This window comes from Glaciecola sp. HA4-3 (genome assembly GCF_055693685.1).
Genome location: NZ_CM146340.1, coordinates 2800515 through 2858185 on the forward strand (window position 1 = coordinate 2800515; position 57671 = coordinate 2858185).

The window sequence follows — 57671 nt, forward strand, 5'->3', positions numbered from 1 at the left end:
GCAATTATGGAATCACAGCTGACATTGATGTGCATTTAATGGTTTCACCTGTCGACAGAATGATAGAAGACTTTGCACAGGCTGGTGCTAGTATGATCAGCTTCCACCCTGAAGCAAGCCTCCATGTAGATCGCAGTATAGAACTAATTAAAAGCCATGGATGCAAAGCTGGCCTTGTGCTTAATCCTGCGACCTCATTGAGTGTACTGGATTATGTACTTGAGAAACTTGATTATGTGCTACTAATGTCCGTTAACCCGGGATTTGGTGGCCAAAAATTTATCCCCAATACTGTTGAGAAAACTGCCCACCTAAAGCATATTATTGATGAAATGGGCTTAGACACTAGAATCGAGATCGATGGCGGAATTAACAAAGATACCATCAAGCCTGTTTTTGATGCAGGTGCTGATATGTTTGTGGCTGGTAGCGCTATTTTTAACCAAAATGATTATAAAAGTGCTATTAGTGCACTAATAGAGCAATTGAAATAAGCAATTAATAATAGGACTAAACCGTGATTCATACATCTAAACCCATCGTATTAAGTGGCTGTCAACCTTCTGGGCAATTAACGCTAGGTAATTACTTGGGCGCCTTAAGACAGTGGGTAAACATGCAAGATACGCATGATTGCTTATTTATGATTGTCGATTTGCATGCTATTACAGTAAGACAAGACCCTGCCCTGCTCAATCAGGCTTGTCTAGATGGGCTCGCTTTGTATTTAGCTTGTGGCATAGATCCCAATAAAAGTACTATTTTTATGCAATCTCATGTGCCAGAACACGCACAATTAGGTTGGGTCTTAAATTGCTATACCCAAATGGGCGAGCTCAACCGAATGACTCAATTTAAAGACAAAGCGCAAAAGAACCAAGCGAATGTTAATGTTGGTTTGTACGCTTATCCTGTATTACAAGCTGCTGATATATTGTTATATCAAGCAAATGAAGTGCCCGTTGGCGAGGATCAAAAACAACACCTCGAATTAACGCGAGATATTGCGACTCGATTTAATAATATCTATGGCGATATTTTTACGCTCCCTGACCCACATATTCCAAAAGATGGTGCGCGCGTCATGAGCTTGCAAGACCCTAATAAAAAAATGTCAAAGTCTGACGACAATCCTAATAACGTAATTGGTTTACTTGAAGACACTAAAAAGCTGACTAAAAAAATCAAACGTGCGGTCACTGATTCTGACGAACACGCCAATATATTCTATGACCCAAGCACTAAGCCGGGCGTATCTAACCTACTATCGTTGCTAAGCGCCACATCTGGTAAGTCAATTAGTGACCTTGTCCCTTTATATGACGACAAAATGTATGGACATTTAAAAGGTGATGTAGCAGACGCAGTTGTTAGCCTTCTAGGTCCAATTCAAGCAGAATATCAGCGAATACGGGCAGACCACACTTTTCTTCATCAAGTAATGCAAGAAGGAAGTGCTAAAGCTCGTGAAAAAGCGTCCGATACATTGGCTAAGGTATATGATTCATTAGGATTTATTGCTAGGTAATGTTGTGATTTTAATGATCGATAATTACGACTCATTTACACATAACTTAGCAAGGTATTTTGAAGAGTTGGGACATGATGTTCAGGTTGTAAAAAATGATGAATATTTAGTCGAGGAGCTAGCACAATTTAGTTTTTCGCATTTAGTGCTCTCACCGGGTCCCTGTACGCCTAATGAATCTGGTATATGCATCGAAGCAATCAGCGCATTTGCAGGCAAGAAGCCTATCTTGGGTGTATGCTTAGGACATCAAGCTATCGCTCAGGCATTTGGTGCAAATGTGGGTCAGGCAAAACAAATCAGACATGGCAAAACCTCTGATATTGTGACCAAGTCTGATGAGTCGGTTTTGTTTCGTGGGTGTCCTGAGCAATTTAAGGTAACCCGTTATCATTCTTTGCTGGTTGAACCATCAACATTGAGTAAGGAATTTGTTGTGACTGCTGTGTGCATAGAACATGGGGATACTGAAGTCATGGCAATTGAAAATAGGAAATTGGAGATATATGGCGTTCAGTTTCATCCCGAATCGCTATTGACTGAACATGGACATGCAATATTAAACAATTTTGTTCAACGAGGATAAAAAAGAACTTGAGCACTAATGAAAGAAAAAGTGTTTCGCAGTTAGCGGGCATATACAACAACCGTTTTGAAAAGCTTTTAATCAAGCTTGATGATGCGATTGTGGATGCTGGCCGAAAAACTGAAAAACAACGGCAAATAGAGGACTCAGAGCAGTTCGAAAGCCGGCGCGAATTATTAGTGGTCGAAGAAGTTGCTTATAAGAAAAAAGAAGTTGAAGCGGATGCAAGAAGCGCATTTTTAGCAAAAGTCGAAGCGCAGTTTCATGATTCGTTGATCAAAGATGTGGAAAAGCAAGTCAGAGACACCCCAATGGTGTTTGAAAAGATATTGCGCTTTAACGAATCACTGGGGCGTCTGTTAGATATTTTATATACCGAAGCCTGCTCAATCAGTCGCCTTAGTCGAATGCATTGAACAGTTACCTTGGCTAGAAAAAGGTATCATGGCTTTCGTAAAGCAGCCCCAATATAGGCGTGTTGACTCTGCCGGGCACCCTATCGTGTTAAAAAACCTACGCAACGCATTATCATTTTGCGGCTTAGAGAGCCTTCGTACTATTATCCCTGTGTTGATTGCAAAACACTGTAATCCGCCTCGTTCTGAATATACACCAGATATTGTTAAGCACATGTGGCTATACACACTTGGTACGGCAAATATTGCAAAATGTTTAGCAGACAAAAACAATATACGCCAGCACTTTGCATTTAACCTCGGCTTATTTTCAAATATTGGTCGCACGGTTGTCACTAATGTTTATCTTCGCTCATTTGACCGTAAGATACGCGAAGAAGTGATCAAAGCCCGCAAAGACAATAATGTAACTCAAGCAAAAATATTAGGTAATTTAGAACCATCACAAAAATATATTGCTGCTTTTTGGAAGAAATACGCTAATCAGGTCACAGCAGATATAACAAAAGCACTAAAATGCCGCTGGCTGACCATTGCTGTTGGTTTCGAAGATTATGCGAAAATACAAAAAATTAGTATGGACTATATTGTCGAAAAAGACTTTCACCCTTTTACCAAGCTACTATTTAGCTCTCAAGGATTTATGCAATATAAAATGTTGCAAGCTCATGGTTTAATGGGTAAAAAAGAAGCGATGGTGTATTTGCGAAACTTTGGAATAACATCAGATGATGTCAGTATCGTATCAAAAATTAATTTGACCGCGATTGAGGTCAATATAGCCGGTACCTTGCCAGAGCAGTAAGTGGCACCGGCCACATCTTTATAGTTTTTCTACGGTATAACCCTTACTTTCTAACTGAGTCAACACGCCATCTGGATCAAGGCAAGTGCAAAGCGCCTACAAGAATGAATTCAGTTCCTGCGTCTCCAAACATTTTTTCAATTTCACGCATCCACTTATCATTTCGATCTTTTATTAAAGAGTTGTATAAGGCATCAAAACCTTCAAACCCAGCAAAGCCAACCTCTGCAAGCTTTTCCATATCACCTGAGCGCCAACTAGTGTGCAACGCATCGATGACTTCTGTTCCTCTTGATAATTCTTCAAGCGTGTATTCAATCATACCATTTGGATCTGTGCTTCCAAATGAGCCAATAATAGCCAATTGCTCTTCTGGACTTTCAAACCAAGGCATTAGTTTTACTATCTGATGTTGACTTATCAAAGAAAAACTTATCAACACCTTGTGCAGTAAATCCTTTGGCTTGGTATTCCATGATCGTCAGCGTAAGCATAATGCCTGTTGGATTAAGAGGTAAGAACTGCTCAATGGGCAAGCCTTTGCTTGTCATATATTTTTCAAGCATCGCAAAAGTCGCTGCGTTTAGGCCTGTCTTTAAGGTATTGCCATCTTGATACGTAATGTAAGGTAAGGCTTTCATTTGAAAAGCCGGATCATTCATTATTCCGATGTCGGTCTCAAAATATAATTCATCAGATGCTTTATAAGCTTGATCAAATTGCCCTGGTAATGGGTAATCGCCTTGGGTAAGCAAATGGAATGTGCCACCGACATAGACTACATCATCGCCTTTAGATACCTTAAATACAGGCGCTGCATTCGCGCTTGCAGCAAAAACAAATACAGCAGCTGCCAATGAGCTTGCCAATACACGCTTTATTTTTGTGTTTATACTCAGTTTCTTCATTACTTTCTCCATGTTTTATTAGTGCTAACTGGGCTAAACTATTTAACTTTAGTTAGCCATCCATGCTTATCAGGTGCATGTCCCCATTGAATATCATTAAGTGCTTTACGTAACTTCATCGTTGTCACACCCGGCTCACCTGTACCAACCTTATACTCTTTATCGTTATGGATAAACGTACCCACCGGCGTCAACACAGCGGCGGTACCCGATAATGCTGCTTCTACACCAGGTTTCGCAGAACGCTCCAGCAGTTCGCTTACCGATAAGTCTCGTTCGCTAACTTTCATGCCTAAGTCTTTGGCGATAGTCAACACCGAGCTGCGCGTGACACCATGCAAAAAACTAGTGTCCAATGCTTTTGTTATCACTTCATCACCATCTATCAAAATAAAGTTTGCTGCGCCTGTTTCTTGCACATCACCATTTGGGCAAAACAAAATTTGATCCGCTTGTACGGTTTCTCTAGCGTTCAAAATAGGCCCTAGCGCACTGGCGTAATTACCGCCACTTTTAATCATTCCCATATGTGGTGCACACCTCATACCTGTTTCATCAAGCAAGAGTCGTAGCGGTTTAGCACCACCTGTAAAGTAGTCACCAACGGGAGATAGCAATACATACATCATAGAAGTTAACGAAGGCACTGCTGCTTTTCCAATGGACGCTTCTGTTCCTACATGAGTCGGTCTAATATACATAGACCCTAGTGGTTCAGGGACTTCATCTGCATAACTTTCAACTAAATCAATGATCATGCTTTGCATCTGCAGTGGGTCTATTTTAGGTAAATAGAGCAAGTTACTACTTTGCTCAAAGCGCTTGATATTTTGATCCATTCTAAAAATGTAAATACCGCCATCTTGATGCTTAAATGCTTTTAATCCTTCAAAGCATGTGCTGGAGTAATGAAGTACATGAGCACCAGGATGGATTTGAATACTGTCAGACGAGACTGATTGTGTTTCAGACCATTTTCCATTTTCATGAGTTGCAAGTGCCATTTTTGGCATGAAAACTGTTCCAAACACAGCCATATTGAGTCCCTAATTGATGTTAGCTAACATAAAAGTAGACAAGACTAAGATAATACCTATTATCGCTTGCCTTAAAATAATATGCTTAATATTACCTCATATCTGAGCGATCACAATAAGCACATACCTACCTATCAATGATAAAGTAGACTTATTGCGTGATCGATTCACATTTTCATGTTTTATAGTATAGGTATCACGCATAACGCAAAAAACCTCAGCAGTACTCTTATCTTTTTTGTATTCTTTTTTGCATTTTTTTTGCATAGTTATGCTGACAAGCGCAATCACACATACGCAATGTAAGTCCTAAGTATGCTATATCAGTAAACGACGCAAACACCACCTAAGTCTTATGTCCTTTCTAGCTTAATAAACGTTGGACTACGCCAAATGCTCATTTATCCAATATAATAATCCCTTTGAAAAGCATCAAAATACTTATGCAATTTTTTAGGAAAAACCTTCATAGCTCAGTAAAAACAAGGGCTTGAGGGAAAGTATAGTGAGGACTTTTAGCGAATCATCTGGCATAATACACGAAAAATTTATACTCAGTGGTTGTCAGATTCGATACTGTCGCGCCATCAGCTTATAAATGTAAAAAGTGTAATTCACACATAATCACGTGCAAAGAGGTCATTTTATGCAAGTCACTCGCGAAATGTTTAACGATGTAATGGTACCCAATTATAATCCAGCCGCAATGGTGCCAGTAAGAGGCGAGGGTTCAAGAGTATGGGACCAAAACGATGTTGAGTTTATCGACTTTGCAGGTGGCATTGCCGTTAATGTGTTAGGTCATTGCCATCCAGCATTAACAAAAGCACTAGCTGAACAAGGCAATAAAATATGGCATCTAAGTAATGTGTTTACTAATGAGCCCGCTATTCGCTTAGCGAAAAAGCTAAACGATGCTACTTTTTCAGATAAGGTTTATTTCGCAAATTCGGGTGCTGAAGCCAATGAAGCGGCGTTAAAGTTAGCAAGGCGCTACATGTTAGATACCGTTGGTGAAGGAAAAGATGAAATTATTGCCTTCAAGCAAGGTTTTCATGGTAGAACATTTTTTACCGTGACCGTAGGCGGACAACCGGCTTATTCAGACGGTTTCGGTCCAAAGCCTGACGGCATTATTCATAGTGACTACGGCGATATAGAAATGCTAGCTGATATGATGTCCGACAAAACATGTGCTGTTATGATGGAACCCATGCAAGGTGAAGGCGGGATTATCGTGCCAGATCCAGCGTTTGTGAAAAGCGTCCGTGAATTGTGCGATAAACACAATGCATTATTAATTTTTGATGAAGTCCAATCTGGTATGGGACGCACAGGTAAGTTGTTTGAATATATGAACCTTGACGTTACCCCAGATATTTTAACCACGGCCAAATCCCTAGGCGGCGGTTTTCCAATTGGTGCAATGTTAACAACTGATGCAATTGCGCAAAGTCTAAAACCGGGCACTCATGGTAGCACTTATGGCGGAAACCCGCTGGCGTGCGCAATTGCCGAGGCTGTATTTGACGTAGTAAACCACCAAGAAGTGCTAGATGGCGTTTTAGCAAAAGAAGCATTATTCAGAGAGCATTTAACAAGAATCAATGAAAAATTCCATGTATTTGATGAAATACGTGGCAAAGGGATGTTACTAGGATGCGCGTTAAATGAAAAATATAAAGGTCGAGCCAGAGATTTCATGGTAGCGGCAAATAACGAAGGGCTTATGTGTTTAGTTGCCGGCATGAATGTCGTGCGCTTTGCACCATCGTTAGTCATTCCAGATGAAGATATTATTGAAGGTTTAGCGAGATTTGAGCGCGGTATCGCTGCGTTAGTATCTGAAGAAAAATAGGGACTACTGTATGCTAGTTATTCGCCCTATTGAAGAAGCTGATTATCCTGAGCTTTATCAAATTGCTCAAGATTCAGGCATTGGTTTTACCTCATTGCCTGTGAATGAGGCCTTGCTTAAAAAGAAAATCGATGCGTCGATAAAAGCTTTCGATTCTCAGACGCAAACACCAGGGCAAGAAAGCTATTTGTTTGTGATGGAAGATACCGCAACAGGGAAAGTAGTTGGTACATCAGGCATTGAAGCTACCGTTGGCTTACAGGATGCGTTTTATCATTATCATTTAGGTAAAGTAGTGCATGCCTCTCGTGAATTAGGCGTCCACAATTCAGTTGAGATACTTACCTTTTGCAATGATTACACGGGCGTTAGCGAAATATGCACCCTATTTTTACAAGAACACGCCCGTAGTGGACTTGCTGGACGTTTGTTATCAAAGTTTCGGTTTTTGTTTATGGCTCAACATAAGCAACGCTTTGCTCAGACAGTCATTGCTGAAATGCGCGGGGTGTCTGACGAAAGTGGCAAATCACCTTTTTGGGAATGGTTAGAAACCCATTTCTTTTCGGTAGATTTCCCAACCGCAGACTATCTAACCGGTATAGGAAATAAAGTATTTATTGCTGAACTAATGCCTAAATATCCGATTTATGTCAATTTATTATCGCCAGAAGCACAAGCTTGTATTGGACAGGTGCATGATAAAACTAAGCCTGCGCTTCGTTTACTTGAACAAGAAGGCTTTAAATGCCGCGGGTACGTGGATATTTTTGATGCTGGACCAACAGTCGAAGCAGACTTAGAAAGTATTTCAACCGTTCGTCATAGTGCAAGTGCGACAGTCGAAATCAGCGCAACACCGGCCGGTGATAGTGATACCCAATATTTTATTATAAATGACAAAATTGATGGGTTTAGAGCTTGTGTTGGTGCTTTGCATATTCTAGAAACAGGCATCGTGAGCATTCATCAAGAACTCGCCAGCGCGTTGAATATTGCATCAGGCGATACTATTAGATACGCAAGCAGCGTCCCTAACTAAACCATATTTCTAAGCGCAAACACTCATGGTTTGCCTTAACAAGGAGATTGTAATGTCACATCCTGCACATTTTATTAATAACCATTGGATAGCTGGAAACGGTAATTCAATGGTGTCTATTGATCCCGCGAAAAATCAAGTGATTTGGGAAGCAAATACAGCAAGTGGTTCACAAGTTGACGACGCAGTAAAAGCGGCTAAGCATGCCTTTAATACTTGGTCACTTAGTGATTTCAATGAACGCTTAGCAATTACAAAAAGATTTGCTGAATTATTGGGCGAGCACAAGCAAGCACTCGCTAACATTATTGCCAAAGAAACAGGCAAGCCTGAATGGGAAACAGCCACCGAAGTTGGCGCAATGATTGGCAAAATAGCTATTTCAGAAAAAGCCTATCATGATCGCACAGGTACCGTGGAAAACCCAATGCCCGCAGGCGTTGCCATGTTACGTCATCGTCCACACGGCGTAGTTGCGGTTTTTGGACCGTATAATTTCCCGGGTCATCTACCTAATGGGCATATTGTGCCGGCCTTATTAGCTGGCAATACCATTGTGTTTAAACCAAGTGACCTGACGCCGTTGGTAGCAGAGTTTACTGTAAAGCTTTGGCAAGAAGCGGGTCTACCAGCAGGTGTTTTAAACCTTGTGCAAGGTCAAGTCGATACCGGAAAGGCGCTAGCATCCCATAATGATATCGATGGCTTATTTTTTACCGGTAGTTCTACCACTGGTAAATTACTACACGAGCAATTTGCAGGGCAGCCCGGCAAGATACTGGCGCTTGAAATGGGAGGAAATAACGCACTTATTGTTGGTGATGTGCAAGACACAAACGCAGCGGTACATGACATTCTACAATCTGCCTTTGTTACTTCTGGGCAGCGCTGCACTTGTGCACGAAAACTAATGCTTCCTGCAAGCCCTGAAGGTGACAAAATCTTAGCACAATTAATAAGTGCAACTAGCAAACTTAAGCCTGATTACTACGATGCACAAGAGCAGCCGTTTATGGGCGCAATGATTTCAGCTAAAGCTGCAGCCATGATGATATCTGCACAATCACAATTGCAAACCTTAGGCGCCCAAAGCCTGCTTGAAATGACACATATTGATACCGATACTGGCTTTATCACACTCAGGTATTATAGATGTTACTAGCATTGCTGATGAATTGCCTGACGAAGAACATTTTGGCCCATTGCTTAAAGTAATGCGCTATGATTCGTTAGACCAAGCAATTACTTGGGCAAACAATACCCGCTTTGGATTATCCGCGGGTTTATTAAGCGATGATAAAGCGCAATATGAATACTTTTTACCTCGCATTCGAGCCGGTATTGTTAATTGGAATCGTCCAATAACCGGCGCAAGTAGCGCTGCTCCATTTGGTGGAGTAGGTGATAGTGGTAATCATAGAGCTAGTGCTTACTATGCGGCTGACTATTGTGCTTACCCAGTTGCTTCGGTCGAGCTTGATAAAGTCACACTACCCGGTACGCTTAGTCCCGGCCTAGTAATCGAATAGGAGACGAGTATGCATACTGATGTTAACACCTTGTTTGATGGTTTGTGGAAAGACTATCTTGCTATCACCCCATGTGCAAAAAAGATCCATCAATTATTAGCAGATAAAACCCAATCGATAAAAATAGTAAATGATCATATTGCGTTAAGAACGTTTGATATTGATAAAGTAAATTTAGACAAACTCGCCGCTCATTTTTTACAGTTAGGTTATGAGCATAAAGGCGATTATGATTTTACGGCTAAAAAGTTAAGTGCTAAACACTTTGAACATCCAGATCCTACTGTACCTAAAGTGTTCATAAGTGAATTGAGGGTCCAAGAGCTTAGCAATAAAGCACAAGAGATAATTCATCGCTTAGTCGAGCAAATCGATGCAAAGGCAACTCAAATGGCGGATTTCTTGTATTCTGGCACTCATTGGGAAGCTAGCAGTGAAGATTACAAAACGCTTCTGGCAGAATCAGAGTATGCGGCATGGATGACTGCTTGGGGATATCGCGCTAACCACTTTACAGTTAGCATTAATCATCTAAATAATATGAATGAGCTAGATGATGTGAACACTTTACTAAAGGAATCAGGCTTTACTCTTAATACATCTGGTGGCGAAATAAAAGGCGGCAAAGATGTGTGCTTAGCGCAATCAAGTACAATGGCTGACCAAGCCCCTGTCACCTTTAGTGATAAAACACTTATGATTCCTAGCTGTTTTTATGAATTTGCTCAGCGATACGCGCTGCCAAATGGCGCCTTATATACAGGTTTTGTTGCTGCCTCGGCTGATAAGATATTTGAAAGTACTAACGCCAGCTAAACAATGAAAGCTTCAGGATTTACCTTACAAAAGCAACTTACATGGACCTTTTATGTGATTGCTTTTGTAAGTGTGTTAGAGCTGATAAATCTGCTAACTGGCCGTGTATTACTAAGTTTCTCTATTGTTCCTCGAGACCTTTCACATCTTGCTTTTATTATTACAGCGCCGTTCTTACATGCTAGCATTTCACACTTTCTTTCAAACATAGTGACTTTGGGAATATTCTCCTTGCTGGTCATGCAATTTGGAAAGAAAACCTACCTGCGAGTCAGTCTACTGTTGATTGTATTAGTGGGACTATTAGTGTGGATATTTGCACGTTCTGCCTATCATGTTGGGGCAAGTGGTGTCATTTACGGGTATTTTGGCTTTTTAGTGCTAGCGGGCTTTGTCAGTAAGAAATTAATGCTTGCACTCATCTCACTACTTGTTGCTTTTGTGTATGGCTCGTTAATTTGGGGAGTTTTACCTTCGCAGCCCTATATCTCGTGGGAATCACATCTATTGGGTTTTGTTAGCGGAGTAAGCCTAGCTTGGTTACTCCGCAAAACTTTACGATAATATCTTAACTTGGATCTGCATCATTGTTCGGATTTTCGACGACCTGCGATGCATCAATACTTTGTGCTTTAGGCATTTCAATCTCTATATCGTCAACCCGTTGAAGGCCCCTAGGTAGCTTGTTACCTCTGCGGCCTCGTTCGCCATAATAATGCTCAAGATCACTTGGAGCTAATGTCATTGCGCGTTTACCTGCAATAATCTTGATCGCCGCACCATTTGGGACCACGGCTAAATGTGTTAGAAATTCTTCTCTCGTCTTCGCTTTGGCAGAAGGAATGTTCATCAATTTATTTCCTTTACCTTTTCCTAAGACGGGAAGATCTTTTAAGGCGAACAAAAGCATCCGCCCCTGATTTGAAATCGTCAAACAATAGTCTGTATCAATTGATGATATTCGGCTTGGTTTCATCACCTTGGCACCAGTTGGCAAGGAAACATAAGCCTTACCTGCTTTATTTTTGGTAACCATATCAGTGAATTTTGATACAAAGCCATAGCCTGCATCCGAGCCAATTAAAAAGCTTTGTTCATCCGCGGCCATGACAATGTGCTCGGCACGTTCACCACCCACTATATTGAAACGTCCAGTAAGAGGTTCACCTTGGCTTCTTGCAGATGGTAACGAATGCGCGTCGCAGGCAAAGGTTCGTCCACCTGAATCTAAGAAGATAGCCAATTGGTTACTTCTACCTTTGGCACTAGCTAAATATGTATCACCAGATTTATAACTTAGGCCTTCAACATCAACATCATGCCCCTTCGCGCATCTTGCCCATCCTTTTTCAGATAAGACAACCGTGACTGGCTCTGACGGGATCAGCTCTTTTTCGCTTAACGCTTTAGATTCCTCGCGCGATACCAGCGGACTTCTGCGCTCATCACCATAAGTCTGCGCATCGGCGAGTATTTCTTTTTTGATTAGCGTTTTTAAACGGCGATCTGATGATAATAATAACTGTAGCGAATCTCTTTCTTTTGCTAGCTCGTCTTGTTCGCCTTTTATTTTCATTTCTTCAAGCTTGGCAAGGTGCCTTAGCTTTAAATCTAGAATAGCTTCTGCTTGTGTGTCCGATAAACCAAAACGCTGCATAAGTTCCAGTTTAGGTTTATCGTGATTTCGAATAATTTCAATTACTTCATCGATGTTCAAAAATGCAATCAAAAGACCTTCTAAAATATGCAAACGCGCCAGTATTTTATCAAGTCTGAATTGCAGTCTTCTGGTGACAGTATCTTTTCTAAAAACAAGCCACTGTGACAGTATTGATTTAAGATCTTTAACTTGAGGGCGCCCATCAAGACCAATCATATTGATGTTGACGCGGTAACTCTTTTCTAAATCGGTTGTAGCAAAAAGATGCTGCATTAATTGCAAAGTATCCACTCGGTTAGAGCGAGGAGTTATCACGAGGCGTGTTGGGTTTTCATGATCAGATTCGTCACGTAAATCAGATACCATCGGCAGTTTTTTCGCCTGCATTTGAGTCGCAATCTGCTCCATAATTTTAGCGCCAGACGCCTGATGAGGTAATGCACTGATGACGATTTCGCCGCTATCTTCAGTATAAACCGCCCGCATTCTTATTGAGCCGCGACCAGTTTCATATATTTTTCGAATATCGGCTTTTGGCGTGATAATCTCAGCGTCTGTGGGATAATCAGGTCCTTGAACAATCTCAAGCAATTCACCTAACTCGGTGCGACTATTATCAAGCAACAATGCACAAGCATTCGCAAGCTCGCGCACATTATGTGGAGGAATATCAGTTGCCATACCAACAGCAATGCCGGTAACACCATTTAATAAAATATGAGGAAGCCTAGCAGGCAACACTATAGGCTCATCAAGTGTGCCATCAAAATTAGGTTGCCAATCAGCTGTACCTTGCCCTAACTCCGTCAGTAAAATTTCACTAAATTTAGATAAGCGGGCTTCTGTGTAACGCATTGCGGCAAAGGATTTAGGATCATCAGGTGCACCCCAGTTGCCTTGCCCATCTACTAATGGATACCGATATGAAAATGGCTGTGCCATTAGCACCATTGCTTCATAACATGCAGAGTCGCCATGTGGATGGAATTTACCCAGCACATCCCCAACAGTACGTGCAGACTTTTTGTATTTAGCGTTATTGCTTAGCCCTAAATCAGACATTGCATAAATAATGCGACGTTGAACCGGCTTTAATCCGTCACCGATATGTGGCAACGCCCTGTCCATGATTACGTACATCGAATAATTCAAATAGGCGTCTTCTGTAAATCGCCCGAGCGACATTTGTTCTACGCCATCGCTGGTAATAATGGTGTCATTGTTCATATTGTTTTTATCACCTATTCTAGGGTCTTCTCGCTAACCCGAATATTTCTTATATACTTATGCTGATGTAACTTTTATATTAAGCCCATGGTAGCGTATTTTAACATAAAGCATAATAGAGCCTTGAGCAAACTTGCTAATTTAATCCTTGTATTATTTGCTGTTTGGTGTTTTTTTATACAAAACGCAAGTATCGCGTGTGCGCAAGAAACGCCCTCACCCCTTTTACAAGATGGCAATATCGTACTTAATGATGGATTAGAAACCACTCTTTTTTCGCACAAATTTTATGTTTATCCTCAAGGTGATCGCGTATTAGCCTTTGAAGAGTTTCGACAAAGCCGGAACTATCTTCCATACAACTCGTTTGAACGGCCAAACTTTGGTTTTGTTCCAAATGGTGTCTGGCTTTATACCAACATTATCAACCAATCCACTCTAGAAAGTTGGGTCATGAGTATCCGTTATTCCCAATTATTAGACGCTGATTTATATCTATTAAAAGATGGGCAGGTCATCTCTCAAGTTAGCGATGGTCTGTTAAACAAGCAAGGCCCATACGCCTTACCCAGTTATGATTTACAGTTAATCAAAAATGAGCAATATGAAATCTTTGTCTATCTTCGCTCAACGAGCATGAGTTTAGTCGCGCCAATTCACTTAACGTCCAAACAAGCGCATATTGAAACCAGTATTATTGACTATTCGATTTGGGGCGTTCTGTATGGAGTGCTTGCAATCCTATTGATTTATTCGACCGTTTTTTCTTTTTTAATCGCCAACTCACCAATGCTATATACGTATCTCACGTAGGTATTTTATTTGTTTTTCAATTATTATGGAGCGGGCACACAGGGAGCTTACCAGAATGGATATCGCAATTTTTCTATTATTTACGAGCCGAGTCGATTGTACTTATTGCCAGCTCTTTAAACGCTTTATTCACGCTTTTACTAATACCCCATAACTTATATTACCGAACGCTAAACAGAATTGTAAAAGCAATCATTGTGCTTAATTTGGTATTTTTTGTGATGTTTTTTATTCAGTGGGAAAATACACAAATGCGCCTTATTGTTACCTATTTTCTTGGGTTTGCAGGGCTCATTTTTAATTTGTTCATCTGTACCCAAGCTGTATTAAGCCAGTTTTACCCTGCCAGACCACTAGCGTTGGGATGGCTGGTGGCGCTTTGTGGCTCGACCCTAAGCGCCTTATTTATTTTTGGTGTTTTGCCCCACAACTTGTTTCATCAACATATTTTTCAAACAATGCTTACTTTGCAAGCAGCTTCTTTCCTATTAGCCATTGTCCTGCGAAAACAGTATGACCTAGAAACTACCGTTGAAGTAGCTCAAACGGACGCCGAAAATAATTTTTACCTAATCGAAGAGCAAAATGTTCACTTAGATATTGCCCGCAAAGAAGCTGAAAAAGCCAGTGAAGTAAAATCTCAGTTTCTGGCGAATATGTCTCATGAAATTAGAACCCCCTTAAACTCAATAATCGGCTTTAGTAAAGAACTAGAAAATAGAAAAAACGAAGCAGAGCGGGATGAACACGTTAGGATCATAAACTCTGCAGCCGGCGACTTATTGACGATTGTGAACGACATTCTTGATTTATCCAAAATGGAGGCTGGCAAACTTACACTCAACGCAAGGCAGTTTTCACCTAGAGAGTTACTAGAGGATGTGGTGTCCACCATGTCAAAAACAGCCCATCTTAAACAGCTTGAGTTTATTTATGACGCGGACGACTTACCTGACAATATCATTGGTGATGCATTTAAAGTGAAGCAATTACTTAGCAATCTTATCAGCAATGCGCTGAAATTTACTAATGATGGCTATATTTTATTGCAAGCTAAGTTAATCGAGCATGAGGAATATCACTGTGTCATTAAATTCATTATCACTGATACCGGTATTGGGATTGGTGAATCTGAAATTAAAAATATTTTCAGCGCATTCCATCAGCTTGATGATGAGCTCAATCGCAGTTATCAAGGTACGGGCTTAGGATTAGTTATTTGCCAAGAGTTAGTCAGCTTAATGCATGGCAAACTGAGCGTTAAGTCACAGCCAAAGCAAGGTAGTACCTTTACTGCCAGTATTCCTTTTAATATCGAAAATAGTATTGCTAGGCCTAAGCGTACAATCGATTTTGATATGCAAAATGCAGTTGTTATAGACCAATATACAAAAAGTGCGAACACCACAATTTCCCAACTAGAACAAGCTCAATTTGTAGTGAAACACTGTCGCAGTGTGGAAGAGGCAAAAGCATTGGACTTAAGCCAACGCTTTGTGTTTGCGTCGTTGCCGTTTAGTCAACAACATCAGCGCCTAACAATTATCAATGATTTAGCCCAGATGAATATTGATTCATTGATATTTCTGTACTCGGGTCCGATTCCTGGCTCCAATCTTTTTACGTCGTTACCCAAGCGCCCGTTTTTGATAAGAGCTCCCATCACCTTGCGTAAACTCGAAGACTTAAAAGTGCCTAGCTATGGCATACTTAGTCAAAGCCATCACAAAAATGTAAATGAATTACCTGCGATACGACTGTTAGCGGTCGATGACATGGAGCTTAACTTGCGTTTACTAGGGACTTGGCTTAGCTCTTCGTTAGTAACACTCGATTTAGCTTTTGACGGACCATCGGCTATCGAAAAGTGTCAGGAGTTTGAGTACGACATTATCTTGATGGATATTCAAATGCCAAATATGGATGGTTTAGAGGCAACCAAACATATCAGAAAGACACAACATAACGCTGGAACACCTATCATCGCAGTCACCGCTCATGCTTTAGAATCTGAACGACAGCATTTCTTAGATTCCGGTATGGATGACTTTTTGCCTAAGCCGATAAAAATCGAAAGTCTAATCGCAATTATTAAAACATGGTGCGATGAATATGAAGTATTAGACGAACAGCAGCAGTCTATCGATTGGCAGTTAGCACTTGAGCGCAGTAATGAAAATGACAAACACGCTCAACAATTTATGGATGACTTTGTAAACGGACTATCAGACTTTTCGCAACAAATTGAGAGTGGCTGGCAACAACAGCGCAAAGACCTTGTCCTAGGTAGCGTTCACAAACTGCATGGGGCTTGTTGTTATGCAGGTGTACCCGTTTTGCAATCAGTATGTCAACAGGCCGAAACGCTATTAAAAACTGAACAACTAGAGAAAAACTCAAAAATTATCTCTACCCTGCTACTAGAAATAGATAACGTAATCGAAAAATGGCCTGAACAGAAAAAACGACTACATTAAGCCATTGGTGCTATTGTGCTCGACTAGTGGCTAATAGACTTTCTTGGCAATTTCGAAGTAAATTAACAAAACCTGGTCCATCTCTGTCAATATCATTCACCGATAAATAAACGTCGTAACCAAGCCCTTCACTCAGTTTGCGCATACGATTAGCAAACATTGCGGTAACGCCAGTGATCAAAGAACCATCACGACACTTATATTTTGTATCTTCGATAATATCATCGCCATAGCTAGAACAAGACTGACAGTCACTCATAATCACTTGTGCAACCAATGGACGTTGTTCTAATAATAGATGCGTAATTAAACGAGGTGATATAGAGGATAAAAATGGCTCAGGATCCCGTAATTTAAAGCCCACCATTTCTAAGTCAATATGCTCTAAACCTCGATGAATTCGGGGAACGTCAATACGTTGGATATTTTCCCATGGTATGGTCCAATTGCCTCTGCGATGATGATAAATAATGGCCGATTTGGTGATTGCCAAACTAAATTTTGGCTCTTTAAGTTTATAAAAGCCCATCACAAAAGCAATAATGCTACCACTGACAAATAGCACTCCAAGTAAGAAAAACATGGGTCCAAGCGCACTGATAATAACAAATCCTACAAACGCTAACAAAACACCTACGAGTATCGTTGTCATACCATTACTTGCCGCAGAGCTGCGAATATATATTGTTTCGTCTTGTTCGTTATTGCCAGACATAAAAGTAAACCACCGCCATTATCAAAGCCCATATTAAAATATACCGACTTTGACGGCAAAAAGCACAATCCGTGCGCCACCATTTGCTTAATTTTTTAAAACTGTTTGCCACCATTGTTGACGCCTATGTCGTATTCTACACAAAGTCGCTACTAATACCGGAGTAAAAACTAGTGATAGTATAACCGAAAATCCAACCCCACCGGCAAGTACCACCGCTAGAGGAGGCCAAAAACCACCTTCACTAAAAATTAGCAAAGGGATTAAGCCTCCAACCGTTGTGAAGGTTGTCGATAGTATATGGCGGCTACAACTCATCGTTTCTTCAACAATCGACTGAGTATCTCCAGTCATTGCTTTGGGATTAGCGGCAATTGCAGCAATGACAACAATTGAACCGTTAATGGCAACCCCAATAAGACCCGCACTACCTAACAGAGGATTAAATCCAATCGGTAAACCTGATAACCACAAGCTCATAAAGCCTAAGCCTACCGATAAAATAGCAACCACACCAATGACGACAGCGAACCGAACACTACTAAAACTTAAAATCAACGAGGTGATCATCAACACTAGCAAAACAGGTAAGTAGGTGGCCAATTGACCTAAAGCTGCTTGTTGCTCGTCTGCATCCCCTGCCATTTTAATGCGATAGCCTGGTGGAAGTTCAACATTTTCTTCAACTATTTTTCGTAGTTTTTCACTAGCGGTAATAGCCGCTACGCCAAGGCAACAAATATGCTTGCACTTTGTTTATTCGTTCGCCATCTAAGCGTGTAATACCGCTTATGCTAGGTCGCATTTCTAGTTTTCCTAAGCCAGAGACGCTGAGTATTTGTGCTTGGCTATCGCTACCGGGCGTCGGCATTGCAACAAGTGGCATAGCCTCTAACTGTTTAATACTGCTGCGCTGCTCATCGGACACGCGGACTCTGACATTTAGCTCTTCGGTCCCTTCAAGTATAGAGCCGCCCATTTGCCCCGATAATGAAATCTGCAGTTGTGCAGATATCGCACTTAGTGACAAATTTGATAAATAGGATTCGTTTTCACTAACATCATATATTAGTTCTGGCTCTTCACTGCTAATCGACATCAAAGAGTTAGTCACACCAGGAACTTGAGTCATGGCTTCACGAATTTGCTTACCTAAATCGTCTAAGACCTGTAAATCATTGCCAAAAATATCAATCTCAAGGGGCGCTGCAATAGGCGGCCCTTGACCAAATTTTCTGGCAATCACTTTTGCTTCAGGAAACTTATCTTGTAATTCAAATTGTAGCTGCGTTACCAGTACTTCGGCTTGTTGCACAGAATCAGCGGTGATCACCGCGTTAGCAAAATGTGGTGTATTATCACGACTCATCACTTGATTATAATATACCGCCGGCGTTGAGCGCCCAATCATCCAAGTTACCTGCTTGATGCCTTCTTTGTTAGCGATATACTTATCTGCTTGTAGGGTTAAATGATGCGTATTGTTGATGCTACTGCCTTTTGGCAACATAAAATACAATTCAAACTGGTCACGGTCAGCACTTGGAAAAAAGACATTGTCTAGCTGTTTCGATAGAACAAAACCTGACAAGCAAAACGCGATAATAATTGGCAACACTAGCACTGGGCGCTTAACCGCTTTGCCAATCCACTGACGAAATGCCAATGACACCTCGGGTAATTGAAAACCGCGTTTATACCAAGGAGCTTCAATATCTGCATCTCTGGGTAAATATCTAGCCGCCAATGCAGCAATGATAGTTAGCGATATTGCTAAAGACCCTGCTAAAGCCATAACCACACTAACGGCAATTGGACCAATAAAGTCGCCAATATTACCATTTAGAAGAAATATCGGCATAAAGCCTAAAATAGTAGTGAGCGTAGAAGCCAGTAACGGTGAAAAAAGGTGGCGTACACTCTTTTGCAACACCGCTAACCGACTCATTGACACATCGAGTAAATTTAGGCGAATCTCATCGGTGATCACAATCGCATTATCGATTAGTAACCCTATTGCAATAATAATCCCAAAAATTGACATTTGGTGAATCTGTTGGTCAAAGAAGCTTAGGCTAAATATGGCAAACGACGCACATAAAGGCAGCGCTAGTGCAACTATCCACGAGGCCTTTGCGCCCATAAAAAACAACACAACGAACATTACGACAAGTGAGCCAATCAATAAATTACCACTAAGCTCTGCTAATCGTGCTTCAGTGTAGATGTTTTGCTCAAACACCAAATCAGCGGTAAACGAACTGCCAAACTCTTCATTAAAGGCAAAGACTTTGTCTTTTACTGCTTGGGTCCAAGTATCTACTCTGACCGTGGTTTGCATACGAGCGGCAATGAATATAGTGCGTTCGCCATTGAGCAACGCGATTTCACGCTCGGGCATTTGCTGGTTTCGTTCAACCTTAGCTATATCTTGTACGCGTAAATACTCACCATTGAGCGTTTGAACCGGGATTTGTGCAATGATAGCGGTACTATCTAAAGGTTCAGACACTTGAAGACGAATATCATTGTTTGTTGTCCGTAGCACGCCTGCTGGTAGTTTCGCGTCAGCAGATGCGATCCGATTGCTAACATCCTGCAGACTTAAGCCACTTAAAGCGAGTTGCTGTGGATTAACACTAACCGTAATCTCTTCTGTTGGCTCACCATAAACACGCACCAATTCGGTACCTGACACGTTTCGAATACGATCTGCAATCTCACTTGCCATTCGACCAAGCTGACTAAGCTCAACAGGACCATCAGTACTTGCTGAAATGGCAAATAAAATAGTGAATGCAGTCGCGCCTCGTTTGTCTTCAAATATTGGTGGATTAACCCCTTGAGGGAATCGCTTTGCAGCTTCATCAACAGCAGAACGTAATTTAGAAAATATCTGTTGGTTGTTTTCATTGCTAGTCCAATCTTGAATTTCAATCGAAACCGATGAAAATCCAGCAGTTGATGTAGATTTAACTTCTTTAACTTCAAATAACTCTCGTACTTCATCTTCAATAACATCCGTTACTAGTGCCTCAACACGTTCGGCAGATGCGCCTGGGTAGCTGGTCAGAACGAGTACATTGCGTAAATCAATGCGGGGGTCTTCAAGTCGAGGTAAGGTGTTAACGGCCGATAAACCTGCAACAAGGATGATGATAATACTTAAAGCCAGTAAATGACCTTTTCGGAAAAATGCGGTATACCAAGGTGCTTTTGGCTCACAATCCCGATTTAACGATATGTCGTGTTCTTCTTCGTGTGACATGTTATTTCCTAAAGCTGTTTCAAGCTAAGCATGTCATTCATGCTTTGCGTAATATCTATCACATTAGTCAATTTCTGATTTGGGCTTAAGCGGTGTAATCCCGACATAACTACTTGGTCTGCCTCTTCAATTGCGCCACTAACAAATACTCGCTCACCATCTGAATAAACGACCGAGACCATTCGCGTGCTAACTCGTTGATCCTCATCTACAACATATAGGGTCCACAACCCGCGAACACCACTAGCAAGTGCCGAACTCGGCACCCATGCACCTTCACCAGGCATGTCCATATCAACACTTAATGACACCAAGTCACCACTGACCACCATTTTCTTTTGCATTTGGGTCAGTGATGCCATGTCAATTCCCAACACCGCGTTAATGGTGCGTGTTGCAGCGTTACGTTGCTTAGCAATTGATTTTACGCTGCCCTCAAACATTGTTTGGCCAATGTAAAGCGTAAAGACATCGCCGACTTCAACACCAAAGGCGGTTTGCTCCGGCAAGCCAAACCGAGCTTCAAGGGCGCCATCCCCTAAAATAGTAAACACTGTTTGGCCATTGTTTAGTACCGTACCCTCATCTATATGCTGAACAACAACTTGGCCAGAATAAGGCGCACGTAATACGGATTTGGCCAATTCAACTTCTAAGCTAGCCAGACGAGCTTGCGCTTGCGCTACTTGGGCTTTGCTGACATCTAACTGAGCAACTGCTTCGTCTAATATTTGCTGTGGTTCAAGTTTTTTAGACACTAAATCCTTGACCCGCTGAGCTGATAATTCGGCAAGGGTTTGATTTGCCTGAGCCGTGACTAAATCGCTTTGCAATTCTTGTTGTCTAGCTTCAAGACGTTTGGTATCTAACTTAGCAAGCACATCACCTTGTTGAACAAATGCGCCTTCTTCTACATCAACTTGTGCAAGCACCCCGTTTAAGTCAAAGCCTAGTTCAGAACGCTGAATCGATTCCAATCGCCCAAATAGTACGCGCGGCTTTTTATATGAAGATTGCAGGGTGACTTGGGCTACTTCAACTTTTGATGTTTGAGTTAAATGCATTTTTTCGTCATCTACCACCACCGCAGAATCATTACCTGATGATAGAAGCAAAATGATCAAGGCACTAAAGCTAACCGCTGCGATGATAAGTAGCCGTTTTGGTTTACTTTGTAACGCACTACTAGGCTTAGTTTTAGGCTTGCCTTTAGACTTATTTTTACTTATTGACTTTGTAGACGCCTTCATAAAATTACCAAATAGAAAAGTAGTAGGATATGGATTGCATCCTAGGATAAAAATACTAGACTGTCTAGTCTAGTAATGTTAAATTTTTATCATAAAGTAAAAAATCGTTTATAGTAGTGACATGAATTGTAGTAAAACTAAACCAGTCGGGCGTCCTAAAAGTGAGCAAAAACGCTCGCAGATATTACACAGCGCCGCTGAACTTATCCTTAGCCATGGCTATGAAAAAACCTCTATGGACGCAGTAGCCAAAGATAGCGGTGTTTCAAAGCAAACCGTTTATTCTCACTTCAAGAATAAAGAAGCATTATTTAATGCGGTTATCGAGGGCAAGTGCGAGCAGTATCAATTACACGAATCGGTGTTTGCATCTACCCAAAGTAGCTTAGTAGATATTCTAACAACGGTTGCGTTGCGATTTACTCAGCTTTTAAACGATGAAAACGTGATTGCAATGTATAAAGTCATTATTGGCGAGTCTCAACCAGATTCAAAAATTGCCGCATTGTTTTATCAAGCGGGTCCTGCTCATAGCATAACTTTACTTACTAAAGTGTTTATGGAGCACCCTGAAAGCCAATTAGCAAAAGATAAAGCAAGAGAGATGTCGATAGATTTCTTTAACTTAGTAAAAGGGGATTTTCATATGAAAAGTATGTTACATCTGCCAACTAACCAAAACGACACACAGCAAGCACACGACGCTGAAAAAGTAGCATCAAAAACAATGGTACTTGTTAAAGCAATGTCCTAAGCACTGATAATAATCAGGTTATTTAACAAGCTTAATTTTACCAAAAACTGAAGCGTCAATGTATCCGCGATTCTTATCGCCATTTACTGGCTCTATATGATGCGAGTTCACAAAGTTTTCACGATACTCAGAACCATCATTATCACAATAGGCTAGCATAAATCCAAGTACTTGATCTGGGTTAAGAGTCTGCGATTCCATGGTATCAAAGCGCTCTTGAAAACTATATTGGTAGGTGTCGGGAACGATTTTTATCGCCACTTCCCAAATGCGCTTACCTTCCCTATTCGTAAGCCAGCGGCTATTAATATGATGATTAAACAAAAGCTTATCATCTTCGCCCCTTTCGTTTGGCCCCATGTCCACTGCGTGATTGTCCAGTGCAATGTGATATGCAAAGGCGTTATAATTATTCGTATGGATACCCCCTGATGCGTCAGCATCAATGAACACTTCTAAGGCATCATCATCCCAATAACGCTCAAACATATTGGGGCGTGCATCATAGAGCACGTCATCGGTAATTTCAGCTAATAAATATAGGTGTTGGGCGTCCCACAACAACTTATACCGTCCAGAAAAATCCTCTGGTGTGGGTTGTTCGCCTAAAATCAAATGTGATATTGGATACCAAGGTTCTGCTTCCCAAACGGCGTCAATTTCACCATCAATCTTTATGGGATGTTCAGTATGATTAATTGAGGTCTGTTGTGCGATAGAACAAACAGAACAAACAACTAACAACATTGCTAAGGAGACTTTCATTCCAAGTCCTTGGATATTTGGGGAAACGAATGTCTAAATTTACCGCGTTATCAATTATATACAAGAGAAAAATTAACTATCTAACATTAGGCTAAAAAGACAACTTTATTGTGTCGTAAATAAACCAGTACCCATGTTGCAATTAAGTCGTGTATCTAGAACTTGTTTCCTCACTAAAACTACGCTTTTTTTCTAAAACTTGATATCATAGGTATAAATAGAATTATCTTGATAACACCATGAAAAACTTTGCTGGTGAGCACATTCTAAGCGTCGACCAATTTGATCGCGAATCCGTAGAACATATTTTTAGTATCGCCAACAGTATGCAGCCATATGCCAATCGGCAAAAACGCTCAACCGTGCTCGATGGTGCAATTTTAGGTAATTTGTTTTTTGAACCTAGCACACGAACACGCGTTAGTTTTGGTACTGCATTTAACCTTCTTGGCGGTGAAGTACGTGAAACCGTAGGGATGGGCAATTCAGCGTTAGCAAAGGGTGAATCGTTATATGACACAGCACGTGTATTAAGTGGATATAGCGATATTATTGCAATGCGACATCCCGATGCTGGTTCAGTAAAAGAGTTTTCGCAAGGTAGCCGTGTACCAGTTGTCAATGGCGGCGATGGGCCGAACGAACACCCAACTCAAGCTTTACTCGATTTATACACCATTGCTAAAGAACGTGCTTCATTTGGGCAAAGCATCGATGGCTTGCATATCGCTATGATTGGCGACTTAAAATTTGGGCGAACCGTTCATTCATTAGCGACCATGCTTTGCTTGTTTAAAAACATCAAATTTACCCTTATATCCCCAAAAGATTTATCAATGCCATCGAAGGTGTGTGATGCTATTGTCAATGCTGGTCATGAACTTATCATTAGTAACGTACTTGAAGGGCTTGTCGAGGCCGATATTTGTTATCAAACACGTATCCAAGAAGAACGATTTGAGTCCCAAGATTTAGCTAACCAATACCGCGGAAAATTTAGACTTAATCAACAAATTTACACAAAACACTTTAAATCACAAACGGTCATCATGCATCCTTTACCTCGTGATTCACGGGCCGAAGCAAACGAATTGGACAATGATTTAAACCTTAATCCGAATTTAGCCATATTTAGACAGACCGATAATGGCGTTTTGGTGCGTATGGCACTATTTGCACTAACGCTTGGCGTTGACAACATTATTCAAAACTATGACAAAAAAGTCATTTGGTACACCACAAAGAGCACTAATTAATCATGAATAAATCTGAAACCCTTTTTGAACGCGCACAGCATACCATTCCTGAGTGGCGTTAATTCTCCAGTAAGGGCGTTTAAAGCTGTAGGGGGCACACCTCGCTTTATTGATCGGGCAGATGGCCCATATATGTATGACGTCGATGGTAATCGATATATCGACTACATAAACAGTTGGGGTCCAATGGTATTAGGCCATAACAACCCACAAATCCGAGAAGCAGTTATCAAAGCAGCAGAAAATGGCCTAAGTTATGGTGCCCCCACCGCCGCTGAAATTGAAATGGCTGAACTTGTCAGTAGCATTGTGCCGTCGATGGAGATGGTACGCATGGTGAATTCCGGTACCGAGGCAACGATGAGCGCGATAAGACTTGCTCGTGGCTATACCGGTAAAAATAAATTGCTTAAATTTGAAGGTTGTTACCATGGACATGCTGACTCATTGTTAGTCAAAGCAGGATCAGGCGCTTTGACGCTAGGAGTGCCTAGTTCACCCGGTGTACCCCAGGATGTAGCAAAACACACCATCACATACGAATTCAATAACCTTGCTTCTGTTGAGCAAGCATTTGAAGAGTTTGGTGATGACATCGCATGCATTATTGTTGAACCTGTTGCCGGCAATATGAATTGTATACCGCCTGAACCAGGCTTTTTAGAAGGTTTGCGCCGCTTATGCGACGACAATGGTGCAGTCCTGATTTTTGATGAAGTCATGACTGGGTTTAGGGTTTCGTTAGGTGGTGCACAAGAGCGCTTTGGCGTTACGCCAGACTTGACGTGCTTAGGAAAAGTGATTGGCGGTGGCATGCCCGTAGGTGCCTTTGGCGGCAAGCGAGAAATATTGACGCATATTGCACCAACCGGACCAATATACCAAGCGGGCACCTTGTCGGGAAATCCAATTGCCATGGCAGCAGGATTGTGTGCTTTGAAACAACTAAAAGCACCCGGTTTCTATGACAGTATCTTTGCAAATACAAAGGCCTTAGCTGAAGGTTTTCAAGCGATGGCCGATAAAAACGGTATCCCCTTAACAACGAATGTGGCCGGTAGTATGTTTGGTATTTTCTTTACTGATGAAAAGGTCGTTAATTATCAGCAAGCAATTAGCGTTAACCAAGCTCAGTTTAACCAGTTTTATCACCATATGTTAAGCGAAGGTGTTTACTTAGCGCCAGCATCATTTGAGGCTGGTTTTGTATCAAAAATGCATACCAGTGAAGTAATCGATGCCACATTGCATGCAGCAGATAAAGCATTTTCTAGGATCAGTGTATAGTTAATATATGTCTACCACTCTTTTTGTAGTTATAGCGCTAATCTGTTGTTACGCTGTGTTTATCACAGCGTTGTGGATTATTCAGCGTAAAATTCATCAACAACAAGAAGAACGTGAAGACAAAGACTACCAACAAACCATTCAACGTAATTTAGAAAATATACAACGCACGGGCTTATTTGGCGTTAGTATGACTCGCTTGTCAGGCTCAGATCCCCTTGTTGTTATTGCAAACCAAGCCAAACAGCTGCATCAAACATTTCAAAAATTTGTGCCTAGACAGTTTGTTGAACATTTTGGTCAAGGTGGTGTAGAAGGATTGGCACTTGGTCATGCGGCCGAGGCTGAAGTGGCAGTTATGTTTTGCGATATCAGAGGCTTCACAGGTTTATCTGAGAAAATGTCACCACAACAATTAATGAATTTCTTAAATGCGTATTTTTATCGAATGAATCAACCGATTCATAACAATAACGGATTTATTGATAAATTTATTGGCGACGCAATTATGGCATTATTTGATCACCCCGCAGGTGACGAGACCGAAAAAGCAGAAGATGCTGTCAAAGCAGCATTAGGCCTTCAAAAAGCACTACGCCTTTATAATACCCATCGTGCTAACAGTAAATATGAATCAATTGCCCATGGCGTAGGTTTACATTATGGTCCAGTGATAATGGGAACGGTAGGCTCTGATGATCGCATGGACACTACTGTTATCGGCGATTCAGTCAATATTGCTCAACGTTTAGAAGCACTAACGGATCACTTCCATACTAATATCCTCGCCAGTCGAGCTTTAGCCGATGCAGCGTCACAGCGCTTTAATTTTGCTCACCGCACGCTTGATCACATTGTGTTAAAAGGAAGAAGCACACCGGTAGAGGTAGTCGAGATTTATGACCACTTAGATGAAGAAATCATCGAGCAACGTGACAAAACTAAATACATTATCCAAGATGGAATTGAAGCTAGAAACAAACGTGACTTTAGAAAAGCTATCGATATTTTCACAAAAGCTCGTGCTGACTATCCACAAGACCAAGCCTTTCGATATCACTTACACATGTGTGAAACTCTGCTTTACGCCAATCAATGGGACGGTTTAATTCGTATCCAATAGTTTGGCTTTATTCCTCACTTTTTAAAACCGCATATATTAGTAAAATTGTGTATCCATAGTCAAAGACTGACTATTCTCTAAAAGAATATATATTCTTTTATTTGCTTCATCAAACATTTGGCAGCTAAAATTACACGCTTAACATATGTGTTTTTTGCTCAATTATTTTGATTTAAGAATGATTATTCGGGTTCGCAATGTACAGATTGATTGCGGATAAACTGTATAGAGGGAGCGAAAAAGGCACCGCCTGTTTCTGCATTCGAGTAGTCTAAAAGTTTGTCATAATGGCCATTGTCATCACCATAAACTCGGCTATGTAAGTAGTTCATGAACGCTTGTGGATGGTGGCAGCAGGCTACAAAGTAGAGGCCTTGAGTACTCATATCACCATATGGCATGCTTTGATTTAGCATACTTGGGTATTCGCCACCTGAACCAACTAATTTTGTTCTAAAAGCATGCGAATCAAGACCTGAGCTAACTACATCCATATTATGCTCTTGCGTTTTGCCCATGATTTGCTCTTGGCGTTTGTTCGAAAGTTTGTTCCATTTAGCCATATCGTGACGATAGCGCTGTATAAAAATATAAGAACCGCCGGCAAGCTCAGGCTCATGTTGATCAACTAAACTTATCCCAAACTTTTGACTCCCCCTAGGGTTATCATCGCTAATTAAAAAGCCTGTCCAATCTCGCCCATCTAAATATCGAAATGCTTGTACTTGTTCAACAAGTTCAGTGTATGAACGCAGCGCTTCGATTACTTGAATACCTATCGCTTGACAAATATCCAAGCGATCGGCTCTAATTTGAATGAATAAATCACTTGGCAAGACAGGTGCGCAGCGGTCTTCGCACTGCATATCAGGAAATGGCGCTAAATAAGCAGGACGCTTACTTGGATAGAGTTCATCCCAATAGGCACTGCCAATACTTATCACACCTGAAACCATCGCTTCATAGTGTTCTTCATCGTAGTAATCGAATATATCCAGCAAGCCCGCAAGCTTGCTTCTAATATTAGCAGCGTCATCATCCACTACATTAAATAGCAGATACAAGGCATGCAAATTGGGTTCTGCACAGATTCCCTTTTGGGCTTGACTCATTAATATCCCGCGGCTTGACCGTCTTTACGCGATTCTGATGCGCCAAAGTATACTTGGTTCTTTTCATCATACAAGATCGCTTGATAACCACCAAATGCACCTAGACTATCTTGCATCACATGTCCCTTTTTCATTAATTCTCGTCTAGTCTCTTGGCTAAAGCCGCTTTCAAGGCTAACGTAACCACCATCAGTCATTGCAGTCCCAATCGGCGAACTTGAGCCGGTATGTATGATTCTTGGGGCGTCACCCGCCTCTTGTAAATTCATTCCAAAATCAATCATGTTAACGATAATTTGCGCATGCATTTGAGGTTGCGTTCCACCGCCCATGACACCAAAACTCATCAAAGGTTTGTTATTACGAGTCACAAATGCAGGAATAATTGTATGAAACGGACGCTTGCCTTGTTCATATTGATTAAAGTGACCTTCTTGTAGCGCAAATACTTCACCGCGGTTTTGCATCACAAAGCCCAAATCGGTTGGGATCATTCCTGAGCCCATACCACGATAGTTACTTTGAATAAGTGACACCATGTTACCGTCTTTATCCGCGACCGTTAAATAAATGGTATCCCCATCATTTTTGCCCGCATCAACACGTTTTGCCGCTTGTGTAGGTGAAATCAGTTTTTGACGCTCTTTGGCATATTCCTTTGAAATTAACCAATCTACAGGAATCTGATTAAAGTTGGGATCTGCATAAAATTTCGCTCTATCTTCAAAGGCCAGCTTTTTAGCTTCTACAAAGGTATGTACGTATTCAGCAGAATCATGTCCCATGCTTTCAATATCATATAGCTCTAGAACATTAAGGATTTGCAATGCCGCAATACCTTGTCCGTTCGGCGGTAATTCCCAAACATCATATCCACGGTAATTTGCTGAAACAGGCTCAACCCACTCTGAGTAATGCGCAGCCATATCTTCATAACTTAAGTAGCCGCCCTGCTCCGCCATAAATGCACCAATTGTGCGAGCAATATCGCCTTTGTAAAAAGCATCTCTTCCACCAGTTGCTATTTTTTCATAAGTATTAGCCAATGATGGATTCTTAAAAATTTGACCTTTTTGAGGAGTTTTACCATTAAAGGTGAAGGTTTCGTTAAACCCAGAGTATTGTCCAATTCGTGCTTGATTTCTTTCAAAGTAATAAGCAATGAGTTCAGAAACAGGGAAACCTTTACGTGCATATTGTATAGATGGCGCCAAAATCTCCTGCATTGACATGCTACCAAAACGCTCGTTAAGCATAAACCAACCATCTACCGCGCCTGAGCACTGACACAGGTAAAGGACCAAATTTAGGAATTTCGCTTAAGCCTTTTTCAGCAAACATTTCCATTGTTAATGACTTTGGCGAACGACCTGATGCATTAAGCCCGTACAGTTTCTCACTTTCTGCGTCCCACACAATGGCAAACAAATCACCACCAATGCCACAGCCTGTAGGTTCAACCAAACCAAGCATTGCATTTGCCGCTATTGCTGCATCAATGGCATTACCGCCTTTTTTAAGTACATCAAGTGCAACTTGTGTGGCAAGTGGCTGACTAGTTGCAGCCATACCATGTTGTGCAATGACTTCAGAACGCGTAGCAAATGGCTGACCTGTTATTCGGTCATATGCTTTTGAATGGTGAGCAATAGTTGATAAAAGTGTGAAGAGACTAGCAAAAATAAACAATCGTAGCGCCATGGCAAATCCTTAATTATTATCATCGAGGTATATACGCACAAACAGACAAACAGGCTTAGCATAGCGCTGCTTTATTTACGATAGTATACATTAACGTTCGATTCAGTGAAGCAAAGTGCAGATGCCATTTAAAATGTTTGCTCACCTCTATCACTCTATTACTTCTATGCAAAAAAAACCAGCAAAGATAATTTGCCGGTTTTAAGTTTATATCACGGTTTTATTCTGTCTTATTATTGTTATGTCTTATTGTTAACCGTGTTCCCTTCCAATTTTGCTAAGTGACGCTTAACGAGTAGTCTGTGTGAAATCAGGGTAAGCTTCTAAGCCACACTCGCTAATATCAACACCTTCGTACTCTTCTTCTTCAGATACTCTGATTCCGATAACTGCTTTAATCGCTAGCCATACCACTAAGCTTGTGACGAAGACCCATACAAAGATAGTTAATGCACCCACGATTTGACCCACAAATGTTGAACCTGAAGCCTCGCCAGCTGCATCAATAACCTGTGGGTTAGTCAATGGCACTAATAACAACCCTAGCAAACCAACAGTACCGTGAACTGAAATGGCGCCTACTGGATCATCAATCTTCAGTTTATCTAGCGCTAAAATACTAAATACAACAAGAATACCGCCAGCTGCACCAAATAGGGTTGCAATCAATGGTGTTGGAGTCGAGGGCTCTGCAGTAATAGCAACTAAGCCCGCTAGCGCACCGTTTAAGGCCATTGTTAAATCAGCTTTTCCAAACAAAACACGAGCTAATAAAAGAGCAGCGACTAACCCGCCGGCAGCAGCCATGTTTGTATTTAAGAAAACAACAGCAACACTGTTAGCGCTTTCTACGCTTGCTGTCGCTAGCACTGAACCACCGTTAAAACCAAACCAACCCATCCATAAAATGAACGTACCTAGAGTTGCAAGTGGTAGGTTTGCGCCATGGAATAGCATTTGCTTTACCGTCTTTGGTGTACTTACCTTTACGAGGACCTAACACAAGCACGCCAGCAAGTGCTGCGGCCGCACCAGCCATATGAACGATGCCTGAACCAGCAAAGTCACTAAAGCCTAAATCACCTAAGTTGAATAGTCCAAATACATCCTTTGAACCCCATGTCCAACCGCCTTCCATTGGATAGATGAAACCGGTTAAAACAACTGTAAATAGTAAAAATGACCAAAGCTTCATGCGCTCAGCAACAGCGCCCGACACTATCGACATTGCAGTAGCAACAAAAACTACTTGGAAAAAGAAATCAGCAGATGGGGCATAAGTATCGCCGTGTGCTTCTACGCCATCACCAACGATGCCGTCTAAAAATGGGACCGCTGCATGCAAGCCATCGGCTCCACCATACATTATGGCGTAACCACACACCATATACATAATACAAGCGATTGAATATAAGGCGACATTTTTTGTCAGAATTTCAGTTGTGTTTTTCGCACGGACAAGGCCCGCTTCTAACATAGTAAAACCGGCTGCCATCCACATAACGAATGCACCGCAGATTAAAAAGTAAAAGGTATCTAAGGCATACCCGAGTTCGAATGTTATTTCCATGATGTGTTCTCCAGGATGTGCTTATTACAAGGCTTCGCCATCAACTTCACCAGTACGAATACGTACGGCTTGTTGTAGGTCGTAAACAAATACTTTACCGTCGCCAATTTTGCCCGTTTTAGCTGCGCCTACTATGGCTTCAACCAGACGGTCAACTTGATCTGCTTTTATCGCGATTTCAAGTTTCACTTTTGGTAAAAAATCAACTTGGTATTCTGCTCCGCGATATAGCTCGGTGTGGCCTTTTTGACGACCAAAGCCTTTTACTTCGGTAACTGTCAATCCGTCGATGCCAATCTCTGATATGGCTTCACGAACATCATCTAGCTTGAAGGGCTTAATGATTGCAGTGACTAATTTCATATGTTGCTCCTGCGATTGAGTTAAAATGTGTTGTCAAACACCTAATACAAAAGCAATGCCAACTCTTTTATATATTTATTTTCAATCACTTAGCTACATATAGTGGGGATGTAGGAGACAAACCAAGCACCAAGATGGTGCATGGGGATATTTTTGATTATTTATGGTGCGCGCTTAGTCATCGCGTTGAGGCTTGAGCTCTTTTGCAAAACGTTGCGCATTTTCTTGATAGTGCAAAGCTGACTTTTCTAGCAAAGCTGCTTGCTTTTGGCTGAGTTGTTTAACTACTTTAGCGGGCGAGCCAATTACCAAAGAGTAATCAGGAATCTCCATTGCTTCGGTAACCAAAGCATTCGCGCCTATAATGCAATGATGGCCAATTTTGGCGCCATTTAACACAACGGCATTGATGCCGACCAATGAAAAATCACCTACTTGGCAGCCATGTAACATCACTTTATGCCCAATGGTGACCCCTTTACCGATGAGCATTGGAAAGCCATAGTCTGTGTGCAAAATAGACCCGTCTTGGACATTACTGCCCTCTCCAACTTGTATCAAATCACAGTCACCGCGCAAGACTGCATTAAACCAAACACTGCTATTATTTTGTAACTCAACTTTACCCATTACGTGGGCACCGGGCGCAACATAAACGTTTTCACCTAACTGTACTTTATCTTCACCTAATTGATATATCATGTCTATTCACTCTTAAATGTTTGCTTGGTCATAACCAGACGCTTATTCACTAAATAAGCGTTCCCACCATGTTTTCTTTCTATTTGTATCGTTTGGCAACGCAGGCATATTGTCACATTCAATTGCTTCTTCTAAGCCCTTTTCTATTGCTGGTAAGCTAATCACATCTGGGCACCTGGAAAACTGCGCTCCCCTGTTAAGCGATTAAAATGTGCAATACTAAGGGTATCGGGAAAGCGCCTGACCAATGTTTTTGGCGACTGTAAACGTTGAAACTCAATAAATACTGATAATGCACCGCTAGCGCCAGACATATTAATTGGTTGATTATCATCTGTACCTAACCAAACGCTGGTGACTAAATTTCTATCGAACCCTGTAAACCAACTGTCTCGGTAATCATCTGTCGTCCCCGTTTTACCTGCCATGTTGGTTGCTGGAAATTCAGTCTTTATACGCTTTGCAGTGCCATCAAGAGTCACTTTGTGCAAGGCATAATTTAACAAATAGGTTGCATCTTCGTCGGTACGTTGTTGAAAACTTGGCTCTAACTTCCAAATAAGTTCATCATCATGCGTACTAACTGCGTACAAAGAATACAACGGCCGCATTTCACCATTGTTAGACAAGGTCTGATAGGCCTGATTAACCTCAAAAGGTGACAGTTCAACCGCGCCTAAAGCAACAGAAGGCAAAGCAGTAAATTCCCGATTAACACCGACCCTATTGAGCGTATTTACCACTTCATCAAATCCAACAGCTTGGGCTATATTTACGCTAGGCACATTATATGAATATACTAATGCATCAAGTAAGCTGACTTGGTCTCTAAACGTTTTATCGGCATTCATTGGGTGCCAGCGTTCACCTTTGACATCATCAAAGCTAATCGGTTTGTCTTCTATGATAGTGGCAAGGTTAAATCTAGCCGGCTCCTCAAGCGCTCGTAGATACGAAATGGGTTTAATCAAGGAACCAATGGGCCTATACGCATTTAGCGCGCGATTAAACCCTGCAAATTCTGTATTTTTTCCGCCTACAATCGCTCTTATTCCACCTGAGGCTATATCCGACATCACCAGCGCCCCTTCTAAATCAGGCTTTTTGTAAGCTTCAGCCTTTTCGCTAATTACGTCACGCAATGCTTGTTCAGCTCTGCGCTGAGCGTTGATATCCAGGGTAGTAAATACTTTGACCCCAGACAATCGAGTCTCTTGAGTTTGTACAACTTTGCTAAGCTCGTTTCTAACTTTATCCATAAAAGCAGGATGCTTACCCGATGCTAGGCTTGGATTGTCATGTGTGCTTAATGGGGCGTTAATCGCCTGTTCATATTCAAAACGATTAATCTCGTTTGCTTCAAATAGCAAGCGTAACACTAGATTTCGCCGCTGTGTCACTCGCTCAACAGAACGTTTTGGATCATAGTATGAAGGACCTTTAACCATCCCAACTAGAGTCGCAATTTCTTCAATTTCAAGCTCGTCTAAGGGCTTGTTAAAATAAAAATGACTCGCCAAGCCAAAGCCGTGTATTGCCACTGCCCCATTTTGACCTAAAAAGACTTCATTAATATACGCGTTAAGAATCTCTTCTTTGCTATACCTAAAGTCAATCACTAGGGCCATTGCTGCTTCTCGCAATTTACGAATATAAGAACGTTCGCGGCTTAAGAAGAGGTTTTTAACGAGTTGTTGCGTGAGCGTACTGCCACCTTGTACAGTTCTACCAGCCGTTAAATTGGCCATAAATGCTCTAGCGATTGATAAGGGGGCGACACCATGGTGTTGATAGAAATTTTTGTCTTCAACCGTTATCAACGCGCTTTTTAGTAGCGTTGGAATCTGTGTATCAGGCATCAGCATACGATCTTCCGACAAACCATCCACTAGGCGCGATACCAGCCATGGCTCTAAACTTGTCTTTTTGAGTCTGCGCAGTACATTTTTCTGACCATCAAGTACTTCAATATCGCTAATTCTTTCTTGGTCCCAAGATATTTTAATTACTTGTTCTGGATATATATTGTCTGGATAGTAAAAGGTACGTCGATAAATGAGCAGGTGATTAGCATGCATTGAAAATTCACCGACCTCATCAACTATGGCATTTTGACGATAGCCCAATAGGTCTAATTCATCTTTAATTTCAAGCGCACTGATTTCTTGTTTTGTATTGATCACCAATGGACGTGCATAAATCTGTGCGGGTACTTCCCACTTATTTCCTTCGAAGCGAGGTTTAATTTGAGCATCAATATAAAATAAATATGCGCCAAGTGACGCTAATAACAATACACTAAGCTTAAAAAAATGGTGCTTTATCCAAACAAGAGGTGACAACGCAATACCCATTAGTTTGCGACTCATAGGTACTTGTGCCGTTTTTTTGGATATGCGTTTTGCCCGCGGTTTAGCCCGTGATTTAGATGGAGTACGTTTTTGTTTAGCCGAGCTTGCTGGCGACTTTTTTGAAACCAATGTTATTCCTTATAGTGTTGCTATATTGTCCTGCTAAGGTGTTTTTGTTTTTTTCTTTTGTTTTCTTACCCATAGTCATTGCCACCCGCTTTTATTGCAAATTGACGTTCTACTTTTTTACCTTTCGCTGATACCTTAGTCTAAAAAGCTAGACATGGCTTAGGCCTAGGTTTAGCCTGTTAGTTCAACCAAGCAAACTATGTTGGTATTTCATTATTTCGCCACACAAAAAGGGTAGCGTATGAAAGTAACAATCGAAATAGATCTTTCGCCAAGCGAAGCACGCGAAATATTTGGATTACCAGATTTTAGCGATTTACACACTTCAATTACAGATGACATGCTCGAAAAGTGTAAAAAAGATCCAAGTGCGGCGTTTGAAACATTTATTAAACCTACTATGGAGCAAGGTGTATCAGGTTTTGCCGCGTACCAAAATTTAATGGCTAATTTTTTAAAAGCCGGCAATAAAGGCAAAGATTAACATCATTATAGTGAGCCTTTACTAAATGATTACAAACTATATTTAAGGAAATTGATATGGGCACTGAAGAAAGTAAAGTACTTGAGTATATTGAACAGTATTCAAAAATATTTAATTCTGTCGCTGAAGATATTGTTAAGCGTGCCAGTATTGGAGACCAACAACCTAGCCCAATGCTTGGTGACTTAGAGAAACTTCAAAAACTATTATCTGGCGATACAAAAATTGATCCCAGCAAGCTTTTCAATCAGCAAATACAATATATGCAAAAGCAAAGTGAGCTATGGCAAAAGGCTTCTCAAGCGCTGATGGGTCAAAAGGTAGATGCCTCCCACGACACAAATAAACGTAAAGACAGACGCTTCAGTCACCAAGATTGGGAACAAAACCCTGTCTTCAATTACATTAAAGAGTCTTATCTTATTAATGTTGATATGATTACCAATATGGTCGATGCGGTAGAATTTAGTAGTGAAAAAGAGGCTGAGCAAGCCAAGTTTTTTACGCGCCAATATGTCAATTCTTTATCTCCTACCAATTTTGTTCTAACGAATCCCGAAGTTTGTGAAGAAATATTAAAAACTGAAGGCCAAAGTATCTTAAAAGGCATGCAAGCATATCTAGAGGATTTAGAACAAAGCCCTTTAGAAGCATTCAAAATGCGCCAAAGTGATGCTAAAGCATTTACACTGGGGGAAAATCTTGCCAATACGCTTGGAAAAGTGGTGTATAGAAACGAATTAATTGAAGTGTTGCATTATGATGCTCGCGAAAAAACCTGCCATCAAATACCAGTATTAATTACCCCTCCTTTTATCAACAAATACTACGTTATGGATCTTGATGAAAAAAAATCGATGGTAGGAGGCTTACTTGATAGTGGTTATAACGTATTTATGATTTCTTGGGTCAATCCTGAGTCTGAGTTGGCTGATCAAGACCTGTTCGACTATATGCACAAAGGACCTATTGCCGCGATTGATGTGGTTAAAGAAATTACAGGTAAAGATAAAGTCAATCTAACGGGGTTTTGTGTTGGCGGTACTTTAAGTTCACTGACCACCGCCTATTTAAGAGGCAAAGGTGATAGCAGTGTAAACTCGCTTACTTTATTAACTACCTTGCTTGATTTCAGTCAACCCGGCGAAGTCATTAATTACTTATCTGAAGATATGCTAGGGATGATTGAGCAAAACGCTGAAATCAAAGGGGTATTTGACGGCCGTATTATTGCAATGAGTTTCAGTTTGTTGCGTGAGAATAGTCTGTTTTGGTCATTCTTTGTCGACAACTACTTAAAAGGTAAAGATCCAGCACCTTTTGACATTCTTTATTGGAATAGTGATTCAACCAACATTCCCGCTGCATGCTTCAAGCAATATCTTAGATTGACGTATTGGGAGAATAAGTTACGTGAACCTGGTGCTATTGAGATTGATGGTGTCAGTATTGACCTAGCCAATATTGATGTCCCTACTTATTTCTTATCGACTATTGCAGATCATATTGTCCTTTGGCAAGGCGCTTATGAAGGCACTAAGCTTATTTCTGGCCCATCGCGTTTTGTCTTAGCAGGTTCTGGTCACATTGCCGGTGTGATCAATCCAACTAAAGGTGGCAAGTATCCACATTGGACAAATGATGATGTACCCGCGACCGCCGAACAGTGGATAGTGAATGCTAAAGAACAAGAAGGTTCATGGTGGGTCGACTGGCATAATTGGCTAAAACCTCAATCAGGCAAACGCACTAAGCCACCGGTTCCAGGCGCTTATGAGAACCTACCTGCGCTTGGCGACGCACCGGGTGAATATGTTCTACGGCGCTTAGAATAAACCATTGTCAAAGCGGCTAATGCTTGCTAATGATAAAACATGGATGTTTTTACGACTAAATTAAGTTAGGCTAAAAGGCCTAACGAAGCTGTTCTTTAAGGCGTAGATTTCTTGATAACAATAAAAAAATACCCAAACCGACGTCTGTATGATACTGAAAACAGTAAATACGTGAACTTAAGTTATATTAAAACTCTGATCAATCAACATAGTGAATTTAAAATTGTTGATTCAAAGAGTGGTAATGACCTCACTAAAAGCGTGCTTTTACAGATTATTACGGAATCTGAGGGGGATGAACACCAATCATTGTTAACCGATGTATTACTCAAGCAATTAATCCGTTTTTACGATTCAGACATGGAAGTATATGTACGTCAATATCTTGAGCAAAGCATCGTGCAATTTATGTCACAGCAAGAAAAGATGCAAGGCTTGATGAAAAATGTTGTAGACAACTCTCCTATGGGTATTTTTAGTAAAATCATGGAACAAAATATGAATACATGGTCTTACGACAAAGGTCGAAACAAAAAATAAAACAATTAAAATCAATGCTTTAACTTCTCATTATTGACTAAAATCAAAAAAATGTTGCACCGCAACAAAATTTCTCTTGATCTTATCCTAAAAACGATTATTATTTGAACATATTAGATGTTGCAGCGCAGCAATTAGCGAAAACAATAACGACTCACAACTCGCTACGCGTAAGCCTTCGAACAAAGATTTATATCATATATTGAGGATAAGAATATGTTTGGCAAGTTTTCAGAGCAAATGAAAAAATCGGCACAACCTGTCGCGAGTCTTTTCGAAATGAATGCGAAAACACTTGAACTCGTATCAAAACAACAAACAGCACTTTTTTCTGGTGTTATCTCTGATAGCAAAAAACTAGTTGAAAACCTATCTTCTCAAGAGGAGTTGAAAGGTGTACTTGCAGCGCAATCAGTTTATGCCGAATCTCTTAGAGAGCGAGTAACAAGTGCATCTAAACTGACTTATTCGGAATTAAACGGTATTCGAGCTGAAATGACTGATTTAATAAAAGACAGTTTAGAAAAAGTGAGCAGTGAAACAAAGAGTGCTTTTGATAAAGCTCAAGAGAGTGTTGTAGCGGGTACGCCACTTGTTGTTACACCAGTCAAAGCTAAACCGGCTGCGAAACCGGCAGCAAAGAAAACAGCGAGCAAAAAACCTGCTGCGAAAAAACCTGTTACTAATAAAACAGCAACTAAAAAGCCTGTCGCAAATGCTGAGACCAAAGCAACACCAAAGGCAACGCCAAAAGCTACTGCTAAACCAAGCGCGAAAAAAACGCCGGCCAAAAAAGCAACACCAGCCAAGCCTAGCGCTGAGAAATTAGTTGCTCAAAAAGCGGCACCTAAAGCGCCAGTAAAAAAACAAACGATTAAAACAGAAAGCGACGTTAACGCCGCCAAAAAGACAAGCGCTGCGAAATCCGTAGCAAAACTTTCACCTGCAGACGTAAAAGCTGCTGAGTAATCATTAATTTAAAACCGATACCCTAATGGAGAACATTATGTTTGATAAAGTAAACGACCAATTTAAAGAGTCATTAAAGCCAGTAACTGAGTTAGCAACTCTTAATATGAACACCTTGCAAGAATTAGCGGAAAAGCAGAACGCTTTATTCACTACGCTTTTAACAAACGGTGTATCATTTGCTGAAACTGCAGGCCAACAAAAAGATGTTACTAGCCTTGCTGAAGCACAAAAAGCCTATTTAGAAACACTTCAAGAGACCATTACTGAGTCTGCAAAAGACACTTATACCTTGGTATCTGAAGCACAACAAAAAGCAGGCGCGATGCTCAAAGACATGAGTGAAGAATTGTCTTCTAAAATAACTGAAGCAACTGCCGCTAAATAGTCTGTTAGATGTCAAATGACATCAATTTAATAGAAGACTAATTTGAGTAGTGTTACATTACTTAATCTGACTCCAATCACAAGCAGTAGAGAAATCTCTTAGCAATATGTGGTTGGAGTTTTTTAGTCTATAGAAATCGAATGTTTAACGTAGAAAGTGTAGATAACACAACAGGGGCAAACCATGCATTATCAGACCTATGATTATTTAGCTCGCACGGGCCAAATGATGAATGAAGGACTTAGTATCGTTAACGATATGGTAACTCACCCTTCAAATCCTTGGTCATACACTTGGACAGGACGTCTAGCCAATGCCTCGTTAGAAACCGCAATGCGTCTCACTAGACGATATGACAAGCTAGGCTTTGAAATTGATCAGGTTGAGGCCGCTGACGGCTCTGGTACTTATAAAGTGGAAGAAAAAGTCGTACTTGCCAAACCTTTTTGTGAATTAGTCCATTTTGACCTGATTGGTCATACAGACAAATCTAAAGTGTTATTAGTTGCTCCCCTATCAGGACACCATGCGACCTTGTTAAAAGGAACGGTTGAGGCGCTTATCCCTCGCCATGAAGTATATATTACCGATTGGGCTGACGCACGGGAAGTCCCCTTGGATGCTGGGCCATTTTCATTTGACTGTTATGTATCTTATTTAATAGATTTTATAAACTTTCTAGGTGAAGACACGCACGTAATTGCAATATGTCAGCCCACTGTTCAAGCATTGATTGCAACTGCGGTAATGGCAAAAGATAAAAATCCAAATACACCTAAGTCTTTAACACTCATGGCAGGTCCATTAGATACCACCAAAAATCCGACTAGAGTGAATGAATTTGCACAAACTCGTCCGATGGGATGGTTTAAAAATGTCGCGATTATGGAAGTACCTTCTGGCTATCCAGGCGCTGGCCGCAAAGTCTATCCCGGGTTCATGCAGTTAGGTGGTTTCATTTCAATGAATCAAAAAAATCACATGAAAAAATACGCAGGCTTTTTCCAAAATTTATTGTTTGGCGAACAAGAAGATGCCGATAGATTCAGAGCATTTTATGATGAATACATGGCCGTACTAGACATGCCAGCTGAATTTTACCTAGAAACCATAGAGCGGGTGTTTAAAAATAACGAGATTGCTAATCAAACCATTACCTATCAAGGCGATGCGGTTGATTTTAGTGCTATCGACAATACCGCCCTGTTGACGGTTGAAGGTGCCAACGACGACATCTGTGGTTTAGGACAAACAGAAGCCGCTCAAGATATTTGTGTCAATGTACCTAAAAACATGCGCAAACATCACATACAAGTTGGTGCGGGTCATTACGGCATATTTAGTGGCTCGATGTATCGTAAAAATATTCGGCCCGTTGTTACCGATTTTATTAGTCAATATTTATAATAATTAATTGTACCTGGAACTTAATCTGGGTACAGTTGGACTAAATGAAAACGCCTTAATATCGCCCCCAAGGACGGTCATTTGAATAACGCTAATAGTTTTACGTCACCTATACATAAAAACAATCAACATTCCTTAAAATCAGTCGTTTGCAAGGCTCTCTTGTTTATTAGCTTTGTGATAACACAAACAAGTGTATCTGCCTTTACAAAAAACGATGATGTTGCACAAACTATCGCAAAAAACCAAGCTGGCTTTGCACAGTGTTTACGTGATAAAAAACAAGTTGCGCTTGATAGTGGCGTTAGCAAGGCCATTGCTGATCGTGAATTTCCTCGTATGAATTTTATTCCTCGAGTCATTGAGCTAGACAGGAGCCAACCTGAGTTTATTTCTACTTTCCCCAGTTATTTTTCAAAAAGAGTTAATCAATGGCGAATCGATAGGGGCCGTGAGAAATACGCACAATATAAAGATTTTCTTAAAACGCTGACAAACAAATATGGTGTTCCTGGGCACTATATTATTTCAATTTGGGGCTTAGAGACCAACTATGGTAGCTACAAAGGAAATATGTCCACGCTTGACTCATTGGCAACACTTGCTTGTGATGAAAGACGCAGTAAATTTTTCACTACAGAGCTCATGCTTGCATTGAAATTAATGGAGACCCAAACATTAAGTCGTGAAAACATGCTTGGTTCATGGGCTGGCGCAATGGGGCATACTCAATTTATGCCTACAACCTATACAAATTATGCCATTGACGGCGATGATGATGGTGTCATTGACTTATTTGGAAGTGAAAAAGATGCACTTGCCTCTGCTGCTCATTTTTTATGGAAATTAGGCTGGGAACCAGGACTTCGCTGGGGTCGTGAAGTCATTATTCCACCAGATTTTGACTACAGCTTAGCCAACAGTCCAACTAAAACGCTCATAGAATGGAAATCGCTTGGCATTACAATGCCACAAGGAATTGACTTACCTGACAGTGAAGTAAAAGCTAAACTTCGCGTCCCTGCAGGGCATAGTGGTCCAGCATTTTTAAGCTATCAAAACTTTAATATTATTATGCGATGGAACAATTCTGAGTTTTACGCGATCGCAGTAGGTGAGCTGGCGAATATGATTGCAGGAGGGACAGGCTTAAGTGTTCAGTTACCCGATATTCCTAGTTTTAGCATTGCTGCAATGGCCAATCTACAGCGAAAACTCAATGAACTTGGCTATGATGTTGGAGGCGCTGATGGGATCATGGGTCCTGCTACCCGAGAAGGCATTAGGCGCTATCAATCTGACAATGGACTGGTAGCAGATGGGTTCCCTTCACCTGCGACAATTGATAGCATCATAAGTCATTAGGCTAAAAAGGCCCTTACCTTGGTCTATAATTTTGCAAGTAAGCGCCTTTTCAAACGACATAAACTATGTATTAAGCGTTTAAGATACGCTTAATACATATGTTGACCACCGTTAATTGACAATGTTGAACCTGTAATAAAACTTGATTCGTCATCCACTAAAAATGCAACACTGTTAGCGATATCTTCTGGGCGGCCCAAACGACCAACAGGGATAGTACGAATAATTTTAACAAGTACATCCTCAGGTACAGCTCTTACCATATCAGTATCAACATAGCACTGGGGCTATAGCATTTACCGTAATACCTTTTGCTGCATTTTCTAGTGCAAGTGCCTTAGTGAAGCCATGGATACCTGATTTAGCTGCTGCATAGTTTACTTGGCCATACTGTCCAGCTTGACCATTAACTGAGCCCACGTTAATGATGCGACCAAAGCCTCTTTCACGCATACTCTCGATAACTGCTTTACTAGTATTAAAACACGAAGCCAAATTCGTTTGGATAACTGCATCCCATTTCTCAAAGGACATTCTGTGCATCGTCCCGTCTCGGGTAATACCAGCATTGTTAATTAATATATCTACAGGACCATACTGACTGGCAATATCTGCAATCGCAGTTTGTACGGTTTCAAAATCCGCCACATCAAACTTTGCTGTTGGAATGCCTGTACGGTCAGTAAACGCCTTTGCTGCGTCATCATTACCTGCATAGTTAGCGACAACAGTGTATCCTTTATCTTTAAGCGTTGTGCAAATCGCCTCACCAATACCTCGTGTACCACCTGTTACTAAAGCAACTCTCGACATTTCATTTTTCCTTTATTTATAATTCATACGAATGGATCTTGCATACTAAGAATATGTTATAAAGGTTAAAAGTTTATGACGTAATGAGACTTTAGTAGATTATTTGCACAAATGACGAAAATGAAGCTCAAAAGCTGACCTATATCAACATTGTGACACCCACACTAAAAAAATGTGATACTAAACTCGATAAGATATTTGTTACGAAAAAAGTCAGAATTTATGCAGCAAAAAGGTAAAGCTCAAATTGTTCTGCGCCAGTATGCGATGCGCGCTCAAGGTCATGCATCGACATTCCTGCATTGATCAGTATTTGTCGTGCCGTTGCTTTAGCTTCTGATGTTTGTGTGTCATCACAGTATGTTTGCAATGCTTTTTGGATATAATGATTCATAAACCCCCTAAGACTATAGTCTTATATCGTCTATTTTTTACGCAACTTGATATTGTCAGTTCATAATTTTTTTGATTATTTTTTAAGCGCATGATTTAACAACTAATATTGGAGGTAATGTGCATAATACGTTTAGACTGGTCATTGATTGCCCAGACCAAGTAGGCCTTGTTGCAGCAGTGTCACAGTTTTTGGCGTCTCATCAAGCTAGTATCTTAGAAGCTAGTCATCACACCGATCACCAATTAAAGCGATTTTTCATGCGCCATGAATTTGATGCTGATTCATTCTTGATGACGGTAGACGCATTCAATACACAGTTTGCTGGTATCGCAAAAGAGTTTGAAATGACTCTGGCAATTGACGTATTCAGAACATCGTCAAAAAGTCGCATTATTAGCCAGTAAAGAATCACACTGCTTAAATGATGTTTTACATCGTTGGCATACCGGAGAGTTGGCTTGTGACATTCCCTGTATCATTGCTAATCATCCAGAAATGGAAAAGTTCGCAAAATGGTACAACGTGCCGTTTCACTATATTGATTTTAGTGACAAGAAAAGCGCATTTCATGAGCTTGAGAAACTTCTACTGGATTACGAGGTTGATTTAACGGTTTTAGCTAGATTCATGCAAATCATTCCCTCCTCACTATGCCAAAAAATGGCGGGCCGAATTATTAATATTCACCATAGCTTTTTGCCTTCTTTTGTCGGTGCAAAACCCTATCAACAAGCCTATGACCGCGGGGTAAAGTTAATCGGCGCAACTTGTCACTATGTTACTGACATACTGGACGAAGGGCCAATTATTGAGCAAGAGGTGATGCGGATCTCACATAGTGACAGCAGTGATGATATGGTTAGAAAAGGAAAGCGATGTGAAGTAAGTGCGCTTGCAAATGGCTTACGTTACCACCTAGAGCAACGTGTAATTGTATGTGATAACAAAACCGTTGTCTTTAATTAGGTACACACTACATCGCTTTAGCTTGCTCTTTAACCAAGGCTCCTAACTCCTCTAATGGCATTGGTTTGCCAAAGAAATAACCTTGCCCATATTTAACGCCTTTGTTAACCAACACTTGGCGTTGCTTATCTGTTTCTATCCCTTCAGCAACAGTGGGGACTTTTAATAACGATGCGATACTAACAATTTGCGGGATCACACCTGCTCGGAATGTGCTATTTTCAAGCCCTAAGCAGAAACTTCTATCGATTTTAATGTAGTCAAACGGAATACTCTGCAACTGGCTCAAGTTAGAATAACCTGTACCGAAATCATCAATGGCGATCTCAATACCTAATGCCTTAATTCGTTTGATGACGTCCCTAGCTTCACTGCTTTTAAAAGGTTCATCTTCGGTGACCTCAAAACACAACTGAAAACGTGATTTTAATAGTTGAGCATTTTGGGACAGTTTTGCCCAATTTTCAAAGTTCAGATCATTTGGAAAGATGTTGACATTAACCTTAAACTTATCAGGCAAAGCATTTGACTGTAGTAATTGCCTTAAACTGGCTTTTAAGATAACCGTTGTAAATTCGACCGTTTTCTTCTCGTTTAACATCATTGGGATGAATTCGTCGGGCATCATTTGGCCAAAATTATCCGTAAACCTTGCTAATACTTCACACCCAATTATGTTGCCTGTTTCCAAATCAACAATGGGTTGAAATAAAGGATAATAACTTTTGGTTTTAAGTCCTCTAAGTGCTCTTTGTACATTCGAGTAGTATAACTCGTAAGCCAAGCTGCCAAGCCAATACACCATAATTGAAATAACAACAAATAAGAAGCTGGCTAGAACAAACTGCAAAAACGTAAAATTCGCAAACAAATAATATCGTGTTGCAACGCAATAAGTGACTTGGTCTGAACATAAGGTGTGAGCATTAGCATATCAAGGTGTTTGCTGTGCTTGGTTTTCTAAAAACAACGACTCAGTGCCAAATAAAGGAGCCATTTGATTAGGGTCCTTGTAGACCCATTGCCACTCAAAATCGTCAGTACCACGAGATATTATGTCAATTGGGTCTAATACAACGTGATAGTCTTTCCATTTAACGACAAAGGCCTCGTAAGGCGTTTCAAATAACGCTATATTTTTTTGTAACCAAACTTCATGTGTTGATAAAGCAATTAAATCAGGCTCTCCAAAATCTAGCGGCTCTTGCAATACTCCTAAACTCGTCGTGCAAATTAATTTGTCGTTGTTGTAAAACCCAATCTCTTTAACATAACGATTTCTAAACAAAAACTGATGCATAGTGCGCAATTTACTCTCACTGCATAGCTGTGAATCAATCTCGTTGAGTTGATCTAAATTATCCTTTGTTTCAACTGCCATGTTGATTACTAAGGATAAAAATTGCTTTGCAAAATCTTCTTGAACTTTGTTGGCCGACAACTTAAGTACGAAGACAAACAACACAGTCAGCAAAGACATTACAAGTGCACTAAAGCCACTTGAATATAATGTCTTGGATATTGCTCTTTGCATGCGACAAGCCGTGTTGTTATTCTAAAAATCTAGCATAACGCTTTTAAGTGCCATAGCAATTAATATTTTGAATTACCAAGTGAATAAAGCAATAATGACAAGCTAACTTTATTTACGCTCAACAATAACAATAATATGAGGAAGGATAATGAGAAAACCAATGCTAAGCATCGTTGCTCTTGCAATGATGGCCAATTTGACTGCTTGTGCTGACAAGCCACAAGATTTAAGTCAAAGCGCAGACGAGGCTGTTAGTGACACGCAAGTCACTGAAACGAATATTCTAACGAGTGAGTTTTCAGGGCCATATGGCGGAGTTCCTGCGTTTGATAAAATGGATTTAGCGTTACTAAAAGACGCACTTGAAACCTCCATGGAAAAGTCACTTGCCGAATATCAAGCGATTGCTGACAATCCAGAGCCGCCAACATTTGATAACACTATTGTTGAAATGGAAAGAAACGGTGCTGAACTATCCAGAGTATTTACATACTACGGTATTTGGTCTAGCAATAAATCCAGTGAGGCATTCAGGACGATTCAACGTGAAATGTCACCAAAAATATCGGCTTATCGTTCACAAATAATTCAAAACAAGGCCTTATTTGAACGCGTAAAGGCAGTATATGAAAGTGAAGAAATGGCCAGCCGAACACCAGAAGAACAGCGAATTGCATGGACTCGATATAGCAATTTTGTTCGAAATGGCGCTTTGTTAAATGATGAAGACAAAGCCAGAGTATGCTCAAATCAATCAAACATTGGCAAGTTTATATACAAGCTTTTCAAATAATATCCTCGCCGATGAAGAAAACTACGTGTTGTTTCTAGATGAAAGCCAACTAGACGGTTTACCAGACTCTTTTGTCACAGCTTCTGCCTCAATGGCTGCAAGTAAAGGACAAGAAGGAAAGTATGCAATTACAAACACTCGCTCATCAATGGACCCATTTCTGACCTACTCAACCGACAGAGCACTGCGACAGACGGTCTGGGAAACCTATTATAGCAGAGGCGACAATGGTGATGCCTTTGACAACAATGAAACGATAAAAGAAATTCTTGCACTAAGACATGAGCGCATATCTTTATTAGGATACGACAACTATGCGCAATGGCGACTTGAAGACCGTATGGCCAAAAACCCAGAAAATGCAATGGCATTGATGGAAAAAGTATGGCCTGCTGCTATCGCACGCGTGGAACAAGAAGTCGCGGATATGCAGGCAATTGCTGATCAAGAAGGTGCCAATATTACAATAGCACCTTGGGACTATCGGTTTTATGCTGAGAAAGTGCGCAAGGCCAAATACGACCTTGATTCAGATGAAGTAAAACAATATCTTCAGTTAGACAAATTGCGTGAAGCTATGTTTTATGTTGCTGGACGCTTATTTAACTTTGAATTTACCGCCGTTGAAGAAGGCAAGGTTCCTGTATTTCATCCAGATGTGAAAGTATGGGAAGTGCATGATAAAACAAGCAATAAGTTTATAGGCTTATGGTATTTAGATCCCTTCGCAAGACAAGGTAAACGCTCAGGCGCTTGGGCAACTACTTATCGTTCTTACACAACATTTGATGGTGAAAAAACGGTACTATCTTCAAACAACTCAAATTTCGTGAAAGGAGCAGATGGCGAACCAACACTTATTTCTTGGGATGACGCCGAAACGTATTTTCATGAATTTGGACATGCGTTACACTTTTTGGCCGCTGATGTAGAATATCCAACTTCCCACAGTGGTGTGCGCGACTACACTGAGTTTCAGTCACAATTATTAGAACGATGGTTGCTAACTGATGAGGTGATTAATAATTACTTAGTTCATTATAAAACTAATGAACCAATCCCGACTGAATTAGTGACTAAAATCAAACAAGCTTCAACATTTAATGAAGGTTTTAAAACAACCGAATATATGGCCTCGGCGATCATGGATTTGTTGTATCACACAACTGACCCTTCTGAAATCGACCCTGATACATTTGAACGCGAACAACTTACTCGATTAGGTATGCCTGAAGAAGTTGTGATGCGCCATAGAAGCACACACTTTGGCCATGTTTTCTCAGGTGAAGGTTACGCAGCTGCTTATTATGGCTATATGTGGGCAGAAGTCCTGACGTCAGACGCGGCTGAAGCATTTGCTGATGCTCCAGGGGGTTCTATGACAAAGAGCTTGGTGAAAAGCTAGTCAAATACTTGTTTGCCGTGCGAAATGCGATGGACCCAAGTGAAGCTTATCGACTATTTAGAGGCAGAGATGCGCAAGTCGAAGCCTTAATGAGAGATAGAGGCTTTCCAGTCGAATCGAGCACTTCACAAGACTAATACAAAAATACTCTTAATCATAAAAAGGCTTAGTACTTAACTAGGCCTTTTTTATTAGCTGCTCAATTGTATTTTGTACCAGCTGAGCTTCTGAGCGTGCATTTAAACGCTCCGCTATTAAACACTTGTTGGACTGATGATCGCAGGCGTAAAGCTTATAAAAAACAGTTGTTTTGTCACCAGTACTTATCGTGGCAGTTTGTTTTAATGTAAATTGGTTAAAATCAGTGATGTTCATTGTTTTGGTGACAAAACTAATACCAAAATATATTCGCTGAGACTTTATCGTGCTCTCATCAATGGTGATCAAAAGTGATTTAGCCAAATATGATAGGCCCAGCATGATGCCAGCTACACCAATAAGAGGGAACACGATTGGGAAGATTAGTGGCGCACCGTTCATCCCCACCCCAATACCTGCGGCAGTAAATATACCACCAAAAAGAACTAACATGATCCCTTTTGAAGGGCGCTTGAACGCGGGAAAGTAAATAGTGGTTCGCCCAGCTTCTTTATGTAAGTTAGCGATTGTGGACAACTCGTCACCTGCATTGCGTGTTGTTGCTGTAAACTCTTGGGTGCTGTTGCGCAAATATCGTGATTGCTTGTGAGTCTTAAAAACGGGGATTTCATATATTCTATTTATTTTGTCGTTAACGTTAATTTCGACACGCCATAATATCCAGGATCGTTTTTTCACCATATCACTGGGCGGCAAATTATCATCAACATCAAATCTAAAACTAATTTTAGTTCCCTTAGCACTTGCCTTTAAATGACACACACCATCATTTTCCCACTTTATATCCTCTGAATGCCTTGAATTATCATTACTATTGGTAAACGTTGTTTTTACGCACAACAGTTTCACTTTCACAGTCATATCAGACGAATACGGTATTTTACAATCAATAGAGCCGCCGACATGTCCTCCGACTGAACTAGGAAAAGGGTCTAAATTTAATGGCATAGGCCCAATTTTCTTCCACTGATAGCACTCTTTGCAAGTCATGTATCCAATAGCGATTAATGTAAGCGGAAATAACAACATTAGGTAAACAAATGGTTCTTCATTTGCCTCTTTTAGCAATTCATCTTTTTGGGTAAACAATCCATAACAAATTGCCGTCCAGATCAAAAAAATACAAACGATACGATAGCCTTTAATTTTGAAAACGAAACAATCTGATTATTCGCCCACGCCTTTTTTTGCATCCATGGTTCATTCTTCACGTAATAATCCCTTTACTTCCTTATACGTCGCATCTACTGCGCCGGCATTATCTAATAAAACTTGAAGTCCTGCTTTTCCCTGTTGATTTGCTAATACTGGGTTCTCTAGGTAGCGACTCACTTGTTCAATCAACGCGACTTGATCATCTACAATGTTGAGTGCCTGTTGTTGTGCAAGCAATTCACAAATATTTGGATTATTGAATATGCTAGGTCCCATAATAATAGGCTTTGCATAAAGAGCAGCCTCAAGTGCATTGTGGCCGCCTTTAGGCACAAAACTGCCTCCAATAAATGCTATATCGCAAAAGCTATAACAAGCTTTTAATAAGCCCATTGCATCGATCAATACTATGTCACAGCTTTCTTTTGTCGGTTTTTGTGTTGTGCTGTAACGAAGCACATTATATTCACTGGCGTTTAGTAGCTGGAATACTTCTTCGAAACGATGTGGATGGCGAGGAACAATGATCAATTTAATATCCGGATAGGATGCTCTTAAGCTCGTGTAGGCATCTAGCAGGCGTTTTTCTTCGCCTTCGTGAGTAGACGCCCCAAGCAGTATTTGTTGTTTTTGAAGCCGAAATTGGCGAATGATGCTTTTACCAAGATCTCTATCATGAGCTTGCTCTGCTAAATCAAATTTCATGTTCTTGCTAAGAACAAGTTGTTGCTTGTATATGCCCAATTTCAAAAAATTCTGAAAGGATTCAGTGCTCTGAGCACAGATGACACTAAATTGGCGCAGACTAGGTCGAAAAAGCCAAGTTAATTTTTGGTAGCTTTTTAGAGAAACTGATGTCATGCGCCCATTTACCAAGGCACTGTGTTTGTTATTCGCCCATAGGTAATGCAGCATGTTAGGCCATATTTCAACTTCTGTTACCAACACCAACACAGGGTCGATTTTCTCGTAGAATTTTTTGAAACACCACGGTAAATCAAGAGGCAAATAACTATGCTGAACAGATTCTTTAAAAAGATTGTATGCGTGTACCGCACCGGTTGTAGATGAAGTCGTTAGTGTAATAGGAAGCTCAGTATCATCAATAAGCTTATGAATTAATCCGGACGCCGCATTTAGTTCACCTACAGAGACACAATGTATATGAATTCCCCCTTTCTTGAAGTCACCTTAGTAACACACCAAATCGTTCGCCGAATCGTCTTTGCTTAAGCGCCATTTCGCCGGTTTTCATTTTTTTACGAAAAACAAATACCAACAATGGAAGCAACAGAACTAAGAGCAAGGTGTAACAATATCTAACGCAATAATGAGCAAACGACGGGGACAAATGAGGTGAATTATGTTGCATCAAATACTCAAAAGTTTCGAGCGATCGTTTGAATTAATTCAGATGAGCTAAATGGCTTTATTAAGACATCATTCATACCTGCCTCAAAGCACTTTTGAACGTCACCTTCAAAGCCATGAGCTGTTGCAGCTAAAATTCTAATTCCTTTTATTTGCTCTACGGTATGTTGCCTTATCAATTTTGTTGCCTCAAAACCATCCAGTACAGGCATTTGACAGTCCATGATAACCAAATCAAAGTACTCTTGATTATACATGGCTTCCTCAAGCTTACTGAGCAAGGCTTTGCCATTATCAACCACCTTAACTTGCGCACCTGTTTCTTCGAGCATTTGCGTAAATATCATTTGATTGATTGTATTGTCTTCTGCAATGATGATTCGCCTAGCCGATAAATCCAAAGACACCGCTCGTTGGTTTTGTTCATACCACTTTATTAATACATGCAATTGCCACAAACAGAGCTCTTCAGGAGTGTGGTTTTCACCTTCAGGGTTCAAGGGTAACAAAACACTGTTTTCAAAGCGTGTGTTTTCTTTTGATAACAAATCTGTATTAACAACAAGTGTTTGGTGAGGACTTTTTACACGGCATATTGATGCAATGAATGTCTCAAGGAGACTTTCATCGGCCACAGCACAAATAACTATTAAGCCCCATTGTGTATCACTTTTAATGGCATTGATAAGCTCAGAAATATTTACAATAGGTTTAATTTTAAGTCTATATTCATTTGCAACAGCACTCCATTGTGAAATTGCATCTTCGTCTTTTAGCAATACCAGCGTATTGGGTAGTGTCACTTTTTCTTGTGTTAAAATTGTATCACTTGGCTTATCACTTAAAGGGATTTCGAACGTAAATTCACTCCCTTTACCATAAACACTTTGAACCGAAATATTCCCGCCCATCAACTCCACAAGTTGCTTTGAAATACTCAAGCCCAAACCTGTGCCTTGATGCACACGACTGTATGAAGTGTCGACCTGTTGGAACTCGGTAAAAAGCTTATCAATATCGTGTTTCTTTATACCTATTCCGGTATCTTTGAGCGAAAATAAAAGGGTATTATCTGAAGTTAGATTCACCGATAGTGTAATACTGCCTTTGTTGGTAAATTTGACGGCGTTAGAACATAAGTTATTAATGATTTGAGCGAGCCTTTCTGCATCCTCGTATAGCACTTGCGGAACACTATCGTCAATATCGTAAATAAATTCGCACCCTTTACTTTGGGTTGCTAGCTCATGGATCTGCGTTTTATCTTGTAGCAATTGACGTATATCAAATGTGCGCTTGTGCAGTTGGAAACTACCTGAATCAAATTTGGCAAAATCCAGTACCTGATTGACAAGCGATAATAAACTAGTGGCACTGTGGCTAATCGCTTCAATGTATTGCCCTTGTGAGCTATCGATATCCGTTTTACTGAGCAATTCAGACGCGCCAAGTATGCCGCTAATGGGAGTTCTGAGCTCATGGCTCATATTAGCCAAAAAGCTACTTTTTACTTTTATAGCTTGTTCGGCATCAATTGCCGCTTGCCGCATATATGTGATGTCTTGAAAGGCACCTTTTAACACTGTCGGTTTGCCATCGTAAAAATCAGCATAACCAACGGCTCGTACCCAGATATTTCGCTTACGCTCTGTAATAAAAGGAAGCTCTAAGTCAAAAGGCTCTCCGGTCGTTATACAGCGCTCTACCGCTTCTTCAATTATAGGACGAGCGGAGCTTGCGTAGTACTCAATTGCTTTTTCAACCGTGATGCTTTGATGAGATGGTAAGTCATGTATCTTATATACTTCTTCTGACCAATTGAGCTCATTGGTTTCGATATTTAGCGTATAGAAGCCTAAGTTAGCAATGCGCGCCGTTGTTTCTAACAACTCATTGTTTTCTCGCATTTGCATTTCAAGCTTGCGTCGGTGTGTTACATCTTTAGCGGTAAAGACAAAACCTTGTAACTCGTCATATTCGAACACGGGCTGCAGACTAATATCAGCATTAACTTTTGGGCTTTTTTGATAACTTAGATGTAACTCCCCTGAAAACGATTTCCCGGCGCTAAGTGCATGCTTTAGAGACTTCACATGCTTTTTAGTCGATGTCGGCGCCACTATTTCTTCAATAAACAAGGATATAAGCTTTGCCGGCTTAGTTTGCAAGAGATTCTTGGCAGTATTGTTTACCCAAGTTATTTTATGATTTACATCAAGTAGCATCACGCCATCGTTACTGTCTTGCGCCACTTGCAATAAACGTTTGTTTTCGTCAATTTTTCGCTCAAGACTTGTACGACTTCGCTTTAAAGAGTTGTTCACTTCATTGAGCTTCGCTGCAGGCGACACAGTCGCTAAAACATGCTCAACACCGTTGTAATCTAAAAAGCGAAGTCCAACACTGACATAAATGGTGGAGCCATCTTTGTGCAGACCAAGGCAGTGAATCTCCGCCGGCCATCAAACGTTCGTTTCCTCGTCTTAAAAAATCGACGAAGTGGACATTATGCGTTTCATGGTAGTTAATATTAATTAAGCGATTAAGATGGGCACCTTCAAGTTCAACTGCCGTGTAACCGAATACTTCGTTTACGGCATCGTTAACATAGATGATTTTGCCGCTTTTACTGACTAATAAAAAACAGCTTGTTGAAGCATTGATTAAGGCCTCAAGCATTTGCCCCTTTTTTGAGATTTCAAGACTCAATGTACATTACCTTGTAAGATTGCATTAGCAAAAGCGGTCATACGTTTATCCACCTAACATCGCTAAATGAGATGTTGCACCCGTTTGCTTTTCATGTAAAAAATGACTCGGTTTTTTAGTTGGCATAAGTGACTTAATATAATCTTTTAGTTCGTCATGCATCTTCGGTTCAAGTCCCCAGCGTAAATCTTGACCTGATTCAGAAAACAAACATAAGTGTAAATGGCCCAGTGCAGAGACACGCAGTCTATTACAACTGTCGCAAAAATTGCGTTCATAAGGGCTAATCAAACCTACTTTACCTAACAAATCCGGATGTGAAAACTGTCTTGCAGGTCCGCCAAACTTAGGCTTATTAATTTCAACAAAGCCCTTTTCCAATAGCGCAGATTCAATATGAACATTTGATACATGTTGACTCTCAAATAAGGCATGATTGTCACCCGTTTGCATCAGCTCTATAAATCTAAATACTACTGGTTTATCTGCTATATAGCGTATAACTTGATCTAATATTTGTTCATTATATTGCTTCATTAACACAAGATTCAGCTTTACTTCTATGCCTAGCGAAAGCGCTTGTTCGACACCATTTAGGATACTAACAAGGTCATTTGAACCAGTAATTTGTGAAAACTGTCGCGGATCAAAACTATCAACACTGATATTAATACTATCCAAACCGGCTTGTTTCCAAGTATGGGCATATTTGTCTAGACGGTAACCATTCGTCGTCATAGCGACTTTCATAATTTTGTTGTGTTGCGCAGCGTATGATATCAAGTCCGGTAGATCTTTGCGCAAGCTGGGCTCGCCACCCGTTATTCTGAGCTTTCTTGTTCCTAACTCAGCAAAAACATCAATCACGGCCTGACATTCATCAAGGCTTAAGAATTTTGTGTTGTGTCGTTTTTGGTAGCCATCGGGCAGACAATATTGACACGAAAAATTACAGACATCTGTAATTGATAGCCTTAAGTATTCAAATTGTCGCTGATAGCTGTCAGATAAAACCAAAACATTCCTTTTTTATCGAGCTCAATATAATAATTGCACAAGCTACTTGAGATTAACATTTCACATTAATTTGCCGATACGCTTCAAATAAAGCAATGTTTGTCGGTAAATTAATGTAATGCGCCTGAGCACGGACTCACTAAATCATCTTCTTTTTTTGGTCAAAGATGCCGCATCCTCAGACATTGCGCGCTTTACTTTTCACCAAAATGGGGTTACTAAACACCATCAAACTGGGCCTATTACAGAAAGCTTTGAACATCATCGACTAAGCGAAGAGGTTTTTTACTCGCCCTATGAAATTAATTACAAAGACTATCAATTCACGATTACAATAGCCAGTGAGTATTACGCACATATCGAGTTAAGCAACATTCAATTACAGTTTAAAAAAGAACAAATAAAGGAAAATGCGACGCAAAATCAGTTTGGCATATTATTGTCTGAAATAGAGTTATTTAGTAGTCGGGGTACGACCGCGTTTTTAAATGCTTATTTAAGCAAAAATCAAAGTCCCCAACTAAGGCAGAATCTTCCTTTTTATCGAGAAACCTTGAGACTTTTAGTCAGCATGATTACCTTGGTTGAAGGAAATCAATTATTAGAACACTATACTTTGTCACAAACTTCAAATACACGAAACAGTGCAAATTGTAGTGAGCACATGGATAAACAGGTGCCATCCTCTAATGTCAGTCACTTTTGGAAGTCAAGATTCTATTCTTTTGTACAGAGCCTATTAAGTGAATTGGAATCAAAGCAAAATACTACCCTTGCCCTTGGGAACATTATTGAAGATGTGCTACTTAGGAAGGCGCACAACATAAGCTCGTCAGTAAGCCAAACTGCTACTTTACTAGGTTTACCTGTGAGCACTACACGAAGGCGCTTACAAAAAAACCACAAGGCCTTATTGTTATAACAAAATGCCCGTCTTGGTCTAAGCTATGCGCGCATATTGATATACTCATTCATGGGGAAGTGATGCTTGATTCAATCCATCGCGATATTCGTGAAGTAGTTGCAAGTGCAATCTTAAGTAGATATAAAAAAATATTACGCTTGCCTCTACGCTAATGGGAGTAAGCGAGCCAACGATGTACAAAATGCGAAAAAGTATTTTTTTACAGCATGCATTGTAGAGTACAGATCATATCATTTACGATATCGGTAAGGTTAAATTAGGTATTATGCCTACAGGGAAATAACTAGTTTATTATTATCATTTATGCTTTAGTATTTAGGCAATAGAGCCATAGTTTTGCGCTCAATGGGGGGGATATGAGGTCAAAAAATTTCGTCATTTTACTGATAGTGATAGCAGGCGCCATTGCCTATTTGCTGTTTAATTTGGTGAATCAAGAAGACAACGTGATTGTATCAAGAATTGCTGGTTACTCACAGCAAGGTAATGATGAAAACGCTGCCCCAATTGACATATTTAATAGCAATAAAAAGTCATTTGTACTTGAGCAAGAATTATCGAACAGCAACATCCCTGCATCGATAGAAGAAGTCGAGCAACTTGATCCTGCTGATTTTATTTTATTAGGTTCTGGTCGCGATGGTGATGAGCGTTCAGGCAGGCCAGTTGCAATGATAGAATACAAAGACTTATTAGCTAAATATGGTCTTGGCGATAAGATTTTTGGCACACAAGTTACGCTTGTAGGTATTCAAGCTGATAGCATGCAATTAGAAATTGAAGACTCCTTTCATAATATTGAATTGACTCCTCCAAATTTATTGGATGCCAATAGGCCTCCAACTTACGAATCATATTTAGTCATGTCGCCAAGTGAGATAGGCAATGCACCGAAGATACTTGAACATATTTTACAAATTGTCCCTACAGATTTCATTGGCGGCGGTCAGTTGGTCAATCCGGGCCTAAATCCAGAGCTTTACAAAGACATTGGGTTTATGAAAGATGATGTGCTTACCGCAATTAATAATAGAAGCGTCACTGTGAATATCGAGCTTCAACAAATAAAACGAGAGATACAAACCGCACAAACTCTTGAGTTTAGTGTGTTACGAAAAGGCCGTGAAATAAGCTTGTACTTTGATATGCCCGCACCCCAATAACGCTCATCCTAATAGAAACTATTAATAATAAAAAACCCCAGACTTATCGCTGGGGTTTTTATCAACATGCAACTAAACGTTTAATTTTCACTAAAGGTTAAGTTATCAAACAAAACAACATTATCTTGGGTTCTTGCGTTAAAGTCTGGGAAAACAATCACGTTAGTGATGCCCGTAGTCGCGGCATTACCAATGTAATCAGTAAAATCAAAGGTAAGTACTTCCCATTGATTTACTAAGGTATTTGCCACTTTCTTTTCTTCAAGCGCAGCAGCGCCTACCGAGAACTTTATACCTACATCACTAATTACCGTTTTATAAACTGCAATGCGGACGATTTTATTTGAATTGTCTAATGTGAAATTAGGTACAGATGTTGTTTCTGTTCCCGCAAAAGGTTGACCCGCTAATTCCGCAGTAAAACGTGCAACGGTCGCTGAGCCATTAACCGCATCTGGGTTTGGGTTTGCGATAATTTCAAGTGCGGGGTTTGTACCATTTTCAAACACCAACCAAGTATAATCAGCGCCGGCACCACCGGTTTCAAAATCAATTGTCGCAACATCACCACCAGTTACTGGAGGAGTATCATCGACCACCGCACCATCACGGAAGAACTTCACATTGTCGACTCTAAATACCGTACCATCACTATCTGCTGAAAACGCAGGAAATATCATCACAACATCAATCGCCGATTGATCAAGTGAACCGGATAAGTCAGCAAGATTAAAGGTATAAGTCTGCCATGTATCCAGCGTTGGCGCAGAGTGTGCTTCTTGTGCGCTTGATAAAGGCACTTCAATAAATTGCGCACCATCACCATTACTTTCAATCTTCAAGAACCAATTTTGTGGGCCTCCTGAACTTTGTGTAACCAATTTAAGGTCAAACTGTAAGACGCCAGTATCAGTAAACGCCGAGGCATCAAAAGGCATTCCATTAACTGCACCATCACCGTTTCTAGCAGTATACCCAACGACTGTACCACCTTGTCCATCAGCACGGTCTATTGTGAACTCAGTCACCTGACCTTGCTCAGTATCTGAGTCTGCAACAATAGATGCTTGTGTTACGCCGCAACAAGTCCACGTTGCCCACTGTTCAAGCTCAGCATCATCAAATAAGGTTAACGCTAGGTCAGTTGGTTCACCGCCGGTAACAGGTGGCTCAACAACCGTGGCGCCCTCTTCTAGTATTCTTACATTATCTACTCTAAATACCGTAC

The 57671-nt window shown here is 40.6% G+C and carries 44 protein-coding genes and 9 pseudogenes (2 of these 53 cut by a window edge); 27 read left to right on the plus strand and 26 right to left on the minus strand.

Annotated features, from left to right (window positions below; all coding sequences use genetic code 11):
* The 5 genes in view from rpe to ACZ1G6_RS13500 are tightly spaced (at most 28 nt apart) and all read left to right on the plus strand, a layout consistent with a single transcriptional unit that may run on beyond the window.
* Positions 1-494, plus strand: partial view of a ribulose-phosphate 3-epimerase gene (gene rpe, locus ACZ1G6_RS13480; RefSeq protein ID WP_472616755.1) — the 3' portion only. The gene continues 169 nt to the left of window position 1, outside the view; only the last 494 of its 663 coding nucleotides appear in the window; the start codon falls outside the window, past its left edge; the stop codon is at positions 492-494.
* A gap of 26 nt (positions 495-520) precedes the next feature.
* Positions 521-1528 (plus strand): tryptophan--tRNA ligase, encoded by a 1008-nt coding sequence (gene trpS / locus ACZ1G6_RS13485; RefSeq protein ID WP_472618991.1) that lies wholly within the window; start codon positions 521-523, stop codon positions 1526-1528.
* Positions 1529-1532: 4 nt separating this feature from the next.
* On the plus strand, positions 1533-2114 hold the full coding sequence (locus ACZ1G6_RS13490) for an anthranilate synthase component II (protein WP_472616756.1): 582 nt from the start codon (positions 1533-1535) through the stop codon (positions 2112-2114).
* An 8-nt stretch (positions 2115-2122) separates the two neighbouring features.
* A complete protein-coding gene (locus tag ACZ1G6_RS13495; RefSeq protein WP_472616757.1) occupies positions 2123-2530 on the plus strand; it encodes a hypothetical protein in 408 nt (135 codons plus the stop codon).
* 28 nt (positions 2531-2558) lie between these two features.
* Positions 2559-3335: an HDOD domain-containing protein gene (locus tag ACZ1G6_RS13500; protein WP_472616758.1), complete on the plus strand. Its 777-nt coding sequence runs from the start codon at positions 2559-2561 to the stop codon at positions 3333-3335.
* 76 nt (positions 3336-3411) lie between these two features.
* Here ACZ1G6_RS13500 and ACZ1G6_RS13505 read toward each other — a convergent pair whose 3' ends face one another.
* The 3 genes from ACZ1G6_RS13505 to ACZ1G6_RS13515 are packed head-to-tail and all read right to left on the minus strand — an operon-like array spanning position 3412 to position 5280.
* A complete protein-coding gene (locus ACZ1G6_RS13505) occupies positions 3412-3729 on the minus strand; it encodes a TraB/GumN family protein (RefSeq protein ID WP_472616759.1) in 318 nt (105 codons plus the stop codon).
* Complete coding sequence (locus ACZ1G6_RS13510; protein WP_472616760.1) at positions 3716-4243, minus strand: TraB/GumN family protein; 528 nt, start codon at positions 4241-4243, stop codon at positions 3716-3718. Before ACZ1G6_RS13510 ends, ACZ1G6_RS13505 begins: the two co-directional genes overlap by 14 nt.
* 38 nt (positions 4244-4281) lie before the next feature.
* Positions 4282-5280 (minus strand): branched-chain amino acid aminotransferase, encoded by a 999-nt coding sequence (locus ACZ1G6_RS13515; protein WP_472616761.1) that lies wholly within the window; start codon positions 5278-5280, stop codon positions 4282-4284.
* 646 nt (positions 5281-5926) lie between these two features.
* On the opposite strand from ACZ1G6_RS13515, the gene ACZ1G6_RS13520 reads away from it, so the two are divergent.
* From ACZ1G6_RS13520 to ACZ1G6_RS13540, 5 genes and pseudogenes are all read left to right on the plus strand, one after another.
* Positions 5927-7138, plus strand: a complete 1212-nt coding sequence (locus tag ACZ1G6_RS13520) for an aspartate aminotransferase family protein (protein WP_472616762.1) — start codon at positions 5927-5929, stop codon at positions 7136-7138.
* Positions 7139-7148: 10 nt separating this feature from the next.
* Complete coding sequence (astA, locus tag ACZ1G6_RS13525) at positions 7149-8180, plus strand: arginine N-succinyltransferase (protein WP_472616763.1); 1032 nt, start codon at positions 7149-7151, stop codon at positions 8178-8180.
* 52 nt (positions 8181-8232) lie between these two features.
* Positions 8233-9709: pseudogene (gene astD / locus ACZ1G6_RS13530) on the plus strand (succinylglutamate-semialdehyde dehydrogenase).
* 9 nt (positions 9710-9718) lie between these two features.
* Entirely contained in the window at positions 9719-10525 is an 807-nt protein-coding gene (locus tag ACZ1G6_RS13535) for a 2-oxoadipate dioxygenase/decarboxylase family protein (RefSeq protein WP_472616764.1), read from the plus strand.
* Positions 10526-10528: 3 nt separating this feature from the next.
* A complete protein-coding gene (locus ACZ1G6_RS13540; protein WP_472616765.1) occupies positions 10529-11089 on the plus strand; it encodes a rhomboid family intramembrane serine protease in 561 nt (186 codons plus the stop codon).
* A 4-nt stretch (positions 11090-11093) separates the two neighbouring features.
* Here ACZ1G6_RS13540 and parC read toward each other — a convergent pair whose 3' ends face one another.
* Complete coding sequence (parC, locus tag ACZ1G6_RS13545; RefSeq protein WP_472616766.1) at positions 11094-13412, minus strand: DNA topoisomerase IV subunit A; 2319 nt, start codon at positions 13410-13412, stop codon at positions 11094-11096.
* 123 nt (positions 13413-13535) lie between these two features.
* Between parC and ACZ1G6_RS13550 the strand changes: the two genes are divergently transcribed.
* Positions 13536-14225: a 7TMR-DISMED2 domain-containing protein gene (locus tag ACZ1G6_RS13550; RefSeq protein ID WP_472616767.1), complete on the plus strand. Its 690-nt coding sequence runs from the start codon at positions 13536-13538 to the stop codon at positions 14223-14225.
* Positions 14123-16702, plus strand: a complete 2580-nt coding sequence (locus ACZ1G6_RS13555) for a response regulator (protein WP_472616768.1) — start codon at positions 14123-14125, stop codon at positions 16700-16702. Before ACZ1G6_RS13550 ends, ACZ1G6_RS13555 begins: the two co-directional genes overlap by 103 nt.
* Positions 16703-16712: 10 nt before the next feature.
* On the opposite strand, the gene ACZ1G6_RS13560 is transcribed toward ACZ1G6_RS13555, so the two are convergent.
* The 3 genes and pseudogenes from ACZ1G6_RS13560 to ACZ1G6_RS13570 form a co-directional block, all read right to left on the minus strand.
* Complete coding sequence (locus ACZ1G6_RS13560; RefSeq protein ID WP_472616769.1) at positions 16713-17417, minus strand: DUF2982 domain-containing protein; 705 nt, start codon at positions 17415-17417, stop codon at positions 16713-16715.
* 87 nt (positions 17418-17504) lie between these two features.
* A pseudogene (locus ACZ1G6_RS13565) lies at positions 17505-20685 on the minus strand (efflux RND transporter permease subunit).
* An 8-nt stretch (positions 20686-20693) separates the two neighbouring features.
* On the minus strand, positions 20694-21935 hold the full coding sequence (locus ACZ1G6_RS13570) for an efflux RND transporter periplasmic adaptor subunit (protein WP_472616770.1): 1242 nt from the start codon (positions 21933-21935) through the stop codon (positions 20694-20696).
* 121 nt (positions 21936-22056) lie between these two features.
* On the opposite strand from ACZ1G6_RS13570, the gene ACZ1G6_RS13575 reads away from it, so the two are divergent.
* Positions 22057-22689 (plus strand): TetR/AcrR family transcriptional regulator, encoded by a 633-nt coding sequence (locus ACZ1G6_RS13575; protein ID WP_472616771.1) that lies wholly within the window; start codon positions 22057-22059, stop codon positions 22687-22689.
* Between the two features lie 18 nt (positions 22690-22707).
* Here ACZ1G6_RS13575 and ACZ1G6_RS13580 read toward each other — a convergent pair whose 3' ends face one another.
* A complete protein-coding gene (locus ACZ1G6_RS13580) occupies positions 22708-23454 on the minus strand; it encodes a CBM9 family sugar-binding protein (protein WP_472616772.1) in 747 nt (248 codons plus the stop codon).
* A gap of 239 nt (positions 23455-23693) precedes the next feature.
* Here ACZ1G6_RS13580 and ACZ1G6_RS13585 point away from each other — a divergent pair, with 239 nt between their 5' ends.
* From ACZ1G6_RS13585 to ACZ1G6_RS13595, 3 genes and pseudogenes are all read left to right on the plus strand, one after another.
* Positions 23694-24710 carry an aspartate carbamoyltransferase gene (locus ACZ1G6_RS13585; RefSeq protein ID WP_472616773.1) on the plus strand — a complete coding sequence of 339 codons (1017 nt, stop codon included), beginning with the start codon at positions 23694-23696 and terminating at the stop codon, positions 24708-24710.
* A gap of 2 nt (positions 24711-24712) precedes the next feature.
* A pseudogene (hemL, locus tag ACZ1G6_RS13590) lies at positions 24713-25997 on the plus strand (glutamate-1-semialdehyde 2,1-aminomutase).
* A gap of 7 nt (positions 25998-26004) precedes the next feature.
* Positions 26005-27120 (plus strand): adenylate/guanylate cyclase domain-containing protein, encoded by a 1116-nt coding sequence (locus ACZ1G6_RS13595; protein ID WP_472616774.1) that lies wholly within the window; start codon positions 26005-26007, stop codon positions 27118-27120.
* 182 nt (positions 27121-27302) lie between these two features.
* Here ACZ1G6_RS13595 and ACZ1G6_RS13600 read toward each other — a convergent pair whose 3' ends face one another.
* The 6 genes and pseudogenes from ACZ1G6_RS13600 to mrcB all read right to left on the minus strand — a co-directional run bounded on the left by ACZ1G6_RS13600 (position 27303) and on the right by mrcB (position 34937).
* Positions 27303-28232, minus strand: a complete 930-nt coding sequence (locus ACZ1G6_RS13600) for a Dyp-type peroxidase (protein WP_472616775.1) — start codon at positions 28230-28232, stop codon at positions 27303-27305.
* Positions 28232-29933, minus strand: a pseudogene (gene ggt, locus ACZ1G6_RS13605) (gamma-glutamyltransferase). Before ggt ends, ACZ1G6_RS13600 begins: the two are co-directional and overlap by 1 nt.
* Before the next feature lie 288 nt (positions 29934-30221).
* Positions 30222-31503, minus strand: a pseudogene (amt, locus tag ACZ1G6_RS13610) (ammonium transporter).
* 24 nt (positions 31504-31527) lie between these two features.
* Positions 31528-31866: a P-II family nitrogen regulator gene (glnK, locus tag ACZ1G6_RS13615; RefSeq protein WP_472616776.1), complete on the minus strand. Its 339-nt coding sequence runs from the start codon at positions 31864-31866 to the stop codon at positions 31528-31530.
* Positions 31867-32040: 174 nt separating this feature from the next.
* Positions 32041-32568 (minus strand): gamma carbonic anhydrase family protein, encoded by a 528-nt coding sequence (locus tag ACZ1G6_RS13620; protein WP_472616777.1) that lies wholly within the window; start codon positions 32566-32568, stop codon positions 32041-32043.
* 42 nt (positions 32569-32610) lie between these two features.
* A pseudogene (gene mrcB / locus ACZ1G6_RS13625) lies at positions 32611-34937 on the minus strand (penicillin-binding protein 1B).
* 352 nt (positions 34938-35289) lie between these two features.
* Between mrcB and ACZ1G6_RS13630 the strand changes: the two are divergent.
* The 7 genes from ACZ1G6_RS13630 to ACZ1G6_RS13660 all read left to right on the plus strand — a co-directional run bounded on the left by ACZ1G6_RS13630 (position 35290) and on the right by ACZ1G6_RS13660 (position 42036).
* Positions 35290-35532: a DUF6489 family protein gene (locus tag ACZ1G6_RS13630; RefSeq protein ID WP_472616778.1), complete on the plus strand. Its 243-nt coding sequence runs from the start codon at positions 35290-35292 to the stop codon at positions 35530-35532.
* A 56-nt stretch (positions 35533-35588) separates the two neighbouring features.
* Positions 35589-37367, plus strand: a complete 1779-nt coding sequence (locus tag ACZ1G6_RS13635) for a PHA/PHB synthase family protein (protein WP_472616779.1) — start codon at positions 35589-35591, stop codon at positions 37365-37367.
* A 111-nt stretch (positions 37368-37478) separates the two neighbouring features.
* Positions 37479-37907, plus strand: coding sequence for a polyhydroxyalkanoate synthesis repressor PhaR (gene phaR / locus ACZ1G6_RS13640; protein ID WP_472616780.1), 429 nt, complete (start codon positions 37479-37481; stop codon positions 37905-37907).
* Between the two features lie 216 nt (positions 37908-38123).
* Positions 38124-38876, plus strand: a complete 753-nt coding sequence (locus ACZ1G6_RS13645) for a phasin family protein (protein WP_472616781.1) — start codon at positions 38124-38126, stop codon at positions 38874-38876.
* 37 nt (positions 38877-38913) lie between these two features.
* Positions 38914-39264 (plus strand): phasin family protein, encoded by a 351-nt coding sequence (locus ACZ1G6_RS13650; RefSeq protein ID WP_472616782.1) that lies wholly within the window; start codon positions 38914-38916, stop codon positions 39262-39264.
* A gap of 183 nt (positions 39265-39447) precedes the next feature.
* Positions 39448-40671 (plus strand): polyhydroxyalkanoate depolymerase, encoded by a 1224-nt coding sequence (locus tag ACZ1G6_RS13655; protein ID WP_472616783.1) that lies wholly within the window; start codon positions 39448-39450, stop codon positions 40669-40671.
* An 81-nt stretch (positions 40672-40752) separates the two neighbouring features.
* Positions 40753-42036, plus strand: coding sequence for a lytic murein transglycosylase (locus ACZ1G6_RS13660; RefSeq protein ID WP_472616784.1), 1284 nt, complete (start codon positions 40753-40755; stop codon positions 42034-42036).
* Between the two features lie 89 nt (positions 42037-42125).
* Here the strand turns inward: ACZ1G6_RS13660 and ACZ1G6_RS13665 are convergent, their stop codons facing one another.
* The 3 genes from ACZ1G6_RS13665 to ACZ1G6_RS13675 all read right to left on the minus strand — a co-directional run bounded on the left by ACZ1G6_RS13665 (position 42126) and on the right by ACZ1G6_RS13675 (position 43243).
* Positions 42126-42299: an SDR family oxidoreductase gene (locus ACZ1G6_RS13665; RefSeq protein ID WP_472616785.1), complete on the minus strand. Its 174-nt coding sequence runs from the start codon at positions 42297-42299 to the stop codon at positions 42126-42128.
* A 7-nt stretch (positions 42300-42306) separates the two neighbouring features.
* A complete protein-coding gene (locus tag ACZ1G6_RS13670; protein WP_472616786.1) occupies positions 42307-42849 on the minus strand; it encodes an SDR family NAD(P)-dependent oxidoreductase in 543 nt (180 codons plus the stop codon).
* Positions 42850-43069: 220 nt separating this feature from the next.
* Positions 43070-43243: a hypothetical protein gene (locus ACZ1G6_RS13675; protein ID WP_472616787.1), complete on the minus strand. Its 174-nt coding sequence runs from the start codon at positions 43241-43243 to the stop codon at positions 43070-43072.
* 119 nt (positions 43244-43362) lie between these two features.
* Between ACZ1G6_RS13675 and purU the strand changes: the two are divergent.
* Positions 43363-44212: pseudogene (purU, locus tag ACZ1G6_RS13680) on the plus strand (formyltetrahydrofolate deformylase).
* A gap of 7 nt (positions 44213-44219) precedes the next feature.
* On the opposite strand, the gene ACZ1G6_RS13685 reads toward purU, so the two are convergent.
* Both ACZ1G6_RS13685 and ACZ1G6_RS13690 read right to left on the minus strand, forming a co-directional pair.
* Complete coding sequence (locus ACZ1G6_RS13685) at positions 44220-44996, minus strand: EAL domain-containing protein (RefSeq protein WP_472616788.1); 777 nt, start codon at positions 44994-44996, stop codon at positions 44220-44222.
* 150 nt (positions 44997-45146) lie between these two features.
* On the minus strand, positions 45147-45746 hold the full coding sequence (locus ACZ1G6_RS13690) for a CSS-motif domain-containing protein (RefSeq protein ID WP_472616789.1): 600 nt from the start codon (positions 45744-45746) through the stop codon (positions 45147-45149).
* 148 nt (positions 45747-45894) lie between these two features.
* Here ACZ1G6_RS13690 and ACZ1G6_RS13695 point away from each other — a divergent pair.
* Positions 45895-48081 (plus strand): annotated as a pseudogene (locus ACZ1G6_RS13695) (M3 family metallopeptidase).
* Positions 48082-48121: 40 nt separating this feature from the next.
* Here the strand turns inward: ACZ1G6_RS13695 and ACZ1G6_RS13700 are convergent.
* The 6 genes and pseudogenes from ACZ1G6_RS13700 to moaA form a co-directional block, all read right to left on the minus strand.
* On the minus strand, positions 48122-49192 hold the full coding sequence (locus ACZ1G6_RS13700) for a hypothetical protein (RefSeq protein WP_472616790.1): 1071 nt from the start codon (positions 49190-49192) through the stop codon (positions 48122-48124).
* Between the two features lie 111 nt (positions 49193-49303).
* Complete coding sequence (locus ACZ1G6_RS13705; protein ID WP_472616791.1) at positions 49304-49963, minus strand: 3-deoxy-D-manno-octulosonic acid transferase; 660 nt, start codon at positions 49961-49963, stop codon at positions 49304-49306.
* Positions 49964-50428 (minus strand): annotated as a pseudogene (locus ACZ1G6_RS13710) (glycosyltransferase N-terminal domain-containing protein); the annotation flags it as partial.
* 209 nt (positions 50429-50637) lie between these two features.
* Positions 50638-52953, minus strand: coding sequence for an ATP-binding protein (locus ACZ1G6_RS13715; protein ID WP_472616792.1), 2316 nt, complete (start codon positions 52951-52953; stop codon positions 50638-50640).
* Positions 52954-52996: 43 nt separating this feature from the next.
* The gene (locus ACZ1G6_RS13720) at positions 52997-53338 is read right to left on the minus strand and encodes a PAS domain-containing protein (protein WP_472616793.1); all 342 of its coding nucleotides are present in this window, start codon (positions 53336-53338) and stop codon (positions 52997-52999) included.
* Positions 53339-53383: 45 nt separating this feature from the next.
* A complete protein-coding gene (gene moaA / locus ACZ1G6_RS13725) occupies positions 53384-54355 on the minus strand; it encodes a GTP 3',8-cyclase MoaA (RefSeq protein ID WP_472616794.1) in 972 nt (323 codons plus the stop codon).
* Between the two features lie 118 nt (positions 54356-54473).
* On the opposite strand from moaA, the gene ACZ1G6_RS13730 reads away from it, so the two are divergent.
* Complete coding sequence (locus ACZ1G6_RS13730) at positions 54474-55277, plus strand: hypothetical protein (protein ID WP_472616795.1); 804 nt, start codon at positions 54474-54476, stop codon at positions 55275-55277.
* Positions 55278-55636: 359 nt separating this feature from the next.
* Positions 55637-56443 carry a hypothetical protein gene (locus ACZ1G6_RS13735; RefSeq protein WP_472616796.1) on the plus strand — a complete coding sequence of 269 codons (807 nt, stop codon included), beginning with the start codon at positions 55637-55639 and terminating at the stop codon, positions 56441-56443.
* Positions 56444-56523: 80 nt separating this feature from the next.
* On the opposite strand, the gene ACZ1G6_RS13740 is transcribed toward ACZ1G6_RS13735, so the two are convergent.
* A protein-coding gene (locus ACZ1G6_RS13740) for a hypothetical protein (RefSeq protein ID WP_472616797.1) crosses the window boundary here: on the minus strand, positions 56524-57671 show its 3' portion. The gene runs 178 nt beyond the window's last position; only the last 1148 of its 1326 coding nucleotides appear in the window; its start codon lies beyond the right edge, outside the window; the stop codon is at positions 56524-56526.

Coding starts and splice junctions, on each gene's coding strand:
- ACZ1G6_RS13730 (WP_472616795.1), top strand. CDS start 54,474: ATGCGCCTGAGCACGGACTCACTAAATCATCTTCTTTTTTTGGTCAAA.
- ACZ1G6_RS13585 (WP_472616773.1), top strand. CDS start 23,694: ATGAAAAACTTTGCTGGTGAGCACATTCTAAGCGTCGACCAATTTGAT.
- ACZ1G6_RS13540 (WP_472616765.1), top strand. CDS start 10,529: ATGAAAGCTTCAGGATTTACCTTACAAAAGCAACTTACATGGACCTTT.
- astA (WP_472616763.1), top strand. CDS start 7,149: ATGCTAGTTATTCGCCCTATTGAAGAAGCTGATTATCCTGAGCTTTAT.
- ACZ1G6_RS13575 (WP_472616771.1), top strand. CDS start 22,057: ATGAATTGTAGTAAAACTAAACCAGTCGGGCGTCCTAAAAGTGAGCAA.
- ACZ1G6_RS13510 (WP_472616760.1), bottom strand. CDS start 4,243: ATGAAGAAACTGAGTATAAACACAAAAATAAAGCGTGTATTGGCAAGC.
- ACZ1G6_RS13580 (WP_472616772.1), bottom strand. CDS start 23,454: ATGAAAGTCTCCTTAGCAATGTTGTTAGTTGTTTGTTCTGTTTGTTCT.
- ACZ1G6_RS13670 (WP_472616786.1), bottom strand. CDS start 42,849: ATGTCGAGAGTTGCTTTAGTAACAGGTGGTACACGAGGTATTGGTGAG.
- ACZ1G6_RS13675 (WP_472616787.1), bottom strand. CDS start 43,243: ATGAATCATTATATCCAAAAAGCATTGCAAACATACTGTGATGACACA.
- ACZ1G6_RS13560 (WP_472616769.1), bottom strand. CDS start 17,417: ATGTCTGGCAATAACGAACAAGACGAAACAATATATATTCGCAGCTCT.
- ACZ1G6_RS13690 (WP_472616789.1), bottom strand. CDS start 45,746: ATGCAAAGAGCAATATCCAAGACATTATATTCAAGTGGCTTTAGTGCA.
- parC (WP_472616766.1), bottom strand. CDS start 13,412: ATGAACAATGACACCATTATTACCAGCGATGGCGTAGAACAAATGTCG.
- ACZ1G6_RS13500 (WP_472616758.1), top strand. CDS start 2,559: ATGGCTTTCGTAAAGCAGCCCCAATATAGGCGTGTTGACTCTGCCGGG.
- glnK (WP_472616776.1), bottom strand. CDS start 31,866: ATGAAATTAGTCACTGCAATCATTAAGCCCTTCAAGCTAGATGATGTT.
- ACZ1G6_RS13630 (WP_472616778.1), top strand. CDS start 35,290: ATGAAAGTAACAATCGAAATAGATCTTTCGCCAAGCGAAGCACGCGAA.
- ACZ1G6_RS13595 (WP_472616774.1), top strand. CDS start 26,005: ATGTCTACCACTCTTTTTGTAGTTATAGCGCTAATCTGTTGTTACGCT.
- ACZ1G6_RS13505 (WP_472616759.1), bottom strand. CDS start 3,729: ATGCCTTGGTTTGAAAGTCCAGAAGAGCAATTGGCTATTATTGGCTCA.
- ACZ1G6_RS13655 (WP_472616783.1), top strand. CDS start 39,448: ATGCATTATCAGACCTATGATTATTTAGCTCGCACGGGCCAAATGATG.
- ACZ1G6_RS13635 (WP_472616779.1), top strand. CDS start 35,589: ATGGGCACTGAAGAAAGTAAAGTACTTGAGTATATTGAACAGTATTCA.
- ACZ1G6_RS13650 (WP_472616782.1), top strand. CDS start 38,914: ATGTTTGATAAAGTAAACGACCAATTTAAAGAGTCATTAAAGCCAGTA.
- ACZ1G6_RS13535 (WP_472616764.1), top strand. CDS start 9,719: ATGCATACTGATGTTAACACCTTGTTTGATGGTTTGTGGAAAGACTAT.
- ACZ1G6_RS13620 (WP_472616777.1), bottom strand. CDS start 32,568: ATGATATATCAATTAGGTGAAGATAAAGTACAGTTAGGTGAAAACGTT.
- ACZ1G6_RS13665 (WP_472616785.1), bottom strand. CDS start 42,299: ATGGTAAGAGCTGTACCTGAGGATGTACTTGTTAAAATTATTCGTACT.
- ACZ1G6_RS13600 (WP_472616775.1), bottom strand. CDS start 28,232: ATGAGTCAAGCCCAAAAGGGAATCTGTGCAGAACCCAATTTGCATGCC.
- ACZ1G6_RS13705 (WP_472616791.1), bottom strand. CDS start 49,963: ATGAAATTTGATTTAGCAGAGCAAGCTCATGATAGAGATCTTGGTAAA.
- ACZ1G6_RS13520 (WP_472616762.1), top strand. CDS start 5,927: ATGCAAGTCACTCGCGAAATGTTTAACGATGTAATGGTACCCAATTAT.
- ACZ1G6_RS13735 (WP_472616796.1), top strand. CDS start 55,637: ATGAGGTCAAAAAATTTCGTCATTTTACTGATAGTGATAGCAGGCGCC.
- ACZ1G6_RS13645 (WP_472616781.1), top strand. CDS start 38,124: ATGTTTGGCAAGTTTTCAGAGCAAATGAAAAAATCGGCACAACCTGTC.
- ACZ1G6_RS13515 (WP_472616761.1), bottom strand. CDS start 5,280: ATGGCTGTGTTTGGAACAGTTTTCATGCCAAAAATGGCACTTGCAACT.
- ACZ1G6_RS13570 (WP_472616770.1), bottom strand. CDS start 21,935: ATGAAGGCGTCTACAAAGTCAATAAGTAAAAATAAGTCTAAAGGCAAG.